Origin of the sequence: Streptomyces sp. BF23-19 (assembly GCF_041106355.1) — a bacterium.
Taxonomy (GTDB): domain Bacteria; phylum Actinomycetota; class Actinomycetes; order Streptomycetales; family Streptomycetaceae; genus Streptomyces; species Streptomyces virginiae_A.
Genome location: NZ_JBGBPT010000008.1, coordinates 104,886 through 152,521 on the forward strand (window position 1 = coordinate 104,886; position 47,636 = coordinate 152,521).

Sequence of the window (47,636 nt, forward strand, 5' to 3'; positions counted from 1 at the left end):
GTCTGCCGGGGCGAGCCGGACCACGGCGGTTCCCGTGCGGTCCTCGGGTCGCAGATCCTGCCCCGACGACCGCACGACGGCACGACGGCACAGAACGTCGCGGTCAGGAGGAGCTCGGGTCAGCGGACCTCGGTGACCCGGTGCTCCTTGCGCGCGCCACAGTTGGAGTTGTACACCTGCACGTGCACGTTGCTGATGCCCCCGCCCCAGTCGACGCAGTGGCCCTTGCCGTACACGTAGGCCGGGCCCGCGTACGACGTGTACCGGCCGTAGTCCTCGCCCCGCTCCCAGGTGTCGGGGACTTCGATCCAGAGGGCCATGTCCACGGCCGCACCCGGGTTGTTACGGATGGTCGCGACGCAGTTCTTGCCGTTCGAGGCGTTGTATGTCAGGTAGACGGTGCCCAGCGAGCCGATGGCGGCCGAGTTCACGGTCTTGTAGGCGCTTCCGCAGACCTTCTGCGGCGTGGTGTTGGGCGCGGCGGTGGCAGGCGCCGCCAGCGCGGTCGTGGCCCCCAGGGCCAGCGCGGCGAATGCGGTGGTGGTAAGGACGGAACGGGTGAACCTCATGTTTCCCCCTGGTCGTCATTGGAGTTGGTCGCTCCTGCATGGTGGGACATGAAGGACGGCGGAACGGTTGCGCATCGTCCGCAGAGAATGTGACCGCGCCGCCTCACCACCCCGCCCGCCGGCCGACGGACGGACGGCCGCACGCGGGCGTCGAGGCCACGCGGGCCGACTTCGCCGCGTTGCGCCAGCGGTCGACGGCTACGCCCGCCCCCGCCTAGCAGAGTCGCTCCTCACCGGTCCGATCCCCCCAAGGGCCTACACCCGCGCTCGGCCCGTGCCGAGCGTATTGGGTGGATCCCGACGAGATCGCGATCACGGCACGGGCGTTCGACCTCTCCGAGGGTCTGGCGTCGATCAGGCCGATGGCGCGGGCCCGTCTGATGGCCAAGCGGTTGGAGCCCCACCGGTCCCTCGCCCCGGTCGGCGCGCTACTGGAGCGCGCGAAGGGCTGGCGGGTGGCTCGGGTGATCCGGTCCAGGTACTCGGCACGGCCGGCGTCGATCGTGAACGCGATGACCTCCGGCGAGTCGTAGGGTGTTGTCCACCAGGTGCTTCTCGAGTGCCTCGCGCCGGTCACCGGTCGTACGGAACGTCACCTGATACTCGGTGCCCTCGGAGACCTCGCCGAGGTGTCGGTACGTCGTTTCGATGGGCCCGGTCACCTGCCAGGAAGCGGCCAGGCGCGCCTCCACCGCCGAGCGCGACAGCTTCCGCGCAGCGTCCTGATCGTCCACGGTCGTGATTACGATCAAGAAGTCGGCCACGGGTTCAACGTACCCGCCCCATGCATCGTGCCCATATGGGCCAGTGGGCCAGGTGTGGGCCGCCGGAGGCTCCGAGGGGCCCGGAGGGCGGGGAACGATCAGGTCAGGCACAGCGAACACGCTCCCCGGAGCCCTCTATTTGCTCAGTACCGTAACCGGGCCGCCGGGTGATCAAGCGGCGCTCGCCTGCGGCGACGCCGATTCCCTCGAGCGTGACCAGCCAGGGCGCGTAGCGCCCTTTCACATCCGGTCGACGCCAGGAGCAGTGAGCGCGTGCCCGCCGCTCGCCATCGAGTCGGTGCTGGCGTTGGGCGAGGATGTCCTTGTTGTCGGGGACGCCGGTGGCGGCCGAGGCGGCGGCCTGGGCCGAGCTTGCTGCGGGCGAGGATGAGGATGGTCAGCGCGGTGGCGGCGCCGCCGGTGGGGAGCGCGGCGAGAACGTCGGGGTGGGCGGCGAGGGTTGCGGCGAGCGCGGTTCCGGCCGCCTGCCCGGTGCCGACCGACAGGATCAGCCAGGAGTACGCCTCGGTGGTGCGGGAGGCGGAGGAGAGCGCGTCCACGGTGTGGAAGCCATTGGTGATGATCAAGGTGAAGAACAGCCCCGGGATTGCCGCGAGGGCGAAGGCTGTGCGGGGATCGGGCTGGGCCAGCAGGGGCGCCCAGCCGAGGAGGAACAGGGCGCTGGTGGTGATGAGCTGGGATTTGGTCGTGCCGGGCCACGCCCGGCGGGCGTAGATCAGGCTGCCCAGGAAGCTGCCGGTGGAGAAAACGGCGGGCAGCAGTCCGCAGAGCATTGCCTGCCCATGGGTGCCGGCCATGCCTGCGGCCCACACGTTCATCGCTCCGAACGCGAACCCCGTTCCCGCCAGCGCGGTGAGCAGCAGGACCAGGCCGGCGCTCATCAGTCGCCCTGTTCCCGTCACCCCGGCGGCAGGACGCCAGGTCTGCGACGGTGCGGCGGTCAGGACGACCGTCGTGCCCACCAGCCCGAGGGCGGCGGTCGCGGCCAAGGCGGTGTCGGGCCCGTGCGTGGTTGCCAGCCACGAGGCGAGCAGGGGGCCGGCGATGTAAAGGAGTCCCTGCGAGCCGGTGTCGAGGGCTTGGACGACTCGGCGCCGCCCGAAGTCAGGCAGGACTGTCGGCCAAAGTGCCCGAAGCCCTGCCTCCAGCGGAGGTGTGACCAGACCCGCGAGCCCGACCACCGCGGTCACCGCCGCGGGATGCCCGCACGCCCGGATCAAGGGGAGCGCTGCCAGGCAGCCGGCGTTGAGCAGCACCGCCGGTGTCGACACACGGGTTTGACCGTAGCGGTCCATCAGCCTGCCTTTGACCGGCTGAGACAGCCCGGACGCCAGTCCGTAGAGGGCGGCGAGCATTCCGGCGAAAGACAGCGACCCACCGCCGCCGGTGATCCACAGGACGAGCCCCACCGGAACCATGGAGTTGGGCAGGCGCCCGATCAGAGTGCCGCCGAGCAGGCGGACAACGTGTCGGCTGCCCAGTACGGCGCCGTATGTGGCGAGCGGCGGGGCGGTGGTCGGGTGTTCGGCCAGGGTCAACAGGGCAGGGCTTTCGATCAGAGGGAGTGCGGGGGCGGGAGCGGGGGTACTGCCAGGGGGCTGTGGTCGTTGCTTGGACGCGGTGGTGGCCGAAGGCGCTGCGGCCACGGGCGTGGTGCCAACGGCCGGTGAGCGGGGTGCCGTGCGGGGGTGTGATACGGCGGCAGGACCGCGACGGCTTCCTTCAAATGCCGGCCGATCTGTGCGGGGTCTTGGACGTGGTGGTTGGTTGTGCGGAGCGCAACCGCAGGCGGACTGCGATCTCATGACAGGCCCGGGCGCTCGGCGTGGTTGCCCGTATGGCGCAGGTGCCGCGGACCCCGGAGCGGGGAGCGTAGCCCGGAGCTGACCGGCCATCGCGGAACTTGTGATCTTCCGACAAGACTGCGGGAACGGCCCATAGGTGCGGCGGGCGCGCGATGTCGGCGTGGGTCGCAGTGGCTGCCAGGGCGGGCGTCTTCCTCTGCCTCCTCCTGTTTCACCTCAAGGCACTGGGCTTCGCGCCGTGTGCTTCGGCGCCGGTCCGCACGCCTTGACCGACTGGGTAGGCTGGAATCACTGGGCCGAGCGCCCCGCCATCGAAGCCGCCCGCATCGGCGTGCAGTGGCGTGACCTGCCCGAACGGTTCGGGCCGTGGAAGACCGTCTACGAACGGCACCGTCTTCGGTCGGGCGACGGGACGGGGGAACGTCTCCTGGCTGCTCGGCTCCCGCCGCCCGGGCACCGGCGCCGCACCGTGATACTGGCTGTCATGACAAGCCTTCCCGCCAAGCCTGCGGCCCCGTTCTCACGGATCAAGGTCCGCGCCGGAGCCCTGGTGTTCTGCGGCAACGATGTCGCCCTGGTCCGCCGTGACCGCGCCGACTCCACCCACTACACCCCGCCCGGCGGCAACGTCGAAGACGGCGAAGACTTCACCGCCGCCCTGCGCCGGGAACTCAGGGAAGAACTCGACCTGGACATCGACCAGGCCGACGGCGGTGACCTGCTGTGGGTCGTCGACCAGCGCGTCTCCCGCCCGGGCCCTACCCCACCGCCACGCAAGCTCCACCTGATCTACCGTCTCCACATCACCCCCGAGGTCCGCGCAACCCTCGCCGAGCAGGAACACGACGAACTCCCCGACGGCAGCCACGAAGTCGGCGTCATCGAGTGGATCGACTACCGCCAGACCGCCGAACTGCCGATTTTCCCGCCCATCGGGCCCGCCCTCGCCGATCTGGCTCACCCGCACGCGACCGTCACCGACGCCGCTCTGGACGCCGTCACCGACGACACGTACACCTGGGTGTGATCGCGCTCCCCGATGGTCATGTTCGCGCCCGAGCCCCGTGGTTGGGCGCTTCAACGGTGACGCCGGGTTCGGTCGGTGCGGTCTGCCGCTGGGGGGTGAGTTACCTGTTGCACCAGGCGCGGCGCTGGCGGTGGGGCCGGGCATCCAGTCGCAGGCCGTCGGGCGCGGCGCTGGGGGTCGATCGCGGCGAAGGGGCGACCGCAGACGAGTGTGAGGTCCCGGCGCAGGGCAAGCTCGCCATCTCCTCGTCGTGACGGGCAAGTCCGATGCGGGCGAAGTTCTGGAAGGTCCGCCAGTCGCATGTGACAGCGCAGCAAGGTGATCCCCGCCGACGCGGGGGTGAACCGCAGATGTCAGCTCTGGTCTGCGTGTCGATGTAGTGGTCCCCGCCGACGCGCGGGTGAACCGCGCCCTGACCCCCCACTACCGCCCACGCTCCGACCGCCGTTCACAGTGGCCGTCACCTCTCCAGGCCCGCGCAGCCGCCCGCACGCCGACACGGGTCCGGCGAGCCCCTCCCCGGGCCGATGCGGCGGCCACGCCCACTCCTGTACCTGGATCGGCCATACCCGGGCCGACCCGCCGAAGGGGTTCCTGACGGCGTGACGGGCCTCAGGAACGGAACCCGATGATCCCGTACCCGGACCCGCGCGGCACACGGCGCAGCCAGCCGATCACCTGGGCGACCGCATCGGCCACCTCCCGGTCCGAGGCGGGGGCGAGCCCGAGGCGTTCACCCTCCTCGAACTGCTCCAGCGCCCGCTCGCAGTCCTCGGGCGACCACTCGCCGCAGCCCGGGATGTCCGTGTACGGCAGGACGGCAGGCAGGTCGCCGTACTGGAAGTCCGCCACGGAGACGGCGGTGACGTTCACGGCGCGCAGCCCCTCGTCCACCATCGACAGCCAGTCGCCCCGGTAGGGCGAGAAGCAGTCATTGTCGAGGAAGAGTCCGCCCATCGCGCAGATCCGCCGGTACGCGTAGCCGTACTGGAAGGCGTGGCCCGCCTCCGCGCTGAACGGCCCTGCGTTCACCACCGCCTCCAGCGCCTCGGAGGCAGTGGGGGCGCCGGCGGCTATCTGATCCCCGAACCAGGTTTCGTCCTCGACCAGTTCGGCGGCGTACTCGGAGCGGACAGCCTGAAGAAACCCCTTGTCCCCCGACCCCACCCACGCCTGGGCGCGCTGGGTGTCCAGCAGATACAGACTCAACGCGGTGCTCATGGCCCGATCCTAGGATCCGCCACCGACAGACGACCGAAGGGGGTCCACAGATCTTCCAACGGGACGCCCGCAACCTTGCCGTCTCCCGGTTCCTCGAGATCCGCATTCCGAGCCGCCCCGTACCACCGGGCCGTGTCGTCGCGCATGAGTGAGGCCGGCCGACAGAACCCAGTACTTCGGCCCCCAGCTCCGTGAGCAGGAGGTCGTTCTCTGAGCCAGGTCAGGCCATGTCGCCCAGGTACTTCGTCTGCCATGTGCCGGCTGTGGCCTGGGCAACGACGTCGGTGAGCTGGTCGCGCAGGTACAGAGGGATCATCCGCAGCCCTGCGACCTTGTCGAGCGGCACCCACTCGACGCCGGTGTGGGTCGGATCCGGGACGCTCCCGCCCAGCTTGGATGGCTCAGAGACGACCTCGCACCAGAACAGCGCATCAACCCGGTGGTTGCGGTCGTACGCGATGGGGCCGTCCTCGTGGTTGGCTGGGATGTGTTCGCGTAGGAACAGCAACTGTCCGGCGCGAACGATCACCCCCGTCTCCTCCAGCACCTCCCGCTCCACAGCCCGGTGCAAAGGCTCGCCCAGCTCCTGCCCACCGCCGGGCGGCAGCCAGGTATCCGGCTGAGGCCAGTCCCCCTTGACGAGCAGGACGTGCCCGTCACGGACCACCAAACCGGTCGCGGCTGTGCGGATGCGGCTCATGTGGACATCCCCTTCTGCTGGTAAACGACACGGTCGGCCAGGGCTGCGGCATGCAGCGCGGTGAGTGTCCGAGGGCGCGCTGCGAGAGCATCCGGAAGGTAGGGGGTGGAAGGCGTGTCGGTCGTGTTCGGGGCTCGGCGGCTGGCCTCGCGGCGAAGGAGCGGTCCCCGATGAGGCCGGCCGAGGATGTTGGCCCCTGTGGTCCGGACCGCCTGGTCCGTCGTGAACTCTTGAAATGCCCGCGCCACACGCCATAGCCAGGTTTCTGGGTCGTTCGTCAGACGGTCGGGATGCGCCGTTCGTCCCAGGGGAACGAGCCTTTGCCCTTCGCCCAGCTGAGACCGTGGATGCCGACGGGGCCCAGGATGGAGGGAACTCCCGCATCGTCCTGGCGCGGCCGGTGGAAGCGGGTGACACGCCACGACCCTCGGGGCCCGTTATGGCAGTACTGCCCCGTTGCGACATAGCACTTGGGGCAGGGAACCTGAGCGCACGCGTTCCAAGCGCGCTTCAGGGCCGCCTTGGCACCGACCGGGTCCTCGACGGTAGAGGCTACGGGGAGGTGGAAGTAGTCCATCTCCCGACAATGCCAGCAGGACCTGACCGCTTTCAGTCAAACCGCTTTTCTGCCCGCAGCTGCGACCGCATAGTTTCGATTCTGGCCTCTTCGAGCTCGCCGGCAGCCCGGGGCTTGTCCTGGGCTGTGCAGCAGGAGACGTTCTACGGGTCTCTGACGACGGGCAATTCCAGATACGGCAGGCGGGCCGAAACCTCTGTGTCCAGGCCGCCCCGTAGAGCGGCCCCTTCGCCTCTGAGGCCCTGGCGGCACTGACCAAGGAGTTCGAAGCGGTCGGAGGCACGGTCGAATCCCCGTCTGACCGACGCTTCATCGTGGTCACAGTGGGCCGTTCGGCCGATATACCTGCCATCGCACGTGTGATGGAGGCTTGGTCTCTCGGCGTCGGCCAAGGTGAATGGTGGTTCGGAAACGCTGACGAGCCCCAGTGGGGCTATCTGCGGTTGTCATCGGGCGGCCCAGGTGAGAATGCCGGCGAGGGTTTGTGGCGGCGCCGATGTCCTCGATGGCTTGCCGTTCCGCTGCGTCACGGATCCAGCGCCCTTCCTGCGCTTCTTCGATGGCGGCTTCCCACCACGTCCACCCGGCGTCGAATCGGTCCGCGAAGGTGTCCATGCGGACAGGCTTCCATGCATGATGCCGCAAGCGTTCAAGAGGGCGCCGATCAGTGGACCGACTGATCAAGGAGATGGGCTCTACGCCCCGGACGTTCCCGAGACAACGATCCAGGTGTTCAAGCGCCTGTGCGCGCCGGCGGATACGCGACCAACGCCAGCTCAGGGTGGACGGGTGGACGCCGGATCCCGCGCGCCGCGCTCTACACCTCAGAGCATCCGCTCGGCCCCCGCCGCCCGTGCTCGAAGCGCGCCGGCCTCCTCGCGTCGGCCCCAGCCATCCAGGATCTGCGCCCGGTATTCCATCGCGTACCCGTCACCCAGCTCCTCGGAGCGCAGAAACACCTGTATGGCCCGCTCCAGGTCACCCCGATCCCGGAAGGCCACGCCCAGCGCGGTGATCGGGAACGCCTCGTCCTGTGCAAGGATCACCGGCGCCCAGCGCTCGACACCAGCCGCATCGCCGCGTTCGAGCGCCTGCTTGACGAGGCCCAGCATGGCGTCCGGATCGCCCAGCGCCGCGGTCTTCTCCCAGATCACCTGAGCGCGGTTCGCATCGCCGGCCACCGCGTGCAGCATTCCCAGGTTGAAGCCCGCAACCACGTTCCCGGCTGCCCATGCCCGGCCCCACCAGTGCAGTGCGCCGTCCCGGTCACCCTTCAAATGCAGGCCCGCCGCCAGGTTCCCCATCGCCACATCATCACCCAGCTCCGCCGCAACCGTCAGCTCGGCCAGCTCTTCGTCCCGCTCCGACCGCCGACGAAACCACCAAGCCATCAGCAACAACGCCGGCAGCACCGCTGCACCGATCCCCGGAATACGGGCAAGCGAACATCTCTCACCCGGCGATCATGCCAGCCCATGCCCTGGACAGCTCGGCGAGGGTGGTGGCTCGCTGGGCCAACGCGGTCGACCTGGCCCTGCTCCTGGCGGACTCACTCGGTTCCTCATCCTGGGCGACCGAATCAGTCACAGGCGACCGTCGCACGGCGCGAGGCGACCTGCGACCTCGGGCGACCGCTGCTCGGCTGGAATACCGCAGGTTCGGAACACTGCCTCTTCACCAGTACACCTCGACGACCTGGCCGCCGAAGGCGAGACCCACCGCCTGGCCCTCCACAGCGGGCACATACCCGATGACGAAGCCGCCGGCCAGGTCGACCGGCTCGGGCGCCGGTACGCCGCCCTGTCCCCGCTGATCGCGATGCACGCGCGCATCGCCGACGGGCTCAGCGACCTCCGCGACCCCAAGGGCACGGGCCACCCGTTCTGGGCCTCGGCCGGCGCCACCCTCGTCCTCGGCAGCGCGGCTGCCCTCGTCCTCGGCGTCCTCTCCGCCGCGCTCTGACCCAGCTCCGACCGCCCCGCCTGGCCACCGGCACCACCACCCGCACTCGGGCGGCCGGTTCCGGTGACCCGGGCAGGCCGACCGGCCTCAGCCCAACCGGCGCGCCCGCCGCCCCGACCCGGGGGGTGGCGGACGCCCGTACGTGCCCAGCCACTTCTTCGACTTGGAGGGTTCATCGTGCTCGTCCCCGGCCGCGCCGCAGGATCTGGCGCCCGCGGCACACCATCCCGGGCCCCCGCTACCCGCTCCCCCAGCTCCGCTTCCCCGGTACCTGGAGCGGGTGATGGCCGACCAGGACGAGGACCTGGTCGACATCGACCCTCGCGCCCCCGCCGAATCCGAGCTGACGATCCCGGTGTTCAAGCGACTGTGCGCGCCCTCGGGGTACGCGACCAAACGCCGGCTCAGGGTGATGGGGCTGCGCCCCGGCGGCCAGGAGCCGGTCGCCGAGGTCGAGACCCGCGGCCCGAAGAACGGGCTGCACTACGAGATTGCGCGGGCAAGGCCGGTGCGGCCGATGACTCTCGCCAAGGAGTACGCGCTCGACAAGGCGATGGCTGCCGGACAGACCGTGGCACCTGAGGCCGACGCTACTTCTTCGCGCTCCCGACCTCCCTGAACAACTGCCTGGCGTGCCACGACGGCACGCCTGCAGACCCCGCCGGCTACCTCGCTCCCCCCGGCCGCACACCGGCTGGCCGCGTGAACGCATCTCGCTCCGGCCCGGTTCCCGCCACAGTGCTGCAAGGACCACCGAAGCATGACAACAGAGGCCGACGGTGGTGCCTCCTGGCAAAGCCCCGGGTAGCTATTCCGAGGCGCCGGCGGCCGTGCGGTGAAGAACGTGCTTGTCGAGGACGATGGTGTCGCTGCGTAGGACGGCGCCGTGGAGGTCCGAGAGGTTGCCGTCGAGGTGGATGGTCCTTCCCTCCGTGCGGTAGGTGCCCGTGTTGACGCCGATCTTGAACGCGGGGCAGTTGTCCAGGTTGCAGATCACGTTGTTGATCTGCTCGAAACGGCCGTCCGCGGTGAAGGTGAGATTCTGGATGTAGAACGTGATTCCCGGGCGGTTCTTGTCGACGGACTCGGTCCACTGCCCTGTCAGCCGGGCCTGGCCTGCGGCCGGGGCGTCTGCCCCCGCCACTTGGGCGGCGGCCGAGCCACTGGTGGCCGCCATGGCGGCCAGGAGCAGCAGTGCGGTTCCCAATGCTGACTGGATCCTCGTCTTCATCTGCGCGCTCATTCCTTGTTCGTCGGTCCGTGGTCCGTGGAGGTTGCAGCGGGGGCGGCTTGCGTGACTGGGTTTGGAGGCACCCTCGCTTCGACGCATGCCGCTGGACAGCCTCCGTGCTGAGTACTGTCTGCGTTGGCGGGCCCGACCGTATCCGTTCAGATGCCGGGCCCGTTCCACCTCGGCAGGGACCCCGTCTCGTTTCGGTCGCTCCCCGGACGCGGTGAACACTCCATGCCAACCACAGGAGACAGAGAGACCGGGCCCCTTCCGATGTCCGGCGTGGGGCATGCCGGCGGACGCGGATTGGCCGAGAGCCACCACGCTCATCACATCGGCAGCCACGTCCTGCCCGAGAGGCTTGCTCCGATGCAGGCCCTGCCGCCCTCAGCCATGGCGACGGCTGCCGAATTGCGCAGGGGTCAATCACTGCCCCCTTCCCCGGTCGGTGCGGCCGGCCCTGCCGCGCACCGTGGCACCGTCCACGACCCCGGTCGTGATTACGGCGACGACCGCCGTACCCCCAGCACGATCCGGCTCGACCTCGACTTCTGACCTGACCGGCACGCCGAAGGAGACCTGCTCATGCCCATGCCCTCCGACGCCGAGGCGTACTACGCCGCCCACACCCAGGCCCTGCGCGAGTACGGCGCCATGAACGACGCCCGGCTCTGGCCGCGCCAGGCCCTGCAGTACACGACCGTCAACGGCGCCCGCTTCCTGCCTTCCCGTCCCGGATGCCCGTCCGGTCCGTGGCCCCTACCGTCCGCTCCGCCCTCAAGAAGCACCTGGTGCACGAGTACGACGTATCCGCCCGCGACGGCTCCCCCTTGCGCATCCTCTGCATCGGCGGGCAACGTCTTGGGTCAGGCGCTGAGAACCCGTCTTTGAAGGGCAGACTTTGCCTACGCGGGCACCCTCGTGGCTTGGGCCAAGTCCTACCTCCACCTGACGATCAAGACCGTGAGTAGGCCCGAGGGCGCCAAGGGCTTCGTGATCCTGCCGAGGCGCTGGGTGGTGGAGAGGTCACTGGCTTGGTTGTCGCATACGCGTCGGAACGTGCGCGACTACGAGACCTGACCTGAGCGCTCCGAGACGACGCTCACCCTGGCCTCGATCACGCTCATGCCCCGCGGACTCACCCGGCCCGCCGTGCAGCCCGACACATCCTTTCCACGACCTGCTGAAACCGTCCACGCTGCTTGAGGCGTCACGGGGTCGGCGGGCGCGGCATCGCGATGGACGCGACGATGCCGTCCATCGCGTCGTTCAGGACCGCCTCGCGCTCGGCCGGGTCAGTGCATGACGCCGACCAAGCCTGGCGCCGGCATGTTTGCCTGGATCATGCCCCCCGTTTCTCCGTCACGGGCAGGCACTCGTCGAGCAGGTCGACGACGTCGCGCCAGGCTCGCTGCGCGTGCTGTGGGTGGTAGCCGACGCCGGGGACCGTGGGGTGGTCGACCGGCGGGTGGTGGAAGGCGTGCAAGGCGCCGCCGTAGACCGTGAGGCGCCAGTCGACGCCTGCGGCCTGCATCTCGGCGGTGAACGCGTTCCGTTGCGCGGGCGGCATGATCGGGTCTTCCGACCCGACCCCGGCCCACACCGGGCAGCGAATGCGCGCTGCCTCGCCCGGTCGGCCCGTGGTAGTTGCGTTGACTGTCCCGATCGCGCGCAGGCTGACGCCGCCGCGCCCGAGTTCCAGCCCGACGGCGCCCCCGGTGCCGTAGCCGACGGCGGCGATCCGGTCGGGGTCGGTCCGCGGTTCGGCGCGTAGCACGTCGAGCGCCGCATGGCCGATGCCCCGCATCCGGTCGGGATCAGCGAGCAGTGGCAGGCAACGGGCCAGCATCTCCTCGGGGTCGCTCAAATAGCGCCCGCCGTGAAGGTCGAAGGCCAGCGCTACGTATCCCAGCTCGGCGAGAGCGTCGGCCCGGCGGCGCTCGACGTCGCTGAGTCCCATGCCCTCTGGTCCGAGCAGCACCGCGGGCCGACGGTCGACACCGGCCGGGAGAGCGAGGTGCCCGACCATCGTCAGACCGTCGGCCGGGTACTCGACCGTACGCGTCGTAATCGTCGTCATGAGACTGGACCGTAGCGATCGTCGAGCCCGGATCGGCCGCTGTTCTGCCGCCGGCAGAACAGCGCGGGTATTCCCCCCTGTGGCGCCGCTGTGTCCGCTGTGCTTCCCCAGCCGTCTGACCAGATCGCCACCGCAAGCGCCGTGGACGTGCTGGAGCCCCCCGCCTTCGACCGAGACGCCTACAAGCAGCGCAATACCGTCGAGCGGTGCGTCAACCGTCTCAAGCTCAAGCAGTGGCGCGGCCTGGCCACTCGATACGACAAGACCGCCACGATCTTCCTGGCCTCACTCCACATCGCCGGCCTCTATATGTGGTCCAGTCGCTGATCAGAGAAAAGGCGTTTCTGCCTGGTCAGCGTGTGCGGCTGGCCTACGGGCCGCATACTCACGGAGGCTGAAGCGGAGTTCGGTGACTGCCTCAGCGAGGTCTCCTGGCATCTGGCGTGCCACAGGGAGAGCGCAGGACAGGAACAACCCCGCTGCCTCCGTCAGATTGTTCGGCGTTCCCTCATCCAGGGCCCGGCCGACCGCCGACAGAGGCGTGACTATCTCGATCTCCACGGCATCCGGCAGGGCGTCCAGGTAGACGCAGTCCTCTGTGAGGACGAGGTCCACGACCTGAGTAGCCGCCCGCCGAAGCTTCTCATCTGCGCTCATGGCCAGCAGTATTCACGAGCCGCCACAACGTCCGGCGGGCAACGGTGCCACTCAGCTCGTGATCCAAAGGAAACGATCTAGAAGGGGAGACCGACCAGGCCCCATCGCCGGGCTCCGGCCTCCGTGGCCACGTCGCCCCATTCACGCAACAACGCTGCGGCGGCGTCGAAGCCGGCGGGCCGGCCCGCCCAGCCGGCGGCCTCGGCTTCGAAGGGCCCGCGCAGTTCCTCCAGCCGGGGCGCGGCCACCTGCCAGGAGCGGACCAGCTCCGACACCTCGTCGGGGGCGCTGAGCAGAAGCACCCGAGGGCGCCACGGAGCGGGGTCCTCGGGGAAGCCGCGCGCGGCGGGCCGTTCCTCCTCCGCGGCGGCCGTGGGGTCCGTCGCCGTGACGTCGTCCGGGTCGTCCCAGAACAGGCCGCGCAGGAAGTGGTCCAGGGCTTCCCGCAGTTCGGGCGCCACCGAGGTCCGGACGTCCTCCCAGGCATTGCCCAATCGGGGGTGCCAGCCGTAGGAACCGGTGGTTCCGTGGAACCGGTACTCGGCGCACCAGGACACCTGCCGCTGCCACACCCAGCCGCCTGTCACGGCGTAGTCGGCGTCTTCGCACGCCTCGCAGCAGAAGTCGGGGCAGGCGGCATCGCCCAGTACCTTCACCCTGTCGTCCGCCGGTATCCGCGCCAGGTGCTCCCAATCGGCCATGAGCACGGTGATGTCGAGTCCCATCGGGACAGGCTAGTGCCGGTGCCGTGCAGTGAGGGCCGGGGGCGGTGTGTCAAGCGGGTTGAAGGAGAGATGGGCTCCTGCTGGTGCTGAGCCGCGGTAGGTCCCCACCGGGTCGTTCGGCTGGTGTTGCGACTTGCGGCCGCCGGCGGGCAGTCTTCAGGGAATCCGCCCCGGTCAGGTGTGCAGGCGGCTGTTGGGGGCCATCCTGGTCGCCGGCGCTCTCATCGTTGAACCAGTGGTCGCCGGCCGCCGAGTAGCGGAACGAGTGGGCCATATCCGTACCCGGGACGGTGCCCCGTCCCTGGGCCGCCACGGCCGGGACTCGGCAGGCTCCGCCGACTCCGTCCTACTCATCCCTCGGTCTGCGCGGCCTCGGGCACGGTCTGGGCTGGGCGGGTCTGCTTCTTCAGCGGCATCCGGGCTCGCCACCCCCGGCACCTGGACATACGCTGGCCATAGGGCAGGCGGCGGCCATGGGCCGCCCTGACAGGAACAGCGCGTTGCCGATGGCTCGGTCACCATCGCGCTTGCCGGCCGTGTTGCCCGCTCCCATGACGGTTGACCGTCGTGAACCGCGTCGGCACTCTCCGCTATTTCCGTGCGACCAGGGAGTCGCAATGAGAAGACTTTCTCGTACACGCCGTCGGGCCGTGGCCATTGCGGCAACTCTGATGGTCGGAGGAATGGTGTTGGGGGCCGGCCCAACGGCGTCCGCCGCCGTCTCGGCCGGCCTTCCCGCCCAGGTCAGCCCCGCCGACCAGACGGCCATGGTGAACGACACCAATGCGATACGTCAGACGGAAGGCGCACCACCCCTCGCCTGGGACGCGGCTCTCGCCTCCGGCTCGCAGTCATGGGCCGACAACCCCGCTTCCCTCGCCGGTGGAAGCCTCCAGCACGACGAGAGCTTCAACGACGGCGCCGAGAACATGTCCGGGGCCGAGCCATCCCAGGCTGTGTCGCAGTGGGCCGGAGAGAAAGCCGCCTACGACGCGGCCGGCCCGAACTGGAACACGGATGACCCCGGCTACAGAGACTGGGGCCACTACTGGAACATGGTCCAGAAGAACTACACGAAGATGGGGTGCGGTGCTGCGGCCGGCGTGACGGTCTGCCGCTACGTGTGACCCACACAGGCGGCCACGCCGAGCATGCGGCTGCCTGCTCTGGAGAGCCTGGTCAGGAGTACTCGTGAGCAGCCCACTTCACGAGCGCGGCCACGGGGCCGAAGTCGTCCACGTCCACGTGCTGGGCGTTCCAGAACGGCAATTCCTTGATCATTCTCTTGGGTGGCGCGTGTTCAGCGCTGCTGTCCCCGATCCTCAGGGTCAAGGCATGCCATCGACCCTCCGCAGGTGATCGATGAAGGCATCCCGTGTCTTCATCAACTGCCGAGCAGGCTCAACCAGAGCAGCTCCATCACCCAACCGGCCGGCTTCAGAGACCAGACGGTAGATCGGGGCGATCTGTCCCTCCGGCGTTGTGATCAAGCTGTAGGTGCTGCGGGGGCCAACGATGCGGGCGACCGTGCCTTGTCGTCGGTCGTCCATCTGATCCGCGGCCCCTCGCATGTCAACGTCTCTGCCTTCGTCGATCTGCTCAGCAGTCTGTCTGAGCGTGCGGGCGATGTCGGTGATGGCTTGCAGGAGATCCGTAAGCGACTAGAGCGAGCGGGCCCGCTGTTCGCTTCGTTGGCCCCGGTTCCATTTACCGCGCTCCAAATACACGTTGCCCAGGAGCGTGAGGGCGACTCCCGCAAGCGCGGAGGCCACGGGGATCAACTGCGCTGCTACGTCAGCCAGAGTGTGCCAGCAGTCAGCACAGCACGCGGAGCCCAAGCCAAAACTGGGGGTCACCTCGCTGGGTAGCCGATGCCCCAGTCCGGAGAAGTGCGGAACTACGGACCCGGACCCCCTAGTGCTGACCAGGACCGCGGCCGAGAGGTCGAAAGCGAGCGCCTCCACGCTTCCGCAGCGCGTGCCCAATCGCCCGCCATCACCTGCCCCACCAGCCCCACCAGCCCCGAGCAGGAGAGTGACCGATGATCCGACGGATCTACCGCCGCTGTGACACCGCACCCTGTACGACCTCTCCCCCGAGGGCCAGGCTGTCGCCGACGTGTTCCGCGCGATGTCTGCCGGCCTACGTTCCCCGCAGCGCCAAGTCGAGCCTGGGAATACCGGGAGTCGTCATCGCCCGCGACAGGAGATGGCGGCCTCGCTGGATCTGCTGCGGTGCCCCGGACAGCGACCGGGGATCGGCCTCGGTGAGACTTCCAGCATGAGAGTCAGATGCCTGGAGATCATCCACCCCGACGGCGACTACCCGGTCGCGGAGTATGACGGGATCCGTGTGGGGTGCGTCTACCCGGTTCTCGAGATGGTCGCCTACGACCTCGATTGCCAGATCCGCGTGCTCGGCCCCGACACACCAGACCCGGGACTCCTCTGGGACCCCATCCACTTCGAGACGGTAGACCCCCGGATACCACCCGGCTGGACCCTGACCATCGCCGACGGCCGCACCCACCTCGCGGACGCCCGCTGGCAGCGTCCCGGCTTCTGGAACGACTACCACCAGGGTGACCCGCAAGCCCTGGCCGACTACGACCACGTGAAGAGCGAACTCCTCGCCCCTGCGCAGCCACCCGACAACTGACCCTTGCACTCGGGTGCCCTCTCCCGTGTCCGAACCGCGAGGTCGCGATCCCCTTCGAAAGGACATACGCGCGGGGGCCTTTCTGTCGCACAGATGGGCGAACACGGCGCTGCGTGCCCGTTCGTTTGGCCCCGACGCCGGTGTCCTCATCGTCCGCGCCCGCCTGCCCGAGCGGCTCGGTTCGCGCTGGGCGTGACGTTTACGCCCACCGGTGAAGGCCACCTCGCGTGCCGATCCCTGGGGAAGGGTGGGGTCGGTTCCGTCAATGTGTGGAGGTAGCCCATGGGCCCGGACCTGAGCCGTGTGATGCGCTCTTCGCCGTACTGGCCGGTGATCAGTCACACGACGCTGCGGCGGGTCCTCCCGGGGTTCGCCGTCTCGTCGTTGGGTGACGGCATGGCCGTGGTGGCGGTGAGCTGGCTGGCGATCGAGCTGGCGCCGGCCGCGGACCGCGGGATCTGGGTGGCGCTGGCGGCGGCCGCCTACACCCTGTCGGGTGCGGTGGGCGCGCTGCTGCTCGGCCGCTTCCTGCGCCACCGCCCGCCCACCCAACTGGCGGGCTGGGACGCGGCGTTGCGGGCGGGAGCGCTGGGGGCCATCCCGGTGCTGTACGCCTTCGGCGCACTCGGTATCCACGGGTATGTCGCGCTGCTGGCGGTCTCCTCCGTGCTGCATTCCTGGGGGCAGGCGGGTGTCTACACGCTGATCGCCAGGGTGCTGCCGGAGCGCGACCACCTGGCGGGCAACGCCGTCCTGTCGGGTGTGGGGTCGATCGCCACGGTGGCGGGGCCGCCGCTGGCCACGCTGCTGATCGCGTTCGGGAGCCCGGCGACGGTGCTGGCCGTGGACGCGACGACGTTCCTCGTCCTGGCGGTGACCTTCCTGGTCGCCGTCCCCAAGGACGCGGTCCCGGAGCCCGAGGACGACACGGCCTCGCGAGCGGCCGGTTTCGCAGTGATCCGGCGCAGTCCCGCACTGTCCGGCCTCCTCGCCCTGAGCTTCGCGTTCTTCTTCCTCTTCGGCCCCGTGTACGTGGCGCTCCCGCTGCACGTGTCGGACGACCTGGGTGCCTCGGCCGGTGTCCTGGCGGGGTTCTACACGGCCTTCGGCATCGGCGCAGTGCTGGGTTCGGTCCTCACCGGCCATCTCAGCCGGTGGCGGTTGTGGCCCACGACGGTCGGTATCGTCATCGGCTTCGGTGCGCTGATGCTCCCCCTGGGCCTGGGTGCCCCGACGGCCATGTCGGTCGTCTGCTTCGGGGTGGCGGGGCTGCTCTGGCCGCCGTACTCATCGCTGTCGACCACCCTCTTCCAGCGCTCGGCGCCGAGCGCGCTGCTACCGCAGGCCCTCGCGGCGAGTTCCGCCGTCAGGGTGCTGTCGGTGCCCCTGGGCACCGCGCTCGGAGGACCGCTCGCGGGCGGCCTCGGCGCGGTCGGCGCGCTGCGCCTGTCCGGTGCGGGCATCGTGGTGGTGGGCCTGGTCGCCGCCTCCGCGCTGACTCTGCGAGCCGCGCGGACCTGCCACGAGCCAGCGGCGGGGACCGCGAAGCCGGCCTGCGCGGAGGCGGAGGCGGAGAGGGAGACGGAGACGGACGCAGAGCAGCAAGCAGGGGCGCAACCGTAGCCCCAGCAGGTGGGGATCCTCAGCCGCATCGAGCCTGATCAGCAAGATCCAGATGCTGTCCCGCAAGCTGTTTATCGCGCTCAGAGGCTTCCCGATGGAGAAGTCACGGCATTTGGGTGTTCGCCTCTCGTTCCGAGAGGAACTCGTCAATTAGATCGAAAAGCACTTTGATGACTTGCTGTTCCTGGTCTGCGGGAAGGTCCCAGGACCCCCACCCGTCAGGGAGCGCAAGGTGGTGGACCTGACCGGGCCATGCGTGATTGCAGTCGCGGCCTCGGCTCGTTTGCGGTCTTAGAAGGTCGGGGAGTTGGGGTCGTAGCGGACGCTGGTCAGTGCGGACATGTAGAAGACGCGCTGGAGGCCGCGGTGGTAGTGGCGTGGGGACGGCGAAGGTTGCCTCTCTTCTTCCCCGAGTCATGCGGCGCCGGCGCAAGCCCGGCGAACGCGGCCAGCCGGTCCGGGGTCGCGAAGAAGGTGAGGTCGCTGCCGACCCCGGCCGCGGTCGCCCGCAATGGGGTGATCGTTATGAGGTCCACGCGTGCGACCGGCCGGCACACCGCCCACACGGCATCAGCCCCGGGACGTACGCCCACGGGCCAACCCGGCCGCACGATTGCCTCCCACGGCCCCATGTGCGGCCGGGGTTCTCTCGGCAGTGTGGGTGCCGTGATCGAAGTCAACGAACTCACCAAGCGCTACGGCAGCAAGACAGCCGTCGACCATCTGTCCTTCACCGTGCGGCCGGGCCAGGTCACAGGATTCCTCGGCCCCAACGGAGCCGGCAAGTCCACCACCCTGCGGATGATCCTCGGCCTCGACGCTCCAACCACCGGCTCCGCCACCGTCAGCGGCGCCCCCTTCCGCCACCACCCGCGCGGACTGCGGCACGTCGGAGCCCTCCTCGACGCCGGACAGGTCCACGGCGGCCGCAGCGCCGCCGCCCACCTGTCCGCCCTGGCCCGCAGCAACGGCATCCCGCGGCGCCGGGTGGACGAGGTGCTCCAGGAAGTGGGGCTGGCCGAGGCGGCGAGCCGTCGCATCGGCGGATTCTCCCTCGGTATGAAGCAGCGGCTGGGGATCGCCACCGCCCTGCTCGGCGACCCGCCCGTGCTCATGTTCGACGAGCCGATCAACGGCATGGACCCGGAGGGCGTGCTCTGGGTACGCCGGCTCTTCCGACGCCTCGCCGCCGAGGGACGTACGGTCTTCCTCTCCAGCCACCTGATGTCGGAGATGGAGAACACCGCCGACCAGCTGGTCGTCATCGGCCGGGGCCGTCTCATCGCCGCCGAGTCGGTACGGGACTTCGCGGCCCGCGGCACCCGTCGCAGCGTCGTGGTCGGGACACCGAGAATCGCCGAGCTGGCAGCCGTGCTGACCGCGGCGGGCGCCACGGTCGAGCAGGAAGGCTCGGCGGGCGCCGAGAAACTCACCGTGACCGGGCTCCCGGCGGACCGCATCGGAGCGCTCGCCTTCGAGAACCGGATCCGCGTGGACGAGCTGACCACCCACACCGCCTCACTGGAGGCGGCCTTCATGGAACTCACCGCCGACAGCGTCGAATACCAGGCAGGACAGCCCCGATGACCACACTCGCCTCCGCCCTCCCGACCACCCCGGTCACTGGGCCACCCGCCCGCTTCCGCGACCTGCTCGCCTCCGAGTGGATCAAGATGCGGTCCCTGCGCTCCACCCCGTGGGCGATCGCGCTCACCGCCCTGTTCGTCATCGGGTCCTCCGCCGTGGCCACGCTCGCGGACAACGCCGCCCGCTCAGGCCCCGCCGATTTCCTGCCCTACGACGCCTACCCGCCCGCCGGCTACTGGACGCTGATACTCGTCGCAAGCAGCATGGGCGCCCTCACCGTCGTGAGCGAGTACAGCAGCGGCCTGATCCGCACCACCACCGTGGCCGTCCCCGCCCGCGGCTCGGTGGTGCTGGCCAAGGCGACCGTCACCGCCGCGCTGTGGACCGCGGTCGGCACGGCCATCTCCACCGGTTCCTTCCTGGTCTCCCAGGCCGTCCTCAGCGGTCGGCACGCCGGCGTCCCGCTCACTCACCCAGGGGTGTTCCGGGCGCTGGTGGCATCCGCCCTGCTGGCCCCGGTCTGCGCACTGACCGGGCTGGGCCTCGGCGTCCTGCTCCGGCACAGCGCTACGACCATGGTCACCAGCGTCCTGACCCTGCTCATGCTGCCGCCCATGTTCTCGGAGAGCGATCGTTGGTCGGCGGACATCAACCACGCGATGGTGTCGGCCGCCTGGAAGCGCCTGGTCCAGAGCTGGGAGCCGGATCCCGGATCCCTCGGCTACACCGCCACGGTCCCCGGCTCCTGGATCGTGTACGCGCTCTGGCCGCTGATCACGGTCGCACTCGCCGTACTCGTCATCAGACGCCGCGACGTGTGAGCGTTCCTCCTCAAGGCACGCGCACCGTGCACTGACGGCACACTCCGGGAGCAAGGCCCCGTGGCTGCGTGGACCACAACCGAGAGCATGGGTCGTCGGATTCCAAGACCACTTCCCGATCACGGCCGTGTGCGATGTCGGTGAGAAGTAGAAGTAGGTTCTGGCACAGATCTTGGGGAACCATCGCGGAGCGTGACCTCGGTGTTCGATTGCGAGTGACTGACTCGTGCGAGACGGCGCACGCCTTGGCGTCTGAAGGCCGGAAGTGATGCTCCCTCAGGTGCATCCCGTTCGCTGCTCTGGCTGGCTGTGAACAGTGATGGTGCTGGTCATGCAGACCGATGCACCGTTCTGGGATTCGCTGGTGTTCGACGGGATCGACGATGTGGAGGTCGAGGCGGTTACGGTCGCGTTCGGCACGGTCGAGGTGGTGGCAAGAGGCCGCATGGCGGGGGCGGCGTGTCCGGACTGCGGCCGCTTCGCGGACCGGGTCCACGACCGTTACCAGCGCAGGCTGAAGGACCTTCCGCTCGCTGAGCAGGGCTTTGTGATCCGGCTTATGGTCCGGCGATTCATCTGCGGGTCGGCGGACTGTCCGCGCCGAACGTTCGCCGAGCCGTTCTCCCGGCTGGCCGCGCCGTACGCGCGGTTCACCACGCGGCTGAACCGCGCCCTGGAGCGGGTGGGGCTCGCCTTGGCGGGACGAGCCGGCGCTCGACTGGCGGCCCAGCCCGGCTTCGGTGCGGGACGGATGACCTTGTTACGCAGGGTCATGGCGTTGCCCGATCCGCGATTCAGTACTCCACGCGTGCTGGGCGTGGACGACTTCGCGATCCGTCGCGGCCAGACCTACTCCACCGTCTTGACCAGCATCGAAGACCATCGCGTGGTCGACGTGCTCCCGACCCGTGAAGCCGGGCCGCTGGCAGCTTGGCTGGACTGCCATCCCGGCGTGGAGATCATCTGCCGGGACCGGGCGGGTGCCTACGCCGAGGGCGCGCGGCGCGGTGCACCAGATGCTTTGCAGGTCGCCGACCGGTTCCATCTGTGGCAGGGCCTCGGCCGCGCCGTGGAGACCTGCGTCGCTGCCCACCGCGACTGTCTGCGCACGCCGGCGCCCAGCGGCACGCTGACGGAGGCCACCCGACCGACTTCAGGGGGATCGCAAGACGACGCGGAGCCCGTCGGCCGGCGGGCCGCGCGAAAGAAGGCCGCACACGCCCTGGTCCACGAGATGCTCGCCCAGGGGCACTCGCGCCGGGCGATCGCCCGGCATCTGGGCTGGGGCCTCAACACCGTCCTCCGGTACGCGAACGCCTCACGCTGGCAGGACACCATCCGCGAGAACCGGCCCCGGCCCAGCAGACTCGATCCCTACAAGCCCTACCTCGAACGACGATTCACCGAGGGATGCACCAGCGTCACCCGACTCCACGGCGAACTGGTCGCCGAGCAGGCTCCCGTCACCTACGGCATGGTCCGAGCCCACATCGCCAGCTTGCGCAGGGACCCGTCCGCCACACCGCCACGGCCAGCGACCGTACGGCAGGTGACCGGCTGGCTCACCCGCCACCCCGCCACCCTGAGTGAGGAGGACCGCATCGGCCTCAAGGACCTTTTGACCCGCCGTCCGGAACTGGACACGGCTGCCGGACATGTCCGCGACTTCGGCGAGGTGCTCACCGACCGCCTCGGCGCCACGCTCCCTGCCTGGATCGACGCAGCCGAAGCCAGCGAGCTGCCCGGGCTCACTGGCTTCGCGCTCCACCTGCGGCGAGACCTCGACGCCGTGATCGCCGGCCTCACCCTGGACTGGAGCTCGGGTAGCGTCGAGGGAGCCGTGAACCGCATCAAGAAGATCAAGAGACAGCTCTACGGCCGAGCCGGCTTCCACCTGCTCCGGAAGATGATCCTGCTGCAGTAGCGCCTCGCAGTGGCTATTCGAGGTGCGACTCCCGATACCTTTCCTCAGGCTGTTCCTCCCAGTGAAAGCGGGCAGCCACGTCCGGCTGCGCGACTTGCAGGACAGGGAGAGGCGGCAGCGATGTCATGCCTTGGCATCGGGCATGCCGCTGGTGACGACGATCGCCGCCACGTCGCCGGTCTTCGTGCGGCCCAACCAGACGACGCCGCCCGACTCGGCCCCGAACGTGACCAGATCGGCTTGCTGCGACTCATCGCGTACCCGTTCGCACCCGTCGGCCAGCTGCTCAGAATCGCGCGGGGCAGGGACCCCGTCTATGAACGTGCGAAACGGTGCGGACAAGGTCGTCCACGCGCCTGCATCGGCGAAGCAGCCGACATTAGCATCGGAGAAGAAGCGGGGCTCCTCGCCCGGCTGAAGCCGGGCGATGTCGTCCTCGACACTCAGGCCCATCTCCCATCCGACGACAGGGTCGTCGCTGATGCACAGGCGCGTCGCGGCGCACTCAATACCGTCGACATGCTCGCCCATGAACTCGTACGGGCCTGCCGTCCACGCGATCTCTACCCGGTAGACGCCCGAGGGAATGCGCACCGCCAGCTCCCGCGGGGGCCTGGTCGGCAGCCCCCTCTGGTACTCCCAGACCTGGTCGTCGTGCCATGGCGCATCGACGACAAGCCGGCCGCTCGGTACGCGGATCGTCGTCAGCTCCTCGATGCCCGTCACGACTACCGGCGTCATCGGATCGTCGTACACCGTCCCAAGGTGAGCACCGGGCGTGAAAGCCGCCTCCAAGTACCAGGTGGCCTCAGGCCCGGCTGCCAGCCGCGCGTCCCTTACCCACTCCATGTCTCACTCCCTCCTCGCCACCCGGCCGGGCGGTCAACCGAAAGCTACGTGGGCCCGCTGGCATCGGCACTTCTTGCATCGTCGCAATCCGTGATCGCTCCCCAAGATCTGTGCCAGAACCTGACTCTCAGCGACAAAGCCAGGCTCAGCAACACCAGGAGCAGGCGCGACGAACTCGACCAGGCGCAGCGCGCCGGCCTCGCCGAACTCGGCGTGGAATGGGCGCAATAGAAGGCCGATGTTCCTCGTGCTGGTGCTGCCGGAGCTTGACCGGCCAGGCCGTCATCACCACCGCGACCACACCCTCCCTCCTGGAACCGGAAGGCCAGGCGCAGGCCGGACTCGGCTACCAGGGCGGCAGCGGCAGCCCCGCTGCGCGCCTCGGCTCCAGGAAGTCGGTGCGGAAGATCTCCAAGGAGGCCCTGAGCAGCGGAATACCTACCTCCGCGCCGAGGTGGACCAGCGTGGCCGTCTCCTCGTCCATCCGGAACTCCAACAAGAGGGCGCCACCCCCGGCAGCAGTCATCTCCACGACTTCCAGTGCGTCGAAGTCGTCGCTCCCGAGCACTGTGAGGGCGGCGTACTCCCGGCCCTCCACGGAGAAAAACCTCATGTCCGTCCCCCTGCCGTGACCGCGCTCCCTCGGCACCTCGTCCCCCGGGAATCGTACGGCCTGCTCACCGGCCGCATCCCGCTCCCCTGACAGGGGCGGCCTGCTGTCGGTGGGCAGGGACGGCGGCTTCGGCCTGGGCCTTCCGGCCGAGGGCTGCGGTGACGGGGGTGGTGGTGGAGCGGGAGCGGGAGCGGGCCGCCATCGGGGAGACCCACAACCGGGACGCGGACGCGGGCCGCGCGGTCAGCGGCGTGGTCGGGGACGGGAGGGTCGCGTCCCCGAGGCGGCTTACCAGGGCCGTGCCTGTGGCCTGCATCCAGGAGGTAGCCCCGAAAGCGACTGGCCAGCTGTCCGGGACCGGCTACTTCAGCCGCCGCGGACCTGGAAGAGGTAGAGGGTGGCGGTGCCCCGCAGCCGGTCGGGCAGCGGTACTCGGGGGAGGCTCCGGTGGCCAGGATCTCGAAGCGTGCTGCGCGGTGTCGTACTCGGGCGGCGAAGGCCGAGGGGAAGCGAGCCACGTTCCGTGCCTCCCCGACCGTGCCTGGGGCGGGCAGCGAGAAGGAGCGGGTCGTGGTCTGCGCGTGCACCCTGCACAGCCCTCGACGGCCGCCTCCCCACCCTGCGCACCACCCGGGCTTTCGCCCCCACTCACACCGGTGTTGCGCTGTGGATGAAAGGCCTTGGCCGTCGATCGGTGCCAGGGCTAGCTTTGCCGCCATGCGCGAGTTGATCACCGACGACCGTCGAACGTTGGCAGTGGAGGAATGGGGCGACCTCACCGGGAAGCCGGTCGTCTACCTACACGGCAGCCCGATGAGCCGACTCTCCCGATACCCGGACGATTCCCTGTTCCACGAGCTCGGCGTCCGGCTGATCACATATGACCGGCCCGGGTTCGGGGGCTCCACACCGAAGCCGGGGCGTCGGGTCATCGATGCCGCCGCTGATGTCGCCACCATCACCGCCGCACTCGGCCTGCACCGCTTCGCGGTGTTCGGGGTGTCCGGGGGCGGCCCGCATGCCATGGCTTTCGCTGCCCGGTATCCCGAACGGGTGACACGGTTGGGGGCGCTGGCGAGCCCGGCGCCGCGTGACGCGGCCGGGCTGGACTGGACCGCCGGCATGAGCGAAGGAAACCGCCGCAGTGCCGCCGTGGCGTTGACCGGGAGGCAAGACGTCACGGAACACCTGGCGAATCTCGGAACGGCCAATTTCCCGACGCTGCCGGAGATCGAACAGGCGGTCCTTTCGCGACCGGAGATCAGCGCGATGATGGGACCGGCGTTCGCCGAAGCGGTCCGGCCGGGGCTGGACGGCTGGGTGGACGACGTCACCGCCATCTTCGGCACGGAATGGGGGTTCAACCCGGCAGCCATCACAGTTCCGACGCGGATCTGGCACGGTGGCCTCGACACCCTGGTGCCTCCTGCGCATGGCGAGTGGCTCGCCGCACGCATGCCGACCGCGATGCTGATCAGACAAGCCGATGCCGGGCACGGCGGCCACTTCGACGCCACCCCCGCGATGCTCGCCTGGCTGATCAGCGACATCAACGACGAGGCCCACGCCCCCGGAAGCTGACCTCAAGATCACGAGTGCTCCTGACCGCGCTGCTCGCAGCCTCGGGATGCGTCACCGTCCACCCCGTCCCCGCCTCAGCGATTGCGGTCAAGTACGACCACGTCGTCGCCCATGCCGATGACGAGACCTTGGCCGACGGCGGTCATGCACTGGGCCCGCGTCGGCAGCGCGACCTTCTCCCGGAGCCGGGCCGGCGCGAGATCCCAGACGTGGACCGTACCGCTGCCGTCCAAGGTGATGGCGTCCGTACGGTCGTCCTGCGTGGTGCAGGCCACCGCGAGAACTCCTGACCGGTGTCCCGCAAGGGTGGACCGCAGGGTGCCGTCCGTCAGATCCCACACTTGTACTGCGGTGTCGTTCCCGCCCACGGTCAGCGCGTGGGGACGGCCCTCCAGGACGGTGCCGGCAAGTGCCCGTATCCAGTGGTGCCCTGTGTGGACGGTGGCGGTGACGCGTCGGCCCTTCTCCGTGAGCCTCCACAGCCGCAGTGCGGCGTCATCGCTGCCCGTGACGAGGTGGGGGCGGCCGTCGACGGTGACGGGCTCCATGGCCCGCCCCGCCGACCGGGTGCGGTCGCTGTGGAGCGGGTGCTCCACATCCTCGGCCAGATCCCACACGCGTATGGTGCGGTCCTGGTCGGAGGTGACCACGCGGGGACGGCCGTTGACGTCCGCCCACGCCACGGTCTCCACCCGGAGGTCGGGTCCGGGAAGGTCCCGAAGCACGGTCCCTGCGGCGAGGTCCCAGACCCGGGCGACGCCGCAGCAGCCTCCGACGGCAGCGTAGGGGCTGTCGTGGACCGTTGTGCACGCCAGCGCCTCCACACGGTGCCCGTGGGGCAGGGTGCCTCGTTCCGTCCCATCGGCCAGGTCCCAGACCCGTATTGTGGTGTCGCCTCCGGTGACGACATGCGGACGGCCGTCGATCTCCACGGCGCCCACGGCCTGCACGGTCCCGGTGTGGCCCTTGTGTCCTGCGGGCAGGGCGGCGTCACCCAGGTCCCATACGCGCGGGGGCGCGGAATGGCCGCCGCTCACAGCGTACGGGCGCCCGTCGATCGCCGTGCTGGCCAGCACGTCCACATAGCCGTGGTGTCCGGTCAGGACGGCGCGCTCCGTGTCCTCGGCCAGATCCCACACGTGCACCGTGCAATCACCGCCGGCGGTCAACACGTGGGGGCGTCCACCAAGTTCGAAGCAGCTCACGGCAGATATCCACGAGGTGTGCCCGCCCAGCACCGCGCGCTGCGAGCCGTCGGTCAGGCACCAGACCCGTGCCGCGTGCTCCCCGCCGCTCCCGGTGATGGCGTGGGGGATGCCGTCGATCATCGTGCAGGCCACCGCATAGACGGCCGACGTGTGACCGGTGAGCACGGCCCGCTCGACGCCGTCCTCCAGGTCCCACAGCCTCACCGTGTTGTCATAGCCCCCGGTCACGGCCACGGGCCGGCCGGCGACCTCGGTGAACGCCACCGCTCGTACTTCCTCGGTGTGGCCGGGCATCCGCGCACGTTCCGACCCGTCGACCAGGTCCCACAGCCGGACCAGGCAGTCCTCTCCCGCAGTGACGGCGTGCGGCCTACCGTCGATCACCGTGCAACCCACCGCGTGTATCCAGCCCTTGTGACCTCCGAGGGCGAACCGCTCGGCCCCGGTATCCAGATCCCACACCCGTAGGCTGCCGGAGCAGGTTCCTGTGACGACATGGGGACGCCCGTCGATCTCGACGCAGTCCAGTGCGTAGACCCCGTCGTCCTCAGTGATGACAAGGCGTTCGGTTCCGTCGACCAGGTCCCACACCCGGACGTTCGCGTCGTAGCAGCCGGTCACCGCGTGGGGACGCCCGTCGATGACGGTGCACGCGGCGGCGTCCACGCCCAATCCCGTCTTGGTGAAGCGCAGCGCTGGATGAACCATCGTGCCGGTCGCCCAGCGCGGCCGCCACGGGCGGGCGCGAGACAGCTCCAAGGCGGGCCCGGTCTCACCGTGGCGAGCGGCATCGACGGCGAGGATGTCCCGCCTTTCGGGCAGGCTCGCGGTGGCATGGACGTGGACGGATGCTCGGTAAATACTCCGCCGCACCGTCCCCTGCGACGAGCCCGGGATGTTGAGCGCGCGGAGCAGCCCCTGTGGGGCCGCGTGCACCAGATACTCGGCGTCCTCGAGTATGTCGTCCAGGGCACCAGCCGCGGCGGCGTGGGCGGCGAGATGGTCGACGATGTACGGTGCGGCAGCCGGCCAGTCGCGGTGCCCGTTGTCCCCGTCAAGGGGCACCTCGGCCAGCAATGCGCTCGTGACCGCCCGTTGCGTCTGCCGCTCGCCCGAGCGAGCTCCTCGGGCACGCAACCGGTAGGCCACACCCTCCGGTGTCTGAGTCTCGACCAGGAGTTCGCCCGCCCGGTCCCGGAACACGCTCACGTCCTGAGCCGTCCACGGGTGACCCGACAGGGCGCGTGCCAGGACCACCCACAGGGTGAGTGGCAGACCCACGCCTTCGGCGAACGCCAACGGCAGCAACAGCGCGGCTTCGTCGTCGGAATCCAGCGTCTGCCCGACGGCCCTGTCGCCGTTCGCCATCGCCACACGCTCCTCGCAGCCCGTTCACGACCCCGTCCCTCCCCACTGCGGGGGGACGGGTCACCAACCTGGCCACGGATGCTACAGACAGCCACTGACATTGATACTCGTAGCGGGTTCCGGTGGTCGTGGCTCTGCCACTGACTGACGCCCTGCTGGGCTGTCTTCCCGCTGTACCGTCCGGCTGCCGGGGCCCGTTCTTCATGGCTCCGGCCAGGTGGAACACGACCTGATAGAAGCTTGGCCAGAAGCCCCCTCGATGTCCTGTCCGCCCCGTCCGGACCGGCAAACCCGGCCCGCCACTGCTGCCTCTCCTCCCCACCGCCACGGCCCGGCCAGGACTTGTCCGGCCGATCACGCCGCTCGTTAGGCCGGCGCCCAGGGAGGCTGCGGCTGTGATGGGTGCCGGGGAGATGAGCCGGACTGAAGCGGTCGCGCTCGTGCAGCGGGTCATGGATGCGGACTATGCGTCCGAGGACGAGGCGGACGGGTGGCTGGACGGGCTTGACAGAGCCCTGGCCTGTCCATCCGGCCACGTCAGCGGCCTGATCTTCTGGCCGCCAGAGCGAGAGCTCTCTGCCGATGAGGTGGTCGACCAGGCATTGGCCTATCGGGCGATCGCGTTGTGACACACGCGCTCAGGTGCGAAGCCGGATAACGAGGGCTGCTACGGTTGCGGGCCCGCGGAAGACATAACCGCGCTGGTCGTAGCGGGTGGCCACGGCTCTGGCGTGCCTGAGCCGGTTGATCGCCCGTTCGACGGTGTTGCGTTTCTTGTACCGCTCTTCGTCGAATCCGGGTGGCCGTCCGTCGCGTGAGTGCACCAGCAATGCAAGCCCCTGCGCGCCGACGAACTCGAGGAGCGGCGCAAGTCCCTGCTGGACGTGCCGGAGGCCGGGAGGCTCTGGGAGCCGGGTGAAGAGGCATGGGAGGCCGAGCTCGCCGCGCTCCGCTCCTACCGGCGGGCCACCGGACACCTCGCACCCCGACACGACGCCGTGGGGCGAAGACGACGAGACGGTGCCCATCGGACAACACATGGCCAACCTCCGACGCAAGGATGCCAAGGCTGGCGCATTACTCCCCGACATCGCACCCGCCGTGCTCATGGACGGCGACGACATCGGCAAGTGGCTCCAGCAGCAGAAACAGCCAGCCACCTCGACCCGGCTCCTGCCCGAGCAGCAGGAGCGGCTGACCGAGCTCGGCGTACAGCCCGACCAAGCGCCCTCTCCCACCCCGGCGGCCGGTTGTACGGCGAAGGGGTCCGAGCAAGGCACAACAGGTGTTCCAGCAGGGCCTGACGGCCCCCACGCAGTGGGTGGAGCGGGAAGGCGCGAGTCGGCCGGTCCCAAGGGCTCACGGCGAGGAGATCGCGGTCGACGGCGAGACGGAGCCGGTGATGGTGATGGTGATGGTGAAGCTGGGCGTGCGGGTCTCCAACCCCAAAACCCGACGCGACGAACTCACCACCGGCCGGCTCGCCGCCCTCGCGAAGCTGGGCGTGGACTGGGCGTGACACGCCACCTCGCTCGTCGTTGAGCTGGGAGGTCGGCGAAGTGGAGGCCCCGGGACGTCGTGACCCCCGGGGCCTTCGTCTTGCCTTCTGGCGCCGGACCCGCGGTGGAACGGGGGCCGCAGCACAGGTCCGCCGGTGGCTGCGGACCAGCGCTGGTCCCGGTCAGTAGTGCAACAGGGCTCGGGAGCGAGGCGGTGGGTGCTCCACGGTCCATCGACGTTCAATGTTCTGACCGGGCGGAAATACGGAGTACTCCAAGATGTACTGCGGAGCTGGTGCGTCTGCCCGTCCCACGGCTTGGGCTGACCCGGGCTGTTCGGCTCCCAAGCTTCCAGGTGTCGCACATGTCGCTGAAGCCGAGTGCCCACGGACGCGCTTCCAAGGTGAGCGCCAACGTGACGATGTTCTCGACGATGTAGCGCAGGTCGGGGTTGTTCTGCGCGAGCGTGTGCGCTTCCTGCGGGGGCCGGTGACGTCCGGCGCTTCGGTCTGCTGGTGGGTAAGCCGTTTCGAGCACCGAGAACGAGGCACGATTCCTGGACTGGTCGCGGACGCGGTCGTCGACGGTCGAAGTACGCGTCAGCTGACCCGAAGACCGACCGCCAGCGTCAGTTCAAGGACCCGGTGTGGCGATGCGAGATCCGGAAACAGCTCCCGCAGCTGCGACATCCGGTACCTGACCGTCTGGGGATGGACGAACAACGCCGCCGCCACCTCCTCCCGCCTGCCCTGGTGCAGCAGCCACGCTCGCAACGTCTCCTCCAGCCGCCGTGCCGTCGCGACAGGCAAGGTCCGCAACGGTGCGAGGGCTCGGGCACGCAGGTCTGCGAACGCGTCCACGTCGGCGCTCAGCACCAGCTCGGGCAGGTGGTCCTCGGTGTCGCGAATATCGGAGGAGACGGAGCGCGCGCGTACGGCTCGTGCGTACGAGGCGGACGCACGAGTCCACGGCCGGGCCGGGCCGACCACGGCGGTGCGGTCGGTCAGCTGCCGCAAGAGATGTGATCGGTCGGCATCGGGGACGAGCAGCACACCGGTGGCGTCCGGCAGATCGTCGAGGACGAGGGTGCCCGGGTCGAGCGTGCGGTAGGCAGGCCGGGCCTGGGCGGCGGGCAGCAGGACCGCGGTCAGCGAAACCGGAGGCTGCCACCCGGCCCGTTGAACAGAGGCCAGCAGCACGTCCGGGCTCGCGTCGGCGAGGAGGTCGCGGGCCAGGTGTTCCAGGTGGCGCTCGTGGGCCCTGCCCCGGGCGGCCAGTTCGTCGGCGTGGCCCGCGGCGCTCGCGGCGGACAGCTCGTCGATGTAGGCGAAGGTCAGCTCGGCGAACTTGGCGACCTCGGCGGCGGGCAGACCTACGGGTACGGCACCCGCTGCCAGGCATCGCCAGGCCACGCGGGCGCCGACGCGGTAGGCGCTGAGCAGGGCGTCCATCGAACGGCCGTCGCGCACCTCGCCGCGGCCCAGCTCGTAGGCTGCGTCACCGCCGTCGCCGCCCGTGGCGTTCCCGCTCGCGAGGTCCAGGTAGTGCCCCAGGGCGGTACGGACGGACCGGCGGATGGTGGCACCCATGCGGCCCGAAAGAGCGTTGGCGTAGGGAGGGACCTCGTCGATGATCGCCTGGACGACCTCGTCGGCGGTGGTCTTCAGCGCTGCTCGAAGTGCGGTGACCGTCGTCTCATCCAGGGCCAGTTCGCCGGCCCTCCGGATTGCATGGCTCACGATTTTGTTCCCTGCGCACAATTCAGCCGATCAGATTTACGTCCTGCGGTCAGGACTTTACCCCTTGAGGCGCAGCAAGCTGGAGTCATGACGAGTACAGCCCTCCGCAGCAGGGCGTGGAAACTGCTGGAAATGGTCACGACGCCGCTGCTGCCGTCGGACTACCTCGACCTGGTCAGCCCGCTGCGTGCGGGCGCTGACCTGCGTGGGCGCATCGAGGCCGTGCACCCCGAGACGGGTGACGCCGCGACTGTCGTGATCAGGCCGGGACGGGGCTGGCGCGGCCACACAGCCGGTCAGTACGTGCGGATCGGAGTCGACGTCGACGGGGTGCGCCTGTGGCGTGCCTACTCCATCACCTCGCCGACGGACCGCCAGGACGGCCGCGTCACGATCACCGTGAAGGCGATCCCGGACGGAAAGGTCAGCAACCACCTGGTCCGCAAGGCGAAGCCGGGCACGCTGATCCAGCTCGACCAGCCGACCGGTGACTTCGTGCTGCCGCAGGCCAAGCCCGCCAAGGTGCTCTACCTGACGGCCGGCAGCGGCATCACGCCCGTGATGGGCATGCTGCGCGACATCGAGCTCGACGACGTCGTCATGGTCCACTGCGCGCCACAGCCGCAAGACGTGATCTTCCGCAACGAACTGCACGACCTGGTCACGGGCAAGAAGCTGCGGCTCACCGAGGTGCACACCGACACGGACGGCAAGCTCGACATCGCCCGTCTCGACGAACTCGTGCCCGACTGGGCCGAGCGCGAGACCTGGGCTTGCGGGCCCGCAGGCCTGCTCGACGCCGCCGAAGAGCACTGGACCGAGCACGGCGTACAAGAGCGCCTGCATACCGAACGCTTCCGCCCTGGCATCGTCGTCGCCGGCGACGGCGGCGAGGTCACGTTCAGCGCCACCGGCAAGACCGTCGACGCCGACGGCGCCACGCCGTTGCTGGACATCGGCGAGGAGGCCGGCGTGCTCATGCCCTCCGGGTGCCGCATGGGCATCTGCTTCGGCTGCGTCACGCCGCTCAAGGCGGGCGCCGTCCGCGACCTGCGCACCGGCGAGATCACCGAGGCCGAGCCGGGCGTCCTCATCCAGACCTGTGTGTCCGCCGCGGCGGGCCCCTGCGACATCGAACGGTAGGAGCACCTTGACCGCCATCGACCCCACCGCCCACCTGACCGCGGAGCAGATCGAGGAACTCGGCCGCGAGCTGGACGCGATCCGCGACGAGGTGATCGCCGACCGCGGCGAGAAGGACGCCGCCTACATCCGTAAGGTCATCTCGGCGCAGCGCAAGCTCGAGCTGGTCAGCAGGGGCGTACTGCTGTTCTCGATCTTCCCGCCCGCGTGGCTGATCGGCACCGCCGGTCTGTCCGTTGCGAAGATCATGGACAACATGGAGATCGGCCACAACATCCTGCACGGCCAGTGGGACTGGATGCGGGACCCGAAGATTCACTCCACCACCTGGGAGTGGGATCACGTCTCGCCGTCCGAGCAGTGGAAGCACTCGCACAACGAGCTGCACCACACGTACACCAACGTGATCGGCAAGGACAACGACCTCGGCTACGGCATCATGCGCGTCGACGAGGACCAGAAGTGGCACCCGTTCCACCTCGGCCAGCCGCTGTGGAACTTCCTCAACGCCTGCTTCTTCGAGTACGGCATCGCAGCGTACGACCTGGAGCTCGGCAAGAACCTGCACAAGCGTCGCCGCAAGAACCCGGAATTCCGCGCGCGGGCCAAGGCCGTGGGGCGCAAGATCCGCAAGCAGGTGCTCAAGGACTATGTGATCCACCCGCTACTGTCGGGCCCGTCGTTCCTCCCCACGCTCGCCGCTACGTTCACCGCCAACCTGGTCCGCAACATCTGGTCCCATTCGGTGATCATGTGCGGGCACTTCCCCGAGGGCGTACAGGTCTTCGAGCGCCGGTCGATCAAGGGCGAGACACGCGGCCAGTGGTACCTGCGCCAGATGATGGGCTCGGCGAACATCAGCGGCAGCAAGGCCATGCACTTCATGACCGGCAACCTGTCGCACCAGATCGAGCACCACCTGTTCCCGGACCTGCCGAGCAACCGGTACGCCGAGGTCGCGGTGAAGGTGCGCGCGCTGTTCGAGAAGTACGAGCTGGAGTACGTCACCGGGCCGCTCCCCAAGCAGGTGTTCTCCGCGTGGCGCAAGGTCTTCCGGCTCTCACTGCCGAACAAGAAGCCCAAGGTCAAAACGCCGGACCGCGAGCAGGAGCTCGTCGCGGCCTGATTCCCGGTATTGGTTCAGATCTTTCGGCCGGACCGGCGGCACCGCCGGTCCGGTCAGCCGCGGTCGAACAGGTCTGCGCCTGCCGACCGGTGCCTTCCTCGCGGCGTGCTGGTGATGTGGTATCTGCCCGCGTGCTGGGGTTCGACGAGGGGTGCGGCGGCCTGTGCGGCTCCCGCCATCGACAGCGTGAGGAGGAGGGAGGGCGGAGGCGACCAGTGCGGCGGCAGAGGTCATACGCGTGCGACAGTCCTTCGACAGATGTCGGCGAGGCGAGGGCCCCATCATTGGCGAGGCCTGGTGATGCCGCACGCGGGCAGGCGATCGAGACCGGCCGATAGTCAGTGGCGTCTGGCCCGGCTGCCCTTCTTGTTCTGCCGGCCGGCCTGTGAAGACGGCGGTGGAGTATCGCCGAACCCTGATCGGAGATACATAAAGAATTTATATAACACTGCTATGCTTCAGGCATGAGTCGCCGCCGAGACGCCGCGCACGGCGCTTCCGATGCCATCGGGTCAGCCCTCTACGGTCTGGCCACCAGGGCCGTGAGACGCCTTCCCCGCGACATGAGCCTGGCGTCCGCCGCCACCTTGGCCACCCTGGACAAGACCGGCCCGCGACGGATCACCGATCTGGCGGTGGCCGAGGGCGTCACCCAGCCCGCGATGACCGTCCTGGTCCGGGTGATGGAGGAATCCGGGCTGGTCGAGCGGAAGGGCGATCCGTCCGACAGGCGGGTCACGCTGGTGTGCCTGACCGAGGCCGGCGCGTCGTACGTCCGGACGCGACGCCAGGCGGGCGTCGACGCGTACGCGCGGTTGATCGACGAACTCACCGGTGACGAGGTCGAGGCCTTGGCAGCGGCCCTTCCGGCGCTGCTGCATCTGGCGGAGCTCGAAAGCCACGCCCGAGAGGAGTCGGACCGGTGACCGCGGCCCAGGCTCATGACCAGCCCATGAGCACTGCCCTGATACGTTCCGAGGCACGTCTGCTGGTCCCCGCCCTGACGTTCATCGCCCTGGTCGTGGCGGCGGTCGCCAGCCTCGGGACGCCGCTCATCACCAGCGTGGCGACCACGTTCCACGTCTCCCTCGACAGCGCGCAGTGGACGCTGACCATCGCCCTGCTCAGCGGCGCCGTCGCCACACCCGTCCTCGGCCGGCTCGGAGCCGGTCCGCACCGGCGGGCCACGATTCTCGCCACGCTGGCGATCGTCGTCGTCGGCAGCGCGCTCACCGTGCTGCCGTTGCCGTTCGCCTGGCTGCTCGTGGGCAGAGCGGCCCAAGGCGTCGGACTCGGTCTCACGGCGCTGATGATGGGCGTGGCCCGCGACCATCTTCCCGAGGAGCGCAGCGCGGCCACGATCGCCCTGATCTCAGTGGTCTCCATCATCGGAGCCGGCGTCGGCTACCCGCTGGCCGCGCTGCTCGCCGAGTTCGGCGGACTGCGGGCCGCCTACGGCCTCGGCCTGCTCGTCACCGCCATCGCCTTCGTGACCGCGTGGCGCTCCATGCCCGCAGCTCCCGAAGGCCGCTCCGCTCACGTGAACGTGGCCGGTGCGCTCGTCCTGGCGGGTGGACTGCTCCTCGTCCTGTTCCTGGCCGGCGGGAGGAGCCTGTGGAGCCGACACCTCGCCGTGGCGGTGACCCTTGCCGTCGCCGCCGTACTCCTGCTCTGCTTCTGGGCCGTTTCCGAACTGCGAACCAAGACGCCCCTGGTCGATGTCCGGGCGGTACGGCACCCGGCGGTCGCCGGGGCGAACATCGCCATGTTCGTCGGCGGGAGCGGCATGTACCTCCTGCTCACGCTCATCACCCGCTACGCGCAGACGCCGCACAGCGCCGGCTACGGCTTCGGACTGACCACCTTCGAGGCGGGGCTGGTCCTCATCCCGTTCTCCGTGCTGGGGTTCGTCGCCGGCAAGCTCACGCCGCGGGTTGGCGAACGGATCGACGGCCCCCTGCTCCTGGCCTGCAGCGCCGCCATCGTCGGCGGCGGGTTCGTCCTGTTCGCCACCGCCCGGTCCAACCTGGCCGAACTGCTCGCGGCCATGGGCGTGCTGGGCTTCGGCGTCGGCAGCTTCTCGGCCGCCATGCCCGGCGTCATCCTGGCCGTCACCCCCAGGAGCGAGACGTCGAGCGCCATGAGCTTCAACTACGTCGTCCGCAGCGTCGGGTACTCCCTGGGCAGCGCCGTCGGCGGTCTGGTCCTGGCCGCGGGCACCGCCGCGGGCCGCCTCTTCCCGAACGACGACGCCTACACGACCGCGGCGCTGGTCGGCGTCGCCGCGATGGCGATCACGACGACGGCCGGCCTCGCCCTCGCCCTCGCCCGCCGACGCTCACCCGAGACCAATCCGATCGCAGCCCCAGTCGGTGTGCCGGGCCTGGGCCGGTCGAGTCGAACCGGAAGCTGAGGATCGAAGCCGTCCGACTTCGACGCCGTCTCCGTCGGCTCGCTGACTCACAGCGCGCCGGCCATGGATCTGAGCATGCTTCCGAGCATGCTTCTGAGCATCAATTCCGAACACAGGAGGTACCGTGGTCAAGGGCTACTGGGTCAGCGCCTACCGCACCATTGCGGACCCCGAGAAGCTGGCTGCCTACAACAAGCTGGCCGGTCCAGCCGTCGAGGCCGCGGGCGGGCGGCTGCTCACCCGCGGCAGCCGGGTCGTCGCACACGACGCCGGAATCGCCGAGCGCACCGTCCTGATCGAGTTCGACAGCTTCGAACAGGCGGTCGCCGCACATGCGAGTGCGGCCTATCAAGAGGCGCTGGTCGCACTCGCTGACGGCGTCGAGCGCGACTTCCGCATCATCGAAGGCCTCGACTGACGATCGAGGCTGCGTCGGCGACGAACACGAAGCCGACTGCGGGGATCACCCCGGCTCGTCAGCGCGCCGCACCGTCGCGTCCTGGACGAGTGCGGTGTCCAGGACGTCGCGGCTCCCCCACGTCGCCGAGAACTTCGCCCCCGTCCACGGGTGCCCGGGCGCGGCCGCGGTCGCGGTCGCGGTGAGATGCTCGGCGACCTGCCGGACGGCGTCCGGGCGCAGCGGCACGGTGCGGCCGACCGCGTGCAGCCGGCCCGTCCTGGTCGTGGCGGCCGAGGATCAGGAGCTGCGGGCGGGTCAGGGTGCCGGTGATCGCGCCGACGATCGTCTCAGTGGTGTCCCGCCTCCTGATCTTGGTCCACCCCCGATACCCGACCGGATAGCGGCCGTTCAGGGGCTTGATCACGATCCCCACCACGCCCGACACGTCCGTCCAGGACTCCAGCCACTTCCTCGCCTTGGCCAGGTCCGTAGCCATCGGGCAGAGCGTCCACGGGGCCGTCAGCGCGTACTCGGAGAACAGGTTCTCCAGCAGGGCGCACCGCTCGGCGTACGGGCAGGCGAGGAGCTCTTGGCCGTCCAGCTGCAAGAGGTCGAAGGCGACGAAATAGGCCGGCCGCTGGGCGACCAGGCCGGCGGCGCCGCAGCTGCGGGTCGCGGCCCGGCGCTGCAACGCCTCGAACACCAACCGGCCCGCCTCGGCGTCCCGGACGACCAGTTCGGCATCGAGGATCAGGCCGTGCGGCAACTGCGCCTCGGCGGCCGCCACCAGGTCCGGCCACCGGTCCTGGACCAGCGCCCCGCGGCGGGACTGCGCCAGCACCGCCCCGCCCGGGCCGACCGTGTGAACAGCAGCGCCCGGTGACCGTCCAGCTTCTGCTCGTGCGCCACCCTCGCCCGCAATGCGGCCGGGCCCGGCACGGCCTCTGCGGCCCGCGCCGGCATCGGCTCCACCGGCGGCCTGAGCGTCACGGGAGCCTCCCTCACGGCTTACGCGTCTGTCTTCCAGGGTCCGCCAGACCAGCCGGGGGCGACTCTGCAGGGCCGCGCGCGGTCAAGGCTCGCCGAGATGTGACTGATTCCCCATGACCGTTGTCAAGCGTCGGAGGTGCCTACTGGCTGCTGCCGATCGCACGCCGGAACCTTGCCGATAGAGAGGTCGGCAAGGTTACGTCAGTGGCTTCATCCGGAGAGCCGGCATCGTGCGCCCCGGCGGTCGGCTGTGCTGGGTCCTCGTGAGCGTCTCCGCGGAATGCGACGGCGTCCTCCCCGATCCCGACCACCTCCAGGAGGGTGTCCAGGGCCTTGTCGGCTTGCTCATGCGGCTCGGTCAGCCAGACATACGAGACACCCACCGGATTGCCGTCGTGCTTGCTGATCGCGAAGCTGAATCCCTTGAGCCGGAACAGTACGGCGTCGAGCTCGTCCAGCCCGTCCCACGACCGCTCCACGTGCAGACGTAGCCGCTGGGCCACGGGCTGCACCGGCAGCGCCAGCACTCCGATCATCTGGAACAGCGGGGCGTGGTGTTCCCAGACGCTGTACTGGTAGGCGGGGTTCTTGCCGGTGTAGTAGGGCGGTTGTGTGGCTGGCTGCCAGTCGGGCTCAGGCCCCGGGACCTCGATCTCTGTCACAACAGCTCCTCCCCAGAGCCTCCAACCAACTGATGATCAACCTACCTTCACCGGGTCGGCCAGCGTTATGCGGCGCCGGTCAGGCCCGGTTGTGGTGGCTGGGCTGTCCAGTGGCGTCGGTCGCGAATGAGGGGGTCGCCGACGCGAAGGAGCCGACCGTGACCGACGACGAGGAGCAGCTCGCCGCCCTCCTTGACGACCTTCCCGGCCACGACGACGCCCGGTTCCGGCGCGGGCTCAAGCAGGCTGCGGGCATCTACCGCATACGCTCGACCATGTCCGCCGCCGTCGAGCACGCCCAGGAAGGCGACTTCGCCCCGCTCGCCGCCCTCGTCCTGGACGTCCTCAACCGCGACGCCCAGCTCAAGGACATCACCGCTGCCCTCGCCGATCACCTCGGCACCACCCTCCGTGCCCGAGCCTGGATCACCGATGCCATCGCCACTGCCGACCGCATCAACCGGGCCGGAGCTGCCGACCCCCTGGAGGGACTCGCCGAGAAGTGGTGAGGGCTTCGCCGGATCGGGCGATCCCATCCGTACGTGCACCCGCTGGAAGATCAGCAGTTGCCCTGCGCGGGATCCCCTCCCTGCGGATCCGCCGGCACGGAGCACCGCACGCCGAACTTCCCGCCGGTGTCGCCCGCCTGCATCTCCCCGGCAAGGCGACGCGTTCCCCCATCCGGTATTTCGCCGGCCCCGGTCAACGACAGCGCCGCGATCACCTGCGGCAAGCATGTCTCCGCCGAGGCTCGCGAAGACGCCTGTACCAGAGACCGGCAGCGGGTCGCCAAGGAGAAGCGCCCGGCCGCGCTCACCCGGTCGACGACCATCCGGTGGTTGGAGGGGCCTGGCGCACGACCAGGCAGGGCAGCCCAGGAGTTCCGACTTCCGGGACCGCGTCCGGCCTCGACGGGGTCGAGGCGGCCCAGCCAGGCCGGGGTGGTGCTGACACCACCCCGGATACGGGCATTGGGGGGATCGTCCGATGGACCGGGTTCTCGGAGGATCGGGGTGTACCGAATCGCTCCGACCAGGGGGAACCACCCACATGCACCTCTTCAAGAAGCCCGCGCGATGGGCCACGGCCGCCGCGTGCGGGCTGCTCGCCCTCGCCGCCCTGCCCGCGTCGCCGGCGAGCGCCGCCGGGGCGAAGGGCGGCGCGCCGGCCGTGCCCGCCCGGTACGCGCAGCAGCGCCTCGACTGGCAGCCGTGCCAGTCCGGTGCGCTGGAGTGCGCCTCCATGACGGTGCCGCGCGACTGGTACCACCCGGGCACGGGGGCGGACCTGACCGTCGCGGTGTCCCGGCACCGGGCCGCGGACCCCGCCGCGCGGCGGGGCGTGCTGATGATGGCGGCCGGCGGGCCGGGCGCCTCGGGGCTGGGCCGGCCCGCGGGGCTGGCATCGTACTCGCCCAAGCTGGCGGCCGCGTACGACGTCGTCGGCTTCGACCAGCGCGGGGTCGGGGCCGGCGCGCAGGTGGTCTGCTCCGACCAGGACGCGGTGGACGCCTTGTTCACCAGCGGCGACCTGCGCGACCGCTCCCGCCAGGCTGTGGACGCCACTGTGGACCGGGCGCGGAACTTCGTACGGGACTGTGAGCGGCGGTCGGGCGACCTGCTCCCTTACATCACCACCGACCAGGCCGTGCACGACATGGACCTGTTCCGGGCGCTGCTCGGCGAGTCGAAGGTGTCCTACTACGGCCCCTCGTACGCCACCTTCCTCGGGGCCTACTACGCAACCGAGTTCCCGCGCCGGGTCGACCGGGTGGTGCTCGACAGCAACATCGGCTTCACGGGCAGTTGGCAGGAGTTCCTGACGGGCCAGCCGATGAGCTTCCAGCGCCGGTTCGAACAGGACTTCCTGCCCTGGCTCGCCGCGAACGACGCAACGTACCACCGGGGCCGGACCGCCGAGGAGGCCAAGGCCTCGTACGAGCGGCTGCGGCGCGCGCTGGGCGAGCACCCGCTGGACTTGGAGGGGACGACGGTCAGCCCCAACCACCTCGACGCCGCCGCCACCTCCATCATCTACAGCGGCGACCGCTTCCCCGACCTGGCGATGCTGCTCGGTGTCCTGGAGCACCCGGAGGCGGCTCCGCCGGCCGCCCGCAAGGCCTTGGCCGAGAAGCTGAAGCACCCGCTGGGGGCGCAGTTCGCGGCGGACTTCTTCTCCGTCATCTGCCAGGACACCCCGTGGAACCACGACAGCGCCTACTGGGTCCGCCGGAGCGCGGCCGACAGCGCCGCGTACCCGATGGCCGGGGCCCGTGAGCTGACCTTCGCCTCCGTCTGCGCCGCCTGGCCGCGCTCCCAGGCGCCCCGGGTGCAGGTCACCGGGCGGGGGTTGCCACCGATCATGATGCTCAACTCGCGCCACGACCCGGCCACTTACTACGAGGGCGCGCTGCGCGCCCACCGGGGGACGGCCGGATCCCGGCTGATCACCGTCGGCGGCGGCGACCATGGCGTCTACCAGTCGCACAACCCGTGCGTGGACGCGTACGTCGAGGGCTTCCTCGTCGACGGCCGGATGCCGACCGAGGATGCCTCGTGCGAGGGCAAGCCGCTGCCCGACCCGACCGCCGGCCGGTAGGTCGTCTCTGACAGCAGTTCGGAAGTCGGCGCGGCTCCGACGCCGTCTCGCGGCGCGCTGAGACGCACTGCCTCCGGTTCTCGTGAACGTCTGCCTCGCGCCTCGGCTGGTGCCTCCCGATGTCATGACGAAGGGGCTTCACAACCCGCGTGCAGAGCCCGGGCGGCGCCGCGGCTCGCACGGTGCCGACCTGGTGCGCGCCCAGCATGGCCGGAAGGAAGCGGGCGACGCATTCGGCCTCTTCCCGTGGGCTGCGACAGCGGCCGCTGAACCGCTCGGTCACACGCGAGAGGCCGCGCCCCGGGCCGACGAGGAGGCGGTCACCGCGAGTCGGCCGGGGCCGCCTTCGCCACCGACAGCGGCTCGGCGATGTCCTCCAGCGAGCGGCGCTCGGCCTTGACCGCCAGGAACGCCGCCACGAATCCGGCGGCGCACATCAGCGCGGCGCCGATCCGGAAGGCGAGCGCCGTGTCGCCGACCACGCCCGACGCGGTGAGGTCGGCGAAGATCAGCGGGCCGCTGATGCCGCCGGCCGCGGTGCCGAGGGCGTAGAAGAAGGCGATGGCCATCGCGCGGGTCTCCATGGGAAAGACCTCCGAGACGGTCAGGTACGCACTGGAGGCGCCCGCCGACGCGAAGAACAACACCACACACCAGCAGGCCGTCATAGTCGTCGCCGTCAGTGAACCCCGGTCGAACAGCCATGCCGTGCCGAACAGGAGCACGCCCGCGAGCAGGTAGGTGGAGGAGATCATGATCCGGCGCCCGAGCGTGTCGAACAGCTTGCCGAGCAGCAGGGGTCCGAGGAAGTTGCCCGCGGCGATGACGGCGAAGTAGTAGCCGGTGTTGCCCGTCGGCACGTCGAAGAACGTCGTGAGGATGGTGCCGAAGCCGAAGGTGATGGCGTTGTAGAGGAACGCCTGGCCGATGAAGAGCGACAGGCCGAGGAACGCGCGGCGCGGATAGCGGCCGAAGACCGTCCTGGCGATCAGACCGAAGCCGATGCTCCTGCGCTGGTGGACGGTGATCTCACCGGCCGGCGGCGGGAGGCGTTCGCCCTTCTCCCGCTCGATCCGGTGCTCCACCGACGTCACCAGTTCCTCGGCGTCCTGCGACCTGCCGTGGATGAACTGCCAGCGCGGACTCTCCGGAACGTGCCGGCGGACCAGCAGGACGACCAGGCCGAGGACGACACCGAGCGCGAAACTGAGCCGCCAGCCGAGGTTCTTGGGGAAGACGTCGGTGTCCAGCATCACGACGGACAGCAGGGCGCCACCGATCGCGCCCAGCCAGTAGCTGCCGTTGATGATGAGGTCGACACGGCCCCGGTAGAGGGAGGGGATCAGCTCGTCGATCGCCGAGTTGATGGCCGCGTACTCGCCGCCGATACCGAAGCCGGTGAGGAAGCGGAAGAGGAAGAACCACCAGGACTCGAAGGACAGCGCGGTCATCGCGGTCGCGCCCAGGTAGACGACCAGGGTCACCAGGAAGAGCCTCTTGCGGCCGTAGCGGTCCGTCAGCCAGCCGAAGAAGAGCGCCCCGGAGCAGGCACCTGCCACGTAGAGGGCGGCCGCGACGCCGGTGACCTGGGCGGCGGTGATGTCGAGGCCGCTGCCTTCCTCGGCGAGGCGGCCGGCGACGTTGCCGACGATGGTGACCTCGAGGCCGTCGAGGATCCAGACGGTGCCGAGGCCGATCACGATCATCCAGTGCCACCGGGACCACGGCAGGCGGTCGAGGCGGGCCGGCACGGCCGTGGTGACGGTGCCCGTGGTGGCCGGCACGGGCACCGGCGACGAGTCGGATGCCATGGTTCCCTGTTCCTCCTTCTCGAACGCCCCCCTGCCCTGCCGGGTTCCCGCGAACCGGCCGGACATGCGTCTGAGGCCGCGGCCGTGGACGGCCGCCCGCACGGCCGCGCCACCCCGCAGCACGATGCCGGCGCCGCCCCCGCGACCTGCCCGGCGGCGGACACGTCCCAGCGTGCGCGCGGACTCCGGACACACCCGCTGCGGCACACCTGGCACCGCCCGCGCGGACTGCCGCATCCCGGCCGCCGTGCCGTTCGCGCAGCTGTGACGGCCGCTCACCATCCCCGCGGCCGAGCGCCGTTGTCAGTGGTGACGGCTACGTTCGCAGTGTTGCAAGGGGCCGTTTCCCGACAGGAGTGGACGATGACCGAGAGCAGTGTTCAGCCCACGCTGAGGGTGGTGCTGACCGACGTGAACGAGCACGTGGTGCAGGCGTGGCGGGCGGCGTTCGCGGACACCCCCGGCATCGAGATCCGCAGCGGCTCGATCCTCGACGAGGACGTCGACGCCTGGGTCACCCCCACGAACTCCCGGGGCCGGATGGACGGCGGCGTCGACGCCGCCATCAAGCGCCACCTTGGATCCGGCATCCAGGTACGGGTACAGCGCGCGATCCGAGACCGGTTCGCCGGAGTCCTCCCGGTGGGCAGCGCGGTCTGCGTCCCGTCGGGCGCGGCCGTCCCCCGGTACCTGATATCGACGCCGACCATGGTGCAGTCCTCGCAGAACGTGAGCGCCACCCTGAACGTGGCACTTGCCTGCGCCGCAGCGTTCCAGGCCGTTCACCGGCAGAACCGGCAGGCGCCCGGCAGCATCCGCTCCGTGGCCCTGGTCGGGATGGGCGCGCAGACCGGCCGGGTCCCGGCCCGGGTGTGCGCCAACCTCATGTGGACCGGCTACACCCTCTTCCACGACCACTGGTTCCAGGACGACGACGAGTTGCGCGCCACGATCATCACGCAGCTGAACGGCATCGAGAACACCCCTGTCGAGGAGCGGGTACGCATCGTGCCGCCGAAGCCCGTCGAGCCCGTCCCCTCCGGCCACCCGGCCGGCCACCTCCCTTCCTCGACCACGACGAACGAGAGCTCCTCCCCCATGACCGACGCGAACGACCCCCTGGCTCTCACCGAACTCTTCGACGGCGGCGGCGAGCCCTGGCTCCCGCTCCTGAAGCCTGTCATCGAGGCACTGCCGGACGCCCCCCGGTTCATCGGGAAGGGCCGCAGCCCCGAGGTCGTCCCGGTGCGTGAGCTGACCTTCCAGGCGCTCAAGCCCAACCCGCCGCACAAGTGGAAGGTCGTCGCCTTCGGCCAGAACCCCTACCCACGGCCGGAGAGCGCGACCGGCATAGCCATGTTCGACAACACCTTCAGCGACTGGAAGGACAGCCAGTTCGGCAGGGTCGTCAGCATCCGCTGCCTCATCAAGGCGGCGGCGATGTGGAAGTACGGCATAGCCAAGAAGACGCCCATCGCCGAGGTGCGCGCGTTGTTGAAGGAGCGGGACACCGTCCAGCCGCCGGAGTGGTTCCAGGCGATGCTCACGCAGGGCGTGCTGCTGCTGAACGCCTCCCTCACCGCCAGCGGCGACGGAGCGATGGGTGCCGACCAGCACACGGCGTTCTGGCGGCCCGTCGCCGAACGGATCGTCGAGGAGATCCTCAAGGCCAAGCAGGACGCCGACGAGGAGGACCGCGGGATCGTCTTCGCCTGGTGGGGTGCGCACGCCCGCAACCTGAAGAGGGTCGTCCTGCGACTCCAGGAGAAGTACCCGGACGTCGAGGTCCGGCACATCGACCACGCGAACCCGGCGGCGCAGGGCGACATCTTCTGCGAGGGCGACCACTTCGCCATGGTCAACGAAGCCCTCGCGTCGCTGGGCGCCGACCCGATCGACTGGCTGCCGAGCAAGGGGTGGGATCAGGGGACGGCCGGCGCGGACGGGGAAGTCGCGGCACGCATGGGCGCCTTCATCGAGTCGACGATGAACCTGCACCAGCTGTACCTGGAGCGGCTCACCAGCGTCAAGGACGAGGGCCTGGTCCTCCCCGCGATCACCGGTGTGTTCGACACCCCGCTGATGGATTTCCAGGAAGCCGTCGCACCGGTCGCCCGGACGCTGGCCGGGCTCGCCGGACACATCGACCGCTCACGCGACTTCGGCAAGCGGCGGGCGGACGAGACGTCCGCCGGCCTGTCCGCCGACGCGATCGCCGCGCTCCACCTCTACACCTGCGAGTCCGCCTTCTATCGCGAGATCAACGCCGTCCTGCGCTCCCCGGACCGCACCAGGGTCACGCCCTACCTCCCGTACCTGCGGCTGCTGTTCTCGGCGGTCTCGGGGCTGCCCGCGCACACGCAGCCGCTGTGGCGCGGCGTGTCGCTGGACCTGCGGGCGCAGTACCCGGTGGGCCGGACGGTCACCTGGTGGGGCGTCTCCTCGTGCACCTCCCAGTTGCACGTGGCCCGTTCCTTCCTGGGCAGCCGCGGCAAGCGCACGCTCTTCGAGGTGACCCCCGCCAAGGCGGTCGGGATCAAGAGGTTTTCCGCGTTCACGGGGGAGGAGGAGTACATCCTCACCCCGGGCACGCAGCTCAAGGTGACGGACGTCAAGAGCGAGCGCAGCGGTCTCTACACGGTCAGGCTGACCGAGGTCGACGACGCCCCCATGGTGTCCTGACCTCCCGCCCCGGACGAGCCGGCCACCGGCCGCCGGCTGTCCGCGCCGGAGTTGGGCCGGCGTGCGGGTGCCTTCGTGGTCATGCTCAATTCCTCCCTGAAGGTGCGGCGGACGTCACTACACACGCCCCGGGCATTCGTTTGCGGGACGGGCCGCGCGAACCCGCCCCGCACCCGGCACCAACCCGCCACACCCCCCACACCCAAGCCGCTGACCAGGCAAAACATCAAAGTCCGGCAGGAGTACCAGGCTGCCCGGTGCGGCTCCGGCGGGCCACGAAAGGGCAGCCGGGGCCAGATCGCCCGCGAGTACCGTGTCGCGATGCGGAGTATCTCTCCTTGGACAGTCGGCGGTGGCGGGTGCGGTGCCCGGTTCGGTGGTGCCGGTGTGGCGCGATGGGCTCGACAATGCAGGGCCGGCGCCGGACTACCGGCGGATCATGGAGATCGTGACCGACCACGGGCTGTCCGGTGCTGGGGCGATGGACTGCCGGCAGCTCGCCGCCGGGCCGGGTCTGGAGCCGGTGCCCGCGAAGGTGGAGGGCGTGCGGTCGAAGGCGAAGCGTCTGGCCGCGCGGGGCCGGCCGGCCGAGCGCAGTCCCCGGATGTTCAGTGCCACCGGGCGAGCCAGCGGCTCATGACCATGCTCATCGACCACCGGATCATCGCTTCGGCGCTGTCGGTGCGGGCCTCGTAGTCGCGGGCCGGGCGGCGTGAGCGCATCAGCCAGGCGAACGTGCGCTCCACCAGCCACCTCTTCGGCAGGACGACGAAGCCCGTGGTGTCGTCACTGCGTTTGACCACCGTCAGCGCGATCCGAAGGGCGTCGCGGGCGAGGCCGACCAGACGTCCGGCGTAGCCGCCGTCGGCCCACACCAGCGTGATGCGTCAGTGCCGTTCGCGCAGCCGGGCCAGCAGCGTCTGTCCCGCGTCCCGGTCGGTGACCGAGGCCGCGGTGACCATCACCGTCAGCAGCAGCCCATGAGTGTCCACCAGATGTGGCGCTTGCGGCCGTTGACCTTTTTGCCGCCGTCGAAGCCCCGTGTGGAGGCCGGCACCGATGCGGCTCGTTTCACCGACTGGGCGTCGATGATGCCCGCCGTCGACTCCCGGTTGCGGCCGGCGGCCTCGCGGACCCGGTCGCGCAGCCGGTCGTGGAACTCGGCGACCAGGCCCTTGTTCCGCCAGCGTCGGAAAAAGGCGTAGACGCGGTCCCAGGCGGGGAAGTCCGCGGGCATCGCTCGCCAGGTGATGCTGCCTGCGACCGGGTAGCGCACCGCGTCCAGCATCTGCCGGTGGCAGTAGCCCTCCGGCTGCCCGCCCCAGCCCTCCAGCCAGCCCGGAACCGGCATTGCGTCGCGCACGACCGCCCACTCCGCGTCGCTCATGTCGGACGGATACCTCGGTCGCCTGTGCGGCCGGTCCCCCGGCGTTCCCGAACCGGTGAGCGAGGTAATGGACGACACCGACACTGGCACGGAAGACTGCAGCACCAGGGGCCTCCTGTTGCTCGGTTGGATTCGACACCCACGAGCTGTTCGGGAGGCCCCACCTTCATGCTCAGCCAGCCAGAAGATCACCCGACCGAGTCGACGACCTCGAACTCACGCTCACGAAGATCGATGGAGCAACGGCTGCTTACTTCGGAGTGGCCGGTGGCGTTCGCCGCCGAGGCGATAGGCAGGCGGATGCCGCTCGTGATGCTGCCCAGCGTCAACTCCGCGCTGGCGGCGCATCCGCAGTTCGAGAGAAGCGTCGAGACGCTGCGCGGGGCTGGCATGCGGGTGCTGTACGGGGAAGGCGAGTTCGTGCCGAAGGCGCCGAAGGAAAGCGATCGGGCGGCGTACCCGTCGGAGGTGGCGCAGGGGGCGGTGGAGCAGGCCTGGGTGGTGGAGTCGGGCTATAGTGCAGGCGTTTTGGGGACAGTCGGTAAGGCCGTGCCCCGACCGCATCGCCGAGGAGGCCGTCCGATGGGACCCGTCACGCTGATCACCGGGGGCTCGACCGGGATTGGTGCCGCCACCGCCCGAGCCCTGCTCAAGGAGGACCATCGGGTGGCTGTCACCGGACGGGACGCGGACAAGCTGGCCGCCTTCGCCGCCACGGCCGGAGCGGGCGAGCGGCTGCTGACGATCACCGGCGACACCAGCGACGAGCACGACGTCGCCGCCGCCGTGCGCCGCGTGGTGGACACCTGGGGCCGGCTGGACAACGTCATTGCCAACGCCGGGTTCTCGCTGCCCGGGAATCTGGAGAGCCACGCCCCCGAGGACATGCGGGCCATGGTCCTCACCAACGTCCTGGGCCCGGCGCTACTCGTGCGGGAGACCCTGCCGCAGCTCAGGGAGTCCAAGGGCCGGATCGTGCTGATGGGTTCGGTCGCGGGAGTGCGTTACACGCCCGGCAACCTGTACTCGGTCACCAAATGGGCCGTGCACGCGCTGGCCGAGAACACACGGCTGCTGGTCGGCCAGGACGGGGTCGGCGTGACCGTCGTCGCTCCCGGGGTGGTGGACACTCCGTTCTGGGACGAGCGCGGCGGCAGCCCCGAGACGGCGCTGACCGCCGAGCAGATCGCGAACACGATCGTCTTCGCCCTCAAGCAGGCTGCGGGCGTGGACATCAACCACATCACCATGCGGCCGACCGGGCAGCTCGGCTGAGCAGGCTGTTGGAAGCGGTTCCCAATCCGAAGGCAGGGTCAAGTTTCCCAGGTCAGGTGTCTGTCTGCCCCTTGGTAGGCATGCTCGAACCGTTGTGTCGGCGCGGGACTGGCCCCACAGTGTCCTGGCACCCGAGTTGTGCGGGAGGCCCCACTTCCATGCCCGGCCGACCAGAGGATCACCCGACCGAGTCGTCAGACTCGAACCCACGATCACCAAGCTCGATTGAACAACGGCTTGTCCCGCAAGCTGCCTGCTCAACGTCTGATGACATGATCGAGGCGTGATCAGTGAACTCGGCCAGTCCGGTGCGATGAGGTACGTCCTGTTCGATGTCGAT

At 69.7% G+C, this 47,636-nt stretch carries 46 protein-coding genes and 6 pseudogenes; 26 read left to right on the plus strand and 26 right to left on the minus strand.

Annotated features, from left to right (window positions below; all coding sequences use genetic code 11):
• Window positions 1-119: 119 nt before the first annotated feature.
• Entirely contained in the window at window positions 120-569 is a 450-nt protein-coding gene (locus AB8A24_RS07340) for a spore-associated protein (RefSeq protein ID WP_328959787.1), read from the minus strand.
• Between the two features lie 290 nt (window positions 570-859).
• Between AB8A24_RS07340 and AB8A24_RS07345 the strand changes: the two genes are divergently transcribed.
• Window positions 860-1,102, plus strand: coding sequence for a hypothetical protein (locus AB8A24_RS07345; RefSeq protein WP_328959788.1), 243 nt, complete (start codon window positions 860-862; stop codon window positions 1,100-1,102).
• Here AB8A24_RS07345 and cutA read toward each other — a convergent pair.
• The gene (gene cutA, locus AB8A24_RS07350; RefSeq protein ID WP_369475165.1) at window positions 998-1,453 is read right to left on the minus strand and encodes a divalent-cation tolerance protein CutA; all 456 of its coding nucleotides are present in this window, start codon (window positions 1,451-1,453) and stop codon (window positions 998-1,000) included. The two genes, AB8A24_RS07345 and cutA, sit on opposite strands and share 105 nt — an antisense overlap.
• A gap of 23 nt (window positions 1,454-1,476) precedes the next feature.
• Window positions 1,477-2,892 carry an MFS transporter gene (locus tag AB8A24_RS07355; protein ID WP_328959789.1) on the minus strand — a complete coding sequence of 472 codons (1,416 nt, stop codon included), beginning with the start codon at window positions 2,890-2,892 and terminating at the stop codon, window positions 1,477-1,479.
• 589 nt (window positions 2,893-3,481) lie between these two features.
• Here AB8A24_RS07355 and AB8A24_RS07360 point away from each other — a divergent pair.
• Together AB8A24_RS07360 and AB8A24_RS07365 are read left to right on the plus strand one after the other, a co-directional pair.
• Window positions 3,482-3,589: pseudogene (locus AB8A24_RS07360) on the plus strand (transposase); the annotation flags it as partial.
• Window positions 3,590-3,643: 54 nt separating this feature from the next.
• Complete coding sequence (locus AB8A24_RS07365; protein ID WP_328965752.1) at window positions 3,644-4,186, plus strand: NUDIX hydrolase; 543 nt, start codon at window positions 3,644-3,646, stop codon at window positions 4,184-4,186.
• A gap of 612 nt (window positions 4,187-4,798) precedes the next feature.
• On the opposite strand, the gene AB8A24_RS07370 is transcribed toward AB8A24_RS07365, so the two are convergent.
• The 4 genes from AB8A24_RS07370 to AB8A24_RS07385 form a co-directional block, all read right to left on the minus strand.
• Window positions 4,799-5,407 carry a hypothetical protein gene (locus tag AB8A24_RS07370; RefSeq protein ID WP_369475166.1) on the minus strand — a complete coding sequence of 203 codons (609 nt, stop codon included), beginning with the start codon at window positions 5,405-5,407 and terminating at the stop codon, window positions 4,799-4,801.
• A gap of 220 nt (window positions 5,408-5,627) precedes the next feature.
• The gene (locus AB8A24_RS07375; RefSeq protein WP_328959791.1) at window positions 5,628-6,107 is read right to left on the minus strand and encodes an NUDIX domain-containing protein; all 480 of its coding nucleotides are present in this window, start codon (window positions 6,105-6,107) and stop codon (window positions 5,628-5,630) included.
• A gap of 1,401 nt (window positions 6,108-7,508) precedes the next feature.
• Entirely contained in the window at window positions 7,509-8,096 is a 588-nt protein-coding gene (locus AB8A24_RS07380) for a hypothetical protein (protein ID WP_369475167.1), read from the minus strand.
• A 262-nt stretch (window positions 8,097-8,358) separates the two neighbouring features.
• On the minus strand, window positions 8,359-8,508 hold the full coding sequence (locus AB8A24_RS07385; RefSeq protein WP_328959794.1) for a hypothetical protein: 150 nt from the start codon (window positions 8,506-8,508) through the stop codon (window positions 8,359-8,361).
• On the opposite strand from AB8A24_RS07385, the gene AB8A24_RS07390 reads away from it, so the two are divergent.
• Together AB8A24_RS07390 and AB8A24_RS07395 are read left to right on the plus strand one after the other, a co-directional pair.
• Entirely contained in the window at window positions 8,503-8,646 is a 144-nt protein-coding gene (locus AB8A24_RS07390) for a hypothetical protein (RefSeq protein WP_328959795.1), read from the plus strand. The two genes, AB8A24_RS07385 and AB8A24_RS07390, sit on opposite strands and share 6 nt — an antisense overlap.
• Before the next feature lie 283 nt (window positions 8,647-8,929).
• Complete coding sequence (locus AB8A24_RS07395; protein WP_369475168.1) at window positions 8,930-9,265, plus strand: RRQRL motif-containing zinc-binding protein; 336 nt, start codon at window positions 8,930-8,932, stop codon at window positions 9,263-9,265.
• Between the two features lie 189 nt (window positions 9,266-9,454).
• On the opposite strand, the gene AB8A24_RS07400 is transcribed toward AB8A24_RS07395, so the two are convergent.
• A complete protein-coding gene (locus AB8A24_RS07400; RefSeq protein WP_369475169.1) occupies window positions 9,455-9,877 on the minus strand; it encodes a hypothetical protein in 423 nt (140 codons plus the stop codon).
• Between the two features lie 984 nt (window positions 9,878-10,861).
• Here AB8A24_RS07400 and AB8A24_RS07405 point away from each other — a divergent pair.
• A pseudogene (locus AB8A24_RS07405) lies at window positions 10,862-11,083 on the plus strand (hypothetical protein); the annotation flags it as partial.
• A gap of 136 nt (window positions 11,084-11,219) precedes the next feature.
• Here AB8A24_RS07405 and AB8A24_RS07410 read toward each other — a convergent pair.
• Window positions 11,220-11,957 carry a dienelactone hydrolase family protein gene (locus AB8A24_RS07410; protein ID WP_369475170.1) on the minus strand — a complete coding sequence of 246 codons (738 nt, stop codon included), beginning with the start codon at window positions 11,955-11,957 and terminating at the stop codon, window positions 11,220-11,222.
• A 162-nt stretch (window positions 11,958-12,119) separates the two neighbouring features.
• On the opposite strand from AB8A24_RS07410, the pseudogene AB8A24_RS07415 reads away from it, so the two are divergent.
• A pseudogene (locus tag AB8A24_RS07415) lies at window positions 12,120-12,284 on the plus strand (IS5/IS1182 family transposase); the annotation flags it as partial.
• Here AB8A24_RS07415 and AB8A24_RS07420 read toward each other — a convergent pair.
• Window positions 12,285-12,614: a hypothetical protein gene (locus AB8A24_RS07420; RefSeq protein ID WP_369475171.1), complete on the minus strand. Its 330-nt coding sequence runs from the start codon at window positions 12,612-12,614 to the stop codon at window positions 12,285-12,287.
• A 77-nt stretch (window positions 12,615-12,691) separates the two neighbouring features.
• Window positions 12,692-13,339, minus strand: a complete 648-nt coding sequence (locus tag AB8A24_RS07425; protein ID WP_328959801.1) for a hypothetical protein — start codon at window positions 13,337-13,339, stop codon at window positions 12,692-12,694.
• Window positions 13,340-14,028: 689 nt separating this feature from the next.
• Between AB8A24_RS07425 and AB8A24_RS07430 the strand changes: the two genes are divergently transcribed.
• Window positions 14,029-14,466, plus strand: a complete 438-nt coding sequence (locus AB8A24_RS07430; protein WP_369475172.1) for a CAP domain-containing protein — start codon at window positions 14,029-14,031, stop codon at window positions 14,464-14,466.
• Window positions 14,467-14,667: 201 nt separating this feature from the next.
• Here AB8A24_RS07430 and AB8A24_RS07435 read toward each other — a convergent pair whose 3' ends face one another.
• A complete protein-coding gene (locus AB8A24_RS07435; protein WP_369475173.1) occupies window positions 14,668-14,889 on the minus strand; it encodes a hypothetical protein in 222 nt (73 codons plus the stop codon).
• Window positions 14,890-15,619: 730 nt separating this feature from the next.
• Here AB8A24_RS07435 and AB8A24_RS07440 point away from each other — a divergent pair.
• Window positions 15,620-15,997 carry a hypothetical protein gene (locus AB8A24_RS07440; protein ID WP_369475174.1) on the plus strand — a complete coding sequence of 126 codons (378 nt, stop codon included), beginning with the start codon at window positions 15,620-15,622 and terminating at the stop codon, window positions 15,995-15,997.
• A gap of 282 nt (window positions 15,998-16,279) precedes the next feature.
• Window positions 16,280-17,620 (plus strand): MFS transporter, encoded by a 1,341-nt coding sequence (locus AB8A24_RS07445; protein ID WP_369475175.1) that lies wholly within the window; start codon window positions 16,280-16,282, stop codon window positions 17,618-17,620.
• Window positions 17,621-17,914: 294 nt separating this feature from the next.
• Here AB8A24_RS07445 and AB8A24_RS07450 read toward each other — a convergent pair.
• Window positions 17,915-18,090, minus strand: a pseudogene (locus tag AB8A24_RS07450) (IS110 family transposase); the annotation flags it as partial.
• 196 nt (window positions 18,091-18,286) lie between these two features.
• Here AB8A24_RS07450 and AB8A24_RS07455 point away from each other — a divergent pair.
• The 3 genes from AB8A24_RS07455 to AB8A24_RS07465 all read left to right on the plus strand — a co-directional run bounded on the left by AB8A24_RS07455 (window position 18,287) and on the right by AB8A24_RS07465 (window position 21,952).
• The gene (locus AB8A24_RS07455; RefSeq protein ID WP_369475176.1) at window positions 18,287-19,207 is read left to right on the plus strand and encodes an ATP-binding cassette domain-containing protein; all 921 of its coding nucleotides are present in this window, start codon (window positions 18,287-18,289) and stop codon (window positions 19,205-19,207) included.
• Entirely contained in the window at window positions 19,204-20,028 is an 825-nt protein-coding gene (locus AB8A24_RS07460) for an ABC transporter permease (protein ID WP_369475177.1), read from the plus strand. Before AB8A24_RS07455 ends, AB8A24_RS07460 begins: the two co-directional genes overlap by 4 nt.
• Before the next feature lie 319 nt (window positions 20,029-20,347).
• Window positions 20,348-21,952 carry an ISL3 family transposase gene (locus AB8A24_RS07465; RefSeq protein ID WP_369475197.1) on the plus strand — a complete coding sequence of 535 codons (1,605 nt, stop codon included), beginning with the start codon at window positions 20,348-20,350 and terminating at the stop codon, window positions 21,950-21,952.
• Between the two features lie 123 nt (window positions 21,953-22,075).
• On the opposite strand, the gene AB8A24_RS07470 is transcribed toward AB8A24_RS07465, so the two are convergent.
• Window positions 22,076-22,708: a DUF4241 domain-containing protein gene (locus AB8A24_RS07470; protein ID WP_328959808.1), complete on the minus strand. Its 633-nt coding sequence runs from the start codon at window positions 22,706-22,708 to the stop codon at window positions 22,076-22,078.
• A 183-nt stretch (window positions 22,709-22,891) separates the two neighbouring features.
• On the opposite strand from AB8A24_RS07470, the gene AB8A24_RS07475 reads away from it, so the two are divergent.
• Window positions 22,892-23,032 carry a hypothetical protein gene (locus AB8A24_RS07475; protein WP_328959809.1) on the plus strand — a complete coding sequence of 47 codons (141 nt, stop codon included), beginning with the start codon at window positions 22,892-22,894 and terminating at the stop codon, window positions 23,030-23,032.
• 115 nt (window positions 23,033-23,147) lie between these two features.
• On the opposite strand, the gene AB8A24_RS07480 is transcribed toward AB8A24_RS07475, so the two are convergent.
• Together AB8A24_RS07480 and AB8A24_RS07485 are read right to left on the minus strand one after the other, a co-directional pair.
• Window positions 23,148-23,414, minus strand: coding sequence for a hypothetical protein (locus AB8A24_RS07480; protein ID WP_369475178.1), 267 nt, complete (start codon window positions 23,412-23,414; stop codon window positions 23,148-23,150).
• Window positions 23,415-23,478: 64 nt separating this feature from the next.
• Entirely contained in the window at window positions 23,479-23,730 is a 252-nt protein-coding gene (locus AB8A24_RS07485) for a hypothetical protein (RefSeq protein WP_369475179.1), read from the minus strand.
• 401 nt (window positions 23,731-24,131) lie between these two features.
• On the opposite strand from AB8A24_RS07485, the gene AB8A24_RS07490 reads away from it, so the two are divergent.
• A complete protein-coding gene (locus tag AB8A24_RS07490; protein WP_369475180.1) occupies window positions 24,132-24,995 on the plus strand; it encodes an alpha/beta fold hydrolase in 864 nt (287 codons plus the stop codon).
• A gap of 74 nt (window positions 24,996-25,069) precedes the next feature.
• Here AB8A24_RS07490 and AB8A24_RS07495 read toward each other — a convergent pair whose 3' ends face one another.
• Window positions 25,070-27,571: a WD40 repeat domain-containing protein gene (locus AB8A24_RS07495; protein ID WP_369475181.1), complete on the minus strand. Its 2,502-nt coding sequence runs from the start codon at window positions 27,569-27,571 to the stop codon at window positions 25,070-25,072.
• Between the two features lie 398 nt (window positions 27,572-27,969).
• On the opposite strand from AB8A24_RS07495, the gene AB8A24_RS07500 reads away from it, so the two are divergent.
• Complete coding sequence (locus tag AB8A24_RS07500; RefSeq protein WP_369475182.1) at window positions 27,970-28,200, plus strand: e9imm peptide; 231 nt, start codon at window positions 27,970-27,972, stop codon at window positions 28,198-28,200.
• A gap of 9 nt (window positions 28,201-28,209) precedes the next feature.
• Here the strand turns inward: AB8A24_RS07500 and AB8A24_RS07505 are convergent.
• Window positions 28,210-28,389 (minus strand): annotated as a pseudogene (locus tag AB8A24_RS07505) (IS5/IS1182 family transposase); the annotation flags it as partial.
• Here AB8A24_RS07505 and AB8A24_RS07510 point away from each other — a divergent pair.
• A pseudogene (locus tag AB8A24_RS07510) lies at window positions 28,390-29,090 on the plus strand (helicase associated domain-containing protein); the annotation flags it as partial. It abuts the pseudogene before it with no gap.
• Between the two features lie 579 nt (window positions 29,091-29,669).
• On the opposite strand, the gene AB8A24_RS07515 reads toward AB8A24_RS07510, so the two are convergent.
• A complete protein-coding gene (locus tag AB8A24_RS07515) occupies window positions 29,670-30,809 on the minus strand; it encodes a PucR family transcriptional regulator (protein ID WP_369475183.1) in 1,140 nt (379 codons plus the stop codon).
• Between the two features lie 87 nt (window positions 30,810-30,896).
• On the opposite strand from AB8A24_RS07515, the gene AB8A24_RS07520 reads away from it, so the two are divergent.
• The 5 genes from AB8A24_RS07520 to AB8A24_RS07540 all read left to right on the plus strand — a co-directional run bounded on the left by AB8A24_RS07520 (window position 30,897) and on the right by AB8A24_RS07540 (window position 35,909).
• Window positions 30,897-31,952 carry a ferredoxin reductase gene (locus AB8A24_RS07520; RefSeq protein ID WP_369475184.1) on the plus strand — a complete coding sequence of 352 codons (1,056 nt, stop codon included), beginning with the start codon at window positions 30,897-30,899 and terminating at the stop codon, window positions 31,950-31,952.
• A 7-nt stretch (window positions 31,953-31,959) separates the two neighbouring features.
• Window positions 31,960-33,078, plus strand: coding sequence for a fatty acid desaturase (locus AB8A24_RS07525; protein WP_369475185.1), 1,119 nt, complete (start codon window positions 31,960-31,962; stop codon window positions 33,076-33,078).
• A gap of 464 nt (window positions 33,079-33,542) precedes the next feature.
• Window positions 33,543-34,004 (plus strand): MarR family transcriptional regulator, encoded by a 462-nt coding sequence (locus AB8A24_RS07530; RefSeq protein WP_328959818.1) that lies wholly within the window; start codon window positions 33,543-33,545, stop codon window positions 34,002-34,004.
• Between the two features lie 26 nt (window positions 34,005-34,030).
• Entirely contained in the window at window positions 34,031-35,491 is a 1,461-nt protein-coding gene (locus AB8A24_RS07535; protein ID WP_369475186.1) for an MFS transporter, read from the plus strand.
• 124 nt (window positions 35,492-35,615) lie between these two features.
• The gene (locus AB8A24_RS07540) at window positions 35,616-35,909 is read left to right on the plus strand and encodes a DUF1330 domain-containing protein (protein ID WP_328959820.1); all 294 of its coding nucleotides are present in this window, start codon (window positions 35,616-35,618) and stop codon (window positions 35,907-35,909) included.
• A gap of 58 nt (window positions 35,910-35,967) precedes the next feature.
• Here the strand turns inward: AB8A24_RS07540 and AB8A24_RS07545 are convergent, their stop codons facing one another.
• A complete protein-coding gene (locus AB8A24_RS07545) occupies window positions 35,968-36,732 on the minus strand; it encodes a hypothetical protein (protein ID WP_369475187.1) in 765 nt (254 codons plus the stop codon).
• A 289-nt stretch (window positions 36,733-37,021) separates the two neighbouring features.
• Window positions 37,022-37,543, minus strand: a complete 522-nt coding sequence (locus AB8A24_RS07550) for a hypothetical protein (RefSeq protein ID WP_369475188.1) — start codon at window positions 37,541-37,543, stop codon at window positions 37,022-37,024.
• Window positions 37,544-37,701: 158 nt separating this feature from the next.
• Between AB8A24_RS07550 and AB8A24_RS07555 the strand changes: the two genes are divergently transcribed.
• Together AB8A24_RS07555 and AB8A24_RS07560 are read left to right on the plus strand one after the other, a co-directional pair.
• Window positions 37,702-38,052 (plus strand): hypothetical protein, encoded by a 351-nt coding sequence (locus tag AB8A24_RS07555; RefSeq protein WP_369475189.1) that lies wholly within the window; start codon window positions 37,702-37,704, stop codon window positions 38,050-38,052.
• Window positions 38,053-38,593: 541 nt separating this feature from the next.
• The gene (locus tag AB8A24_RS07560) at window positions 38,594-40,141 is read left to right on the plus strand and encodes an alpha/beta hydrolase (protein WP_369475190.1); all 1,548 of its coding nucleotides are present in this window, start codon (window positions 38,594-38,596) and stop codon (window positions 40,139-40,141) included.
• Between the two features lie 320 nt (window positions 40,142-40,461).
• Here the strand turns inward: AB8A24_RS07560 and AB8A24_RS07565 are convergent, their stop codons facing one another.
• Window positions 40,462-41,952 (minus strand): MFS transporter, encoded by a 1,491-nt coding sequence (locus AB8A24_RS07565; protein WP_369475191.1) that lies wholly within the window; start codon window positions 41,950-41,952, stop codon window positions 40,462-40,464.
• Between the two features lie 363 nt (window positions 41,953-42,315).
• Here AB8A24_RS07565 and AB8A24_RS07570 point away from each other — a divergent pair, with 363 nt between their 5' ends.
• Window positions 42,316-44,634 carry an ADP-ribosyltransferase domain-containing protein gene (locus AB8A24_RS07570; RefSeq protein ID WP_328959827.1) on the plus strand — a complete coding sequence of 773 codons (2,319 nt, stop codon included), beginning with the start codon at window positions 42,316-42,318 and terminating at the stop codon, window positions 44,632-44,634.
• A 426-nt stretch (window positions 44,635-45,060) separates the two neighbouring features.
• Here the strand turns inward: AB8A24_RS07570 and AB8A24_RS07575 are convergent, their stop codons facing one another.
• From AB8A24_RS07575 to AB8A24_RS07590, 4 genes are all read right to left on the minus strand, one after another.
• On the minus strand, window positions 45,061-45,252 hold the full coding sequence (locus AB8A24_RS07575) for a hypothetical protein (RefSeq protein ID WP_369475192.1): 192 nt from the start codon (window positions 45,250-45,252) through the stop codon (window positions 45,061-45,063).
• Window positions 45,243-45,509: a transposase gene (locus AB8A24_RS07580; protein WP_369475193.1), complete on the minus strand. Its 267-nt coding sequence runs from the start codon at window positions 45,507-45,509 to the stop codon at window positions 45,243-45,245. The genes AB8A24_RS07575 and AB8A24_RS07580 overlap by 10 nt, the downstream gene beginning before the upstream one ends.
• A 92-nt stretch (window positions 45,510-45,601) precedes the next feature.
• Window positions 45,602-46,021 (minus strand): transposase, encoded by a 420-nt coding sequence (locus AB8A24_RS07585; protein WP_369475194.1) that lies wholly within the window; start codon window positions 46,019-46,021, stop codon window positions 45,602-45,604.
• Window positions 46,022-46,209: 188 nt separating this feature from the next.
• A complete protein-coding gene (locus tag AB8A24_RS07590) occupies window positions 46,210-46,413 on the minus strand; it encodes a hypothetical protein (RefSeq protein WP_328959831.1) in 204 nt (67 codons plus the stop codon).
• Between the two features lie 190 nt (window positions 46,414-46,603).
• On the opposite strand from AB8A24_RS07590, the gene AB8A24_RS07595 reads away from it, so the two are divergent.
• Window positions 46,604-47,296, plus strand: coding sequence for an SDR family oxidoreductase (locus tag AB8A24_RS07595; RefSeq protein ID WP_328959832.1), 693 nt, complete (start codon window positions 46,604-46,606; stop codon window positions 47,294-47,296).
• Window positions 47,297-47,636 lie beyond the last annotated feature (340 nt).

Excerpts from the sequence above, each read along its gene's own strand:
- AB8A24_RS07340 (WP_328959787.1), bottom strand. The coding sequence starts at position 569 with ATGAGGTTCACCCGTTCCGTCCTTACCACCACCGCATTCGCCGCGCTG.
- AB8A24_RS07365 (WP_328965752.1), top strand. The coding sequence starts at position 3,644 with ATGACAAGCCTTCCCGCCAAGCCTGCGGCCCCGTTCTCACGGATCAAG.
- AB8A24_RS07370 (WP_369475166.1), bottom strand. The coding sequence starts at position 5,407 with ATGAGCACCGCGTTGAGTCTGTATCTGCTGGACACCCAGCGCGCCCAG.
- AB8A24_RS07375 (WP_328959791.1), bottom strand. The coding sequence starts at position 6,107 with ATGAGCCGCATCCGCACAGCCGCGACCGGTTTGGTGGTCCGTGACGGG.
- AB8A24_RS07390 (WP_328959795.1), top strand. The coding sequence starts at position 8,503 with ATGCACGCGCGCATCGCCGACGGGCTCAGCGACCTCCGCGACCCCAAG.
- AB8A24_RS07395 (WP_369475168.1), top strand. The coding sequence starts at position 8,930 with ATGGCCGACCAGGACGAGGACCTGGTCGACATCGACCCTCGCGCCCCC.
- AB8A24_RS07400 (WP_369475169.1), bottom strand. The coding sequence starts at position 9,877 with ATGAAGACGAGGATCCAGTCAGCATTGGGAACCGCACTGCTGCTCCTG.
- AB8A24_RS07410 (WP_369475170.1), bottom strand. The coding sequence starts at position 11,957 with ATGACGACGATTACGACGCGTACGGTCGAGTACCCGGCCGACGGTCTG.
- AB8A24_RS07420 (WP_369475171.1), bottom strand. The coding sequence starts at position 12,614 with ATGAGCGCAGATGAGAAGCTTCGGCGGGCGGCTACTCAGGTCGTGGAC.
- AB8A24_RS07425 (WP_328959801.1), bottom strand. The coding sequence starts at position 13,339 with ATGGGACTCGACATCACCGTGCTCATGGCCGATTGGGAGCACCTGGCG.
- AB8A24_RS07435 (WP_369475173.1), bottom strand. The coding sequence starts at position 14,889 with ATGGACGACCGACGACAAGGCACGGTCGCCCGCATCGTTGGCCCCCGC.
- AB8A24_RS07440 (WP_369475174.1), top strand. The coding sequence starts at position 15,620 with ATGAGAGTCAGATGCCTGGAGATCATCCACCCCGACGGCGACTACCCG.
- AB8A24_RS07445 (WP_369475175.1), top strand. The coding sequence starts at position 16,280 with ATGGGCCCGGACCTGAGCCGTGTGATGCGCTCTTCGCCGTACTGGCCG.
- AB8A24_RS07460 (WP_369475177.1), top strand. The coding sequence starts at position 19,204 with ATGACCACACTCGCCTCCGCCCTCCCGACCACCCCGGTCACTGGGCCA.
- AB8A24_RS07465 (WP_369475197.1), top strand. The coding sequence starts at position 20,348 with ATGGTGCTGGTCATGCAGACCGATGCACCGTTCTGGGATTCGCTGGTG.
- AB8A24_RS07480 (WP_369475178.1), bottom strand. The coding sequence starts at position 23,414 with ATGAGGTTTTTCTCCGTGGAGGGCCGGGAGTACGCCGCCCTCACAGTG.
- AB8A24_RS07485 (WP_369475179.1), bottom strand. The coding sequence starts at position 23,730 with ATGCAGGCCACAGGCACGGCCCTGGTAAGCCGCCTCGGGGACGCGACC.
- AB8A24_RS07490 (WP_369475180.1), top strand. The coding sequence starts at position 24,132 with ATGCGCGAGTTGATCACCGACGACCGTCGAACGTTGGCAGTGGAGGAA.
- AB8A24_RS07495 (WP_369475181.1), bottom strand. The coding sequence starts at position 27,571 with ATGGCGAACGGCGACAGGGCCGTCGGGCAGACGCTGGATTCCGACGAC.
- AB8A24_RS07500 (WP_369475182.1), top strand. The coding sequence starts at position 27,970 with ATGGGTGCCGGGGAGATGAGCCGGACTGAAGCGGTCGCGCTCGTGCAG.
- AB8A24_RS07520 (WP_369475184.1), top strand. The coding sequence starts at position 30,897 with ATGACGAGTACAGCCCTCCGCAGCAGGGCGTGGAAACTGCTGGAAATG.
- AB8A24_RS07530 (WP_328959818.1), top strand. The coding sequence starts at position 33,543 with ATGAGTCGCCGCCGAGACGCCGCGCACGGCGCTTCCGATGCCATCGGG.
- AB8A24_RS07535 (WP_369475186.1), top strand. The coding sequence starts at position 34,031 with ATGAGCACTGCCCTGATACGTTCCGAGGCACGTCTGCTGGTCCCCGCC.
- AB8A24_RS07560 (WP_369475190.1), top strand. The coding sequence starts at position 38,594 with ATGCACCTCTTCAAGAAGCCCGCGCGATGGGCCACGGCCGCCGCGTGC.
- AB8A24_RS07565 (WP_369475191.1), bottom strand. The coding sequence starts at position 41,952 with ATGGCATCCGACTCGTCGCCGGTGCCCGTGCCGGCCACCACGGGCACC.
- AB8A24_RS07570 (WP_328959827.1), top strand. The coding sequence starts at position 42,316 with ATGACCGAGAGCAGTGTTCAGCCCACGCTGAGGGTGGTGCTGACCGAC.
- AB8A24_RS07585 (WP_369475194.1), bottom strand. The coding sequence starts at position 46,021 with ATGAGCGACGCGGAGTGGGCGGTCGTGCGCGACGCAATGCCGGTTCCG.
- AB8A24_RS07590 (WP_328959831.1), bottom strand. The coding sequence starts at position 46,413 with ATGCCAGCCCCGCGCAGCGTCTCGACGCTTCTCTCGAACTGCGGATGC.
- AB8A24_RS07595 (WP_328959832.1), top strand. The coding sequence starts at position 46,604 with ATGGGACCCGTCACGCTGATCACCGGGGGCTCGACCGGGATTGGTGCC.